Annotated in this window: 53 protein-coding genes, 1 tRNA gene, 2 pseudogenes and 1 riboswitch (2 of these 57 cut by a window edge); of the genes and pseudogenes, 23 read left to right on the top strand and 33 right to left on the bottom strand. The window is 70.2% G+C overall.

Translation table 11 applies throughout. The features are described from left to right. Nucleotides 1-1,266, top strand: the end of a protein-coding gene (locus ACIQCZ_RS05550; RefSeq protein ID WP_402279907.1) for a tetratricopeptide repeat protein. 3,345 nt of this gene lie to the left of the window's left edge; 1,266 of the gene's 4,611 nt are visible here — the last part of the coding sequence; its start codon lies off the left edge, out of view; its stop codon occupies nucleotides 1,264-1,266. Nucleotides 1,267-1,376: 110 nt separating this feature from the next. Here ACIQCZ_RS05550 and ACIQCZ_RS05545 read toward each other — a convergent pair. Continuing rightward, nucleotides 1,377-1,887 (bottom strand): annotated as a pseudogene (locus tag ACIQCZ_RS05545) (tyrosine-type recombinase/integrase); the annotation flags it as partial. Between ACIQCZ_RS05545 and ACIQCZ_RS05540 the strand changes: the two are divergent. Further along, complete coding sequence (locus ACIQCZ_RS05540; RefSeq protein WP_402280263.1) at nucleotides 1,834-1,956, top strand: hypothetical protein; 123 nt, start codon at nucleotides 1,834-1,836, stop codon at nucleotides 1,954-1,956. The pseudogene ACIQCZ_RS05545 and the gene ACIQCZ_RS05540 sit on opposite strands and share 54 nt — an antisense overlap. Before the next feature lie 163 nt (nucleotides 1,957-2,119). On the opposite strand, the pseudogene ACIQCZ_RS05535 reads toward ACIQCZ_RS05540, so the two are convergent. Next, nucleotides 2,120-2,347: pseudogene (locus tag ACIQCZ_RS05535) on the bottom strand (transposase); the annotation flags it as partial. A 94-nt stretch (nucleotides 2,348-2,441) separates the two neighbouring features. On the opposite strand from ACIQCZ_RS05535, the gene ACIQCZ_RS05530 reads away from it, so the two are divergent. Then, entirely contained in the window at nucleotides 2,442-3,029 is a 588-nt protein-coding gene (locus ACIQCZ_RS05530) for an immunity 21 family protein (protein WP_402279906.1), read from the top strand. 105 nt (nucleotides 3,030-3,134) lie between these two features. Here ACIQCZ_RS05530 and ACIQCZ_RS05525 read toward each other — a convergent pair whose 3' ends face one another. Beyond that, on the bottom strand, nucleotides 3,135-3,587 hold the full coding sequence (locus ACIQCZ_RS05525) for a hypothetical protein (RefSeq protein WP_402279904.1): 453 nt from the start codon (nucleotides 3,585-3,587) through the stop codon (nucleotides 3,135-3,137). 193 nt (nucleotides 3,588-3,780) lie between these two features. On the opposite strand from ACIQCZ_RS05525, the gene ACIQCZ_RS05520 reads away from it, so the two are divergent. Continuing rightward, nucleotides 3,781-4,341 (top strand): DinB family protein, encoded by a 561-nt coding sequence (locus ACIQCZ_RS05520; RefSeq protein ID WP_402279902.1) that lies wholly within the window; start codon nucleotides 3,781-3,783, stop codon nucleotides 4,339-4,341. A gap of 414 nt (nucleotides 4,342-4,755) precedes the next feature. On the opposite strand, the gene ACIQCZ_RS05515 is transcribed toward ACIQCZ_RS05520, so the two are convergent. Next, nucleotides 4,756-5,169, bottom strand: coding sequence for a hypothetical protein (locus tag ACIQCZ_RS05515; RefSeq protein WP_402279901.1), 414 nt, complete (start codon nucleotides 5,167-5,169; stop codon nucleotides 4,756-4,758). A gap of 227 nt (nucleotides 5,170-5,396) precedes the next feature. Next, nucleotides 5,397-5,515 (bottom strand) — tRNA-OTHER (locus ACIQCZ_RS05510). Nucleotides 5,516-5,988: 473 nt separating this feature from the next. Between ACIQCZ_RS05510 and ACIQCZ_RS05505 the strand changes: the two genes are divergently transcribed. After that, on the top strand, nucleotides 5,989-6,468 hold the full coding sequence (locus ACIQCZ_RS05505) for a VOC family protein (protein WP_402279899.1): 480 nt from the start codon (nucleotides 5,989-5,991) through the stop codon (nucleotides 6,466-6,468). 98 nt (nucleotides 6,469-6,566) lie between these two features. On the opposite strand, the gene ACIQCZ_RS05500 is transcribed toward ACIQCZ_RS05505, so the two are convergent. Next, complete coding sequence (locus ACIQCZ_RS05500; RefSeq protein WP_402279897.1) at nucleotides 6,567-8,081, bottom strand: MFS transporter; 1,515 nt, start codon at nucleotides 8,079-8,081, stop codon at nucleotides 6,567-6,569. Nucleotides 8,082-8,183: 102 nt separating this feature from the next. On the opposite strand from ACIQCZ_RS05500, the gene ACIQCZ_RS05495 reads away from it, so the two are divergent. Further along, the gene (locus ACIQCZ_RS05495) at nucleotides 8,184-8,795 is read left to right on the top strand and encodes a TetR/AcrR family transcriptional regulator (RefSeq protein WP_402279896.1); all 612 of its coding nucleotides are present in this window, start codon (nucleotides 8,184-8,186) and stop codon (nucleotides 8,793-8,795) included. A gap of 96 nt (nucleotides 8,796-8,891) precedes the next feature. On the opposite strand, the gene ACIQCZ_RS05490 is transcribed toward ACIQCZ_RS05495, so the two are convergent. The 5 genes from ACIQCZ_RS05490 to ACIQCZ_RS05470 all read right to left on the bottom strand — a co-directional run bounded on the left by ACIQCZ_RS05490 (nucleotide 8,892) and on the right by ACIQCZ_RS05470 (nucleotide 12,603). Continuing rightward, nucleotides 8,892-9,836, bottom strand: a complete 945-nt coding sequence (locus ACIQCZ_RS05490) for an NAD(P)H-binding protein (RefSeq protein WP_402279894.1) — start codon at nucleotides 9,834-9,836, stop codon at nucleotides 8,892-8,894. Continuing rightward, complete coding sequence (locus tag ACIQCZ_RS05485; protein WP_402279892.1) at nucleotides 9,833-10,192, bottom strand: DUF952 domain-containing protein; 360 nt, start codon at nucleotides 10,190-10,192, stop codon at nucleotides 9,833-9,835. The genes ACIQCZ_RS05490 and ACIQCZ_RS05485 overlap by 4 nt, the downstream gene beginning before the upstream one ends. 37 nt (nucleotides 10,193-10,229) lie before the next feature. Continuing rightward, nucleotides 10,230-10,373, bottom strand: a complete 144-nt coding sequence (locus tag ACIQCZ_RS05480; protein ID WP_402279890.1) for a hypothetical protein — start codon at nucleotides 10,371-10,373, stop codon at nucleotides 10,230-10,232. A gap of 188 nt (nucleotides 10,374-10,561) precedes the next feature. Continuing rightward, nucleotides 10,562-11,569: an NAD-dependent epimerase/dehydratase family protein gene (locus ACIQCZ_RS05475; protein ID WP_402280236.1), complete on the bottom strand. Its 1,008-nt coding sequence runs from the start codon at nucleotides 11,567-11,569 to the stop codon at nucleotides 10,562-10,564. 86 nt (nucleotides 11,570-11,655) lie between these two features. After that, a complete protein-coding gene (locus tag ACIQCZ_RS05470) occupies nucleotides 11,656-12,603 on the bottom strand; it encodes a LysR family transcriptional regulator (protein WP_402279889.1) in 948 nt (315 codons plus the stop codon). 246 nt (nucleotides 12,604-12,849) lie between these two features. Between ACIQCZ_RS05470 and snpA the strand changes: the two genes are divergently transcribed. Then, nucleotides 12,850-13,527: a snapalysin gene (gene snpA / locus ACIQCZ_RS05465; RefSeq protein ID WP_402279887.1), complete on the top strand. Its 678-nt coding sequence runs from the start codon at nucleotides 12,850-12,852 to the stop codon at nucleotides 13,525-13,527. Between the two features lie 137 nt (nucleotides 13,528-13,664). Here snpA and ACIQCZ_RS05460 read toward each other — a convergent pair whose 3' ends face one another. From ACIQCZ_RS05460 to ACIQCZ_RS05440, 5 genes are all read right to left on the bottom strand, one after another. After that, on the bottom strand, nucleotides 13,665-14,024 hold the full coding sequence (locus ACIQCZ_RS05460) for a GntR family transcriptional regulator (RefSeq protein WP_402279885.1): 360 nt from the start codon (nucleotides 14,022-14,024) through the stop codon (nucleotides 13,665-13,667). 2 nt (nucleotides 14,025-14,026) lie between these two features. Further along, nucleotides 14,027-15,010 (bottom strand): DUF1648 domain-containing protein, encoded by a 984-nt coding sequence (locus ACIQCZ_RS05455; protein WP_402279884.1) that lies wholly within the window; start codon nucleotides 15,008-15,010, stop codon nucleotides 14,027-14,029. A gap of 235 nt (nucleotides 15,011-15,245) precedes the next feature. After that, entirely contained in the window at nucleotides 15,246-15,914 is a 669-nt protein-coding gene (locus ACIQCZ_RS05450; protein WP_402279882.1) for a DUF6304 family protein, read from the bottom strand. Between the two features lie 231 nt (nucleotides 15,915-16,145). Next, nucleotides 16,146-17,276 (bottom strand): family 2 encapsulin nanocompartment cargo protein polyprenyl transferase, encoded by a 1,131-nt coding sequence (locus ACIQCZ_RS05445; protein WP_402279880.1) that lies wholly within the window; start codon nucleotides 17,274-17,276, stop codon nucleotides 16,146-16,148. Nucleotides 17,277-17,365: 89 nt separating this feature from the next. Then, a complete protein-coding gene (locus ACIQCZ_RS05440; RefSeq protein WP_402279879.1) occupies nucleotides 17,366-18,772 on the bottom strand; it encodes a family 2B encapsulin nanocompartment shell protein in 1,407 nt (468 codons plus the stop codon). 177 nt (nucleotides 18,773-18,949) lie between these two features. Between ACIQCZ_RS05440 and ACIQCZ_RS05435 the strand changes: the two genes are divergently transcribed. The 3 genes from ACIQCZ_RS05435 to ACIQCZ_RS05425 all read left to right on the top strand — a co-directional run bounded on the left by ACIQCZ_RS05435 (nucleotide 18,950) and on the right by ACIQCZ_RS05425 (nucleotide 21,965). Beyond that, complete coding sequence (locus ACIQCZ_RS05435; RefSeq protein ID WP_376219182.1) at nucleotides 18,950-19,399, top strand: RrF2 family transcriptional regulator; 450 nt, start codon at nucleotides 18,950-18,952, stop codon at nucleotides 19,397-19,399. 106 nt (nucleotides 19,400-19,505) lie between these two features. After that, complete coding sequence (locus ACIQCZ_RS05430) at nucleotides 19,506-20,702, top strand: globin domain-containing protein (protein WP_402279876.1); 1,197 nt, start codon at nucleotides 19,506-19,508, stop codon at nucleotides 20,700-20,702. A 369-nt stretch (nucleotides 20,703-21,071) separates the two neighbouring features. Further along, nucleotides 21,072-21,965, top strand: coding sequence for a 1-aminocyclopropane-1-carboxylate deaminase/D-cysteine desulfhydrase (locus ACIQCZ_RS05425; RefSeq protein ID WP_402279875.1), 894 nt, complete (start codon nucleotides 21,072-21,074; stop codon nucleotides 21,963-21,965). 9 nt (nucleotides 21,966-21,974) lie between these two features. Here the strand turns inward: ACIQCZ_RS05425 and ACIQCZ_RS05420 are convergent, their stop codons facing one another. Further along, on the bottom strand, nucleotides 21,975-23,579 hold the full coding sequence (locus ACIQCZ_RS05420) for a Na+/H+ antiporter (protein ID WP_402279873.1): 1,605 nt from the start codon (nucleotides 23,577-23,579) through the stop codon (nucleotides 21,975-21,977). A 35-nt stretch (nucleotides 23,580-23,614) separates the two neighbouring features. Here ACIQCZ_RS05420 and ACIQCZ_RS05415 point away from each other — a divergent pair, with 35 nt between their 5' ends. From ACIQCZ_RS05415 to ACIQCZ_RS05405, 3 genes are all read left to right on the top strand, one after another. After that, nucleotides 23,615-23,875, top strand: a complete 261-nt coding sequence (locus ACIQCZ_RS05415; protein WP_402279872.1) for a UBP-type zinc finger domain-containing protein — start codon at nucleotides 23,615-23,617, stop codon at nucleotides 23,873-23,875. A gap of 264 nt (nucleotides 23,876-24,139) precedes the next feature. Beyond that, on the top strand, nucleotides 24,140-24,553 hold the full coding sequence (locus ACIQCZ_RS05410; RefSeq protein ID WP_073781878.1) for an anti-sigma regulatory factor: 414 nt from the start codon (nucleotides 24,140-24,142) through the stop codon (nucleotides 24,551-24,553). Beyond that, on the top strand, nucleotides 24,550-25,503 hold the full coding sequence (locus tag ACIQCZ_RS05405) for an RNA polymerase sigma factor SigF (RefSeq protein WP_376219169.1): 954 nt from the start codon (nucleotides 24,550-24,552) through the stop codon (nucleotides 25,501-25,503). The genes ACIQCZ_RS05410 and ACIQCZ_RS05405 overlap by 4 nt, the downstream gene beginning before the upstream one ends. 607 nt (nucleotides 25,504-26,110) lie before the next feature. Here ACIQCZ_RS05405 and ACIQCZ_RS05400 read toward each other — a convergent pair. Then, on the bottom strand, nucleotides 26,111-26,488 hold the full coding sequence (locus ACIQCZ_RS05400) for a hypothetical protein (RefSeq protein ID WP_351078641.1): 378 nt from the start codon (nucleotides 26,486-26,488) through the stop codon (nucleotides 26,111-26,113). Between the two features lie 266 nt (nucleotides 26,489-26,754). Here ACIQCZ_RS05400 and ACIQCZ_RS05395 point away from each other — a divergent pair, with 266 nt between their 5' ends. After that, nucleotides 26,755-27,723 (top strand): diacylglycerol/lipid kinase family protein, encoded by a 969-nt coding sequence (locus ACIQCZ_RS05395; protein ID WP_402279870.1) that lies wholly within the window; start codon nucleotides 26,755-26,757, stop codon nucleotides 27,721-27,723. A 318-nt stretch (nucleotides 27,724-28,041) separates the two neighbouring features. After that, nucleotides 28,042-28,299, top strand: a complete 258-nt coding sequence (locus tag ACIQCZ_RS05390) for a WhiB family transcriptional regulator (protein WP_003953983.1) — start codon at nucleotides 28,042-28,044, stop codon at nucleotides 28,297-28,299. Between the two features lie 172 nt (nucleotides 28,300-28,471). Here ACIQCZ_RS05390 and ACIQCZ_RS05385 read toward each other — a convergent pair whose 3' ends face one another. After that, entirely contained in the window at nucleotides 28,472-29,938 is a 1,467-nt protein-coding gene (locus ACIQCZ_RS05385; protein WP_351078638.1) for a histidine kinase N-terminal domain-containing protein, read from the bottom strand. Between the two features lie 369 nt (nucleotides 29,939-30,307). Beyond that, nucleotides 30,308-31,378, bottom strand: a complete 1,071-nt coding sequence (locus ACIQCZ_RS05380; protein ID WP_402279869.1) for an SIS domain-containing protein — start codon at nucleotides 31,376-31,378, stop codon at nucleotides 30,308-30,310. 194 nt (nucleotides 31,379-31,572) lie between these two features. On the opposite strand from ACIQCZ_RS05380, the gene nagB reads away from it, so the two are divergent. Continuing rightward, nucleotides 31,573-32,358, top strand: coding sequence for a glucosamine-6-phosphate deaminase (nagB, locus tag ACIQCZ_RS05375; RefSeq protein WP_402279868.1), 786 nt, complete (start codon nucleotides 31,573-31,575; stop codon nucleotides 32,356-32,358). Between the two features lie 313 nt (nucleotides 32,359-32,671). Here the strand turns inward: nagB and ACIQCZ_RS05370 are convergent, their stop codons facing one another. The 4 genes from ACIQCZ_RS05370 to ACIQCZ_RS05355 form a co-directional block, all read right to left on the bottom strand. Beyond that, a complete protein-coding gene (locus ACIQCZ_RS05370) occupies nucleotides 32,672-34,216 on the bottom strand; it encodes a glycoside hydrolase family 3 protein (RefSeq protein WP_402279866.1) in 1,545 nt (514 codons plus the stop codon). 9 nt (nucleotides 34,217-34,225) lie between these two features. Beyond that, entirely contained in the window at nucleotides 34,226-35,083 is an 858-nt protein-coding gene (locus ACIQCZ_RS05365; RefSeq protein WP_402279865.1) for a carbohydrate ABC transporter permease, read from the bottom strand. Then, a complete protein-coding gene (locus tag ACIQCZ_RS05360) occupies nucleotides 35,080-36,075 on the bottom strand; it encodes a carbohydrate ABC transporter permease (protein WP_391741671.1) in 996 nt (331 codons plus the stop codon). The genes ACIQCZ_RS05365 and ACIQCZ_RS05360 overlap by 4 nt, the downstream gene beginning before the upstream one ends. 135 nt (nucleotides 36,076-36,210) lie before the next feature. Then, nucleotides 36,211-37,512: a sugar ABC transporter substrate-binding protein gene (locus ACIQCZ_RS05355; protein WP_402279863.1), complete on the bottom strand. Its 1,302-nt coding sequence runs from the start codon at nucleotides 37,510-37,512 to the stop codon at nucleotides 36,211-36,213. Nucleotides 37,513-37,791: 279 nt separating this feature from the next. Here ACIQCZ_RS05355 and ACIQCZ_RS05350 point away from each other — a divergent pair, with 279 nt between their 5' ends. The 5 genes from ACIQCZ_RS05350 to ACIQCZ_RS05330 all read left to right on the top strand — a co-directional run bounded on the left by ACIQCZ_RS05350 (nucleotide 37,792) and on the right by ACIQCZ_RS05330 (nucleotide 44,590). Continuing rightward, nucleotides 37,792-38,556 carry a GntR family transcriptional regulator gene (locus ACIQCZ_RS05350; RefSeq protein ID WP_362200975.1) on the top strand — a complete coding sequence of 255 codons (765 nt, stop codon included), beginning with the start codon at nucleotides 37,792-37,794 and terminating at the stop codon, nucleotides 38,554-38,556. 269 nt (nucleotides 38,557-38,825) lie between these two features. After that, nucleotides 38,826-39,080 (top strand): DUF3311 domain-containing protein, encoded by a 255-nt coding sequence (locus ACIQCZ_RS05345; RefSeq protein ID WP_402279862.1) that lies wholly within the window; start codon nucleotides 38,826-38,828, stop codon nucleotides 39,078-39,080. Then, nucleotides 39,077-40,714: a monocarboxylate uptake permease MctP gene (gene mctP, locus ACIQCZ_RS05340; RefSeq protein ID WP_376272162.1), complete on the top strand. Its 1,638-nt coding sequence runs from the start codon at nucleotides 39,077-39,079 to the stop codon at nucleotides 40,712-40,714. The genes ACIQCZ_RS05345 and mctP overlap by 4 nt, the downstream gene beginning before the upstream one ends. A gap of 172 nt (nucleotides 40,715-40,886) precedes the next feature. Further along, a riboswitch (cobalamin riboswitch) is annotated at nucleotides 40,887-41,022 on the top strand. Nucleotides 41,023-41,159: 137 nt separating this feature from the next. Continuing rightward, a complete protein-coding gene (locus tag ACIQCZ_RS05335; RefSeq protein WP_402279860.1) occupies nucleotides 41,160-43,571 on the top strand; it encodes a ribonucleoside-diphosphate reductase subunit alpha in 2,412 nt (803 codons plus the stop codon). Further along, entirely contained in the window at nucleotides 43,571-44,590 is a 1,020-nt protein-coding gene (locus ACIQCZ_RS05330; protein WP_351078468.1) for a ribonucleotide-diphosphate reductase subunit beta, read from the top strand. Before ACIQCZ_RS05335 ends, ACIQCZ_RS05330 begins: the two co-directional genes overlap by 1 nt. 48 nt (nucleotides 44,591-44,638) lie before the next feature. On the opposite strand, the gene ACIQCZ_RS05325 is transcribed toward ACIQCZ_RS05330, so the two are convergent. Next, the gene (locus tag ACIQCZ_RS05325; protein WP_376283313.1) at nucleotides 44,639-44,851 is read right to left on the bottom strand and encodes a hypothetical protein; all 213 of its coding nucleotides are present in this window, start codon (nucleotides 44,849-44,851) and stop codon (nucleotides 44,639-44,641) included. An 81-nt stretch (nucleotides 44,852-44,932) separates the two neighbouring features. Here ACIQCZ_RS05325 and ACIQCZ_RS05320 point away from each other — a divergent pair, with 81 nt between their 5' ends. Both ACIQCZ_RS05320 and ACIQCZ_RS05315 read left to right on the top strand, forming a co-directional pair. After that, a complete protein-coding gene (locus ACIQCZ_RS05320) occupies nucleotides 44,933-45,907 on the top strand; it encodes a GlxA family transcriptional regulator (protein WP_402279858.1) in 975 nt (324 codons plus the stop codon). Nucleotides 45,908-46,004: 97 nt separating this feature from the next. Then, nucleotides 46,005-47,918, top strand: a complete 1,914-nt coding sequence (locus ACIQCZ_RS05315) for a family 20 glycosylhydrolase (protein WP_402280233.1) — start codon at nucleotides 46,005-46,007, stop codon at nucleotides 47,916-47,918. A 69-nt stretch (nucleotides 47,919-47,987) separates the two neighbouring features. Here ACIQCZ_RS05315 and ACIQCZ_RS05310 read toward each other — a convergent pair whose 3' ends face one another. The 8 genes from ACIQCZ_RS05310 to ACIQCZ_RS05275 form a co-directional block, all read right to left on the bottom strand. Further along, nucleotides 47,988-48,725: a D-Ala-D-Ala carboxypeptidase family metallohydrolase gene (locus tag ACIQCZ_RS05310; RefSeq protein WP_376283308.1), complete on the bottom strand. Its 738-nt coding sequence runs from the start codon at nucleotides 48,723-48,725 to the stop codon at nucleotides 47,988-47,990. Nucleotides 48,726-48,893: 168 nt separating this feature from the next. Further along, nucleotides 48,894-49,532, bottom strand: a complete 639-nt coding sequence (gene def, locus ACIQCZ_RS05305) for a peptide deformylase (protein WP_402279855.1) — start codon at nucleotides 49,530-49,532, stop codon at nucleotides 48,894-48,896. Nucleotides 49,533-49,635: 103 nt separating this feature from the next. Beyond that, nucleotides 49,636-50,628 carry a hypothetical protein gene (locus ACIQCZ_RS05300; protein WP_351075401.1) on the bottom strand — a complete coding sequence of 331 codons (993 nt, stop codon included), beginning with the start codon at nucleotides 50,626-50,628 and terminating at the stop codon, nucleotides 49,636-49,638. A 91-nt stretch (nucleotides 50,629-50,719) separates the two neighbouring features. After that, entirely contained in the window at nucleotides 50,720-51,988 is a 1,269-nt protein-coding gene (locus ACIQCZ_RS05295) for an HD-GYP domain-containing protein (RefSeq protein ID WP_402279854.1), read from the bottom strand. Then, nucleotides 51,985-53,445, bottom strand: coding sequence for an HD-GYP domain-containing protein (locus ACIQCZ_RS05290; RefSeq protein WP_402279853.1), 1,461 nt, complete (start codon nucleotides 53,443-53,445; stop codon nucleotides 51,985-51,987). Before ACIQCZ_RS05290 ends, ACIQCZ_RS05295 begins: the two co-directional genes overlap by 4 nt. Before the next feature lie 175 nt (nucleotides 53,446-53,620). Then, nucleotides 53,621-53,941, bottom strand: a complete 321-nt coding sequence (gene rsrA / locus ACIQCZ_RS05285) for a mycothiol system anti-sigma-R factor (protein ID WP_402279852.1) — start codon at nucleotides 53,939-53,941, stop codon at nucleotides 53,621-53,623. Next, entirely contained in the window at nucleotides 53,938-54,594 is a 657-nt protein-coding gene (locus tag ACIQCZ_RS05280; RefSeq protein ID WP_189273941.1) for a sigma-70 family RNA polymerase sigma factor, read from the bottom strand. Before ACIQCZ_RS05280 ends, rsrA begins: the two co-directional genes overlap by 4 nt. A 320-nt stretch (nucleotides 54,595-54,914) precedes the next feature. Beyond that, nucleotides 54,915-55,179, bottom strand: the 3' portion of a protein-coding gene (locus ACIQCZ_RS05275; RefSeq protein WP_402279850.1) for an alpha/beta family hydrolase. 449 nt of this gene lie beyond the right edge of the window; 265 of the gene's 714 nt are visible here — the last part of the coding sequence; its start codon lies beyond the right edge, outside the window — the gene reads right to left on this strand; the stop codon is at nucleotides 54,915-54,917.

Genomic DNA, 55,179 nt, shown 5'->3' with positions numbered 1-55,179 from the left:
GGCATGCAGTCGCTCGAGGCAGCCCTTCATCTCAACGTCGGATCGCACCATGCACACTCCCGTGATCACGAGGAGGCGCTCACCGCGTTTCACAGGGCGCTGATTCTCATCGAGCAGCTCGAAGATGCCACACTACAAGCCCCCTGCCTGCTCAACTTGGCTCGTTCCTGCTGGGCGCTTGGCGACACCGAGCAAGCCCGCACCCATGCACGCAAGGCTTTCGATCTACACCAAGAACTCGGCGGTTGGTCAGACGCGGGTGACGCGCTTGTGCTGCTCAGAGGTCTGCACTTGGACTCAATGCACGACGTTCCCGGAGAGCCGACGATCGAGGAACTGCTGGGCACCGATCGGAAACTCGACAACCGTGTCCTGGAGGCCATCCGCGCTCGCCTTCGCACTGTCAGTGATGGAGCGGTCATACGAGCCGATGGCGAGGTCAGCAAATCCGCCACGGCGCTTACCGACGGAAGAACGATCAATGTCTCGGATGCGGTACGAGAAGCACTATCCGGACTCGACATCGAACAACTAACCGCCCATCTAGGGAACTCTCGACAGACATGCGCCGCCTGTAACCTCTCGGTTGATGAGACAGGGGAGGCCGAATTGCTCCTCATGGAGCACTCGGGGATGAATCGCCTCATGCTGAGGTTGGCGCACCCTCACTGCGTAGCTTCCAAGGTGGTCCAGTTGAAGGGCAGGGCGCCGAAGGAACCAAAGGTAGTTTTTGAGGTGGAATGCATTCTGTTCGGCGGGGATCAAGTGGGAATCATCGCAGATTGCTACGGCGGGTGGGTCTCGCACGACGATGGGAAGGTAAAAGATCTCGTCTTGGCGAACTACCGCAATGCAGGGTTCATTAATCTGCAGACAATGCTCCTGTCGGACGACGATAGCCCGCTGGACATGCGCAACATCCCTAGCGTCACCGACGATGACGTCCAGGCACAACTTGAAGACAACAACCTCTCTATCATTGGACCAAACGGCCAGCTCCTGCACCGGATGCCACTGAACTTCCTCCCTCGCTGGTACCGGGAAACAGCCGAGGGATCGCTGATCGTCGTGGTCGGCAGGAACCTGCAGGGAATGGCAGCCGATGATCCCTCCTACCTGCTGCGTGCCATAGCCACGGGAAACGCGGTCGGCGGCGCCGTACCGCTGACCGTGGTTCAGCCCGGCAGGAACCGCCCATGCCCATGCATGATGCGCAACGGACGGAAGTTCAAGCACTGCTGCGGGCGCCCTGCTGTCGCTACGTAGCCGCAGCAGTCCGCATGCAGTCCGCAAGACACCCGATCAAGACCGTCGCACCCCATCGCCAGCCAACAGCAAAAGGCCAGGTCAGCGACCTTCGGGAAGTTCTCCGCAGGTCACCGACCCGGCCCGTTACTGGGAGACCAAGAAGGCCTGATCCTGGCTCGGGCCGCCCGACCTTCACTTTCGTCGGTCGAATCGCCCACCCGACCGCACCCGGTCCGCGGGCCGCCGAACACGGCGTCCACGACGGACCGGTGCGGTCTTCTTCGCCGGGCCACAGGTGCGCGTAGATCCGCAACGTGATGACGGTGGACGCGTGTCCGAGGACCAACCGCGCCCGCTTGACGCTCGCGCCGCCGGCGATGAGCGCGGAGACGTAGAAGTGCCGCAGATCGTGGGTGACCATGTGGGGCAGCTCGACGGGCTTGCGGCCCTCGCGCCCGGCGACCTCGTTCTCGGCCGCCTGGAGCGCCCTCCGGGCACAGTTCCACTCCGTCTCCCAGCGGCGGTAGTTGAGGGCTCACCCTCCCCCGCCGTGAACAGCCACTCCCAGAAGGGGCGCGCGGCGAGATGCCCGAGGAGCGCATCCGCGACGACCTCGCCGACCGGGACGGTGCGCCGGGCATGTCCTCCACGCAGCCCCCGGCCGCACCAGGGGCCATGAGACCCGGAGAACGCGGTCTGCACCGCTGATCCCGGTCAGATGCCCTCGCCACACGTCGTGGCGGGGCATCAGCTCTTCTGCCCCGGGTTCGTGTCAGGCTGCCTCGGTTGCGCTCGGGGCAGCGGGGGCAGCAGTCCGCACATCGAGCAGCCGCTGAGATGCACCATGGTTTTGCTGATCACTCCGGGGTGATCAGCCGATTCGGCGCAGGCAGATGATGGCGCAGTTCAGTTCCAATAGGCCTCGGTAGAGGTCGGCCCAGCGTTCGTAGCGGGTGCGGAGTCGTTTGAATTGATGGAGCCAGGCGAAGGTCTTCTCAACCGCCCAACGGGTAAGGCCGGAGCCGTGCATGGTGCCCCGGCGTGCGATGAACGGGCTGATGCCGCGCTTCCACAGCAAGCGACGGTACTTGTCGAAGTCGTGCGGGCACTCCGCAGGCCTGCACAGACAGACCCCCTGGCATCCATCGACATCGAATCCATTCTGAAACGATCAGTGAGCGCACACTGTTGCCATGAGATCTTCCTCGTCGGTCTCAGCCGACACGTCACACGCGCCCTTTGACTGGGTGGAGTCGATGGGCGGTCCCTTGATCGTGATCCCCGTCTCTGCGCTGAATGCATGGCGCGGGTGCACAGAGGGTGGGATGATCACGGGGGACGGGATCGATCCGGACGACTACGACAGGGCCTGTGCGGTGGATGATCTGGCCGGTGCGATCGCCGTCGGCCAGGACGGGGCGCAGGCACTGGTGTTGGGGGACAAACCCGCCACGACCTGTTATATGTCCGAGCATCACACCTTCCTTCGCTGGCTCGCCGCCGACTCCGAGACCGGGCTCAAGGCCGCGGCCGAAGCCGTACTTGCTGATCCCGCCACCCAGTGGGAGGAATGCGGGACGTGGATCACGAACGGTCCCGCTGCGCTCATGGACTCCGCCGAAGCAGGCGCTGAACTGAACGTGGAGTATCCGGATGGGGGACTACCCGCACAAGCAGCGGTTTCACTGCCCGTCGGACGCTGGAGGGTCCGTGCCGTCCATACCAAGGCCGACGAGGAGAACTGGGTTGGCCTGGTCCAGCTCCTGGCAGTCGGGCGCTGAGCAGATGGAGACAGTCAGGCTGTCAGGATTCAGAGAGGGCATGCGGGGCGAGTGAAGTAGGCGGACGCCCCTATGTCCCTGGCTGCCTGGCCGCCAACCCCGCGATCAGAGGAACCAGACGACGAGCCGCACTTGGTCCGCGCCGTGGAGTTCGCTGAGCGTTCGCATCACGCTCCAGACCGGTCCCCAGTGGGTCTCGTTCCCCGCAACGCTGTCGCGGCTTCGGGTGCCGGAGCTCTCCGTCTCGCCCCAGTCGGCGACGGCGAGCTCGGACCAGGTGATCCACGTTGTGCCATGCACGTCAGGAGGACCGCCGTAGGTGGCGTACTCGGTTCGCAACGCCTCGGACGCGTCAACCGGAAATCCGCGGCCCTCGGCCAGAGGACGGAAGCCGAAGTGGTTGCGGACGCCGAAGAGACAGGCGAGGGCGTCGTAGGCGTTGCCGCTGTTCAGGAGGAAGAGGTCGATGGCGGCCTCCCACACGGAGTCCTCGTCGTCGGGGCCCCAGAGGCGGGCGCCCGGTCGACACTCGATCATCCCGCTGAATTCGGTAGACATGCCGAGATCGTGCCCGACCAGCACCTGACTCGACCTCCGCATTTGCCGCGACTCGATCTCCGCGCCGGTCATCTCGGTCCGCGGCGCGATGACGGCGGACGCATGGCCGAGGACAGCCGGACCTGCTTGATGTGCGCGCACCGGTGGGAAACGCACTGGCCAACTCGGTCCCTCGCGGACCAACATGACACGCATGAGCGACACACCCGCACGCTGGAGCCCGGCAACCGTCTACCCCGACATGTGGGTCGACCCGGACGACGACCCCCGTCACAACGAAGGAGCCAGTTCGGACGGTGAGTTGGCGACGCTGCAGGACTTCCTGACGAACTACCGCATGACCCTGCGGATGAAGTGCCAGGGCCTGGACGCGGAGCAACTGGCCCGTCGGTCGGTTCCGCCGTCGACGATGTCGTTGCTGGGCCTGATCCGGCACCTCGCCGAAGTGGAACGGGACTGGCGCAACTGGATCAGCGACGGTGAACCGCTGCCGAAGCTGTACGGCAAGCGCGACGCCGACTTCGACGGCGCCGTCGCCGATCAGGCCGAGGTCGACGCCGCGTACTCCGACCTGGAGCGCGAGCAGGCCGCGACCGATGCCGCGCTGGCCGAGCACCCGGATCTGGGCGAGCGTCTGGGGAAGGACCGCATTGCGGTGCGGGAGTTGATGGTTCACAGGATCGACGAGTATGCCCGTCACTGTGGGCACGCCGACCTGTTGCGCGAGTGCGTCGACGGCAGGGTGGGCCAGTGAGGTTCCCTCGGCGGGGACCGTTTCCGAGACCTGCCGAGGACGAGAGCGGGAGCGGGGGCGGGGTCCTGCACCTGCTCCGTGACGACGCGACCGGACCACCCAGCCGCTGAAGGAAGGAGCCGGCCTTCGTGGACGGCCGTGCTCAGCGGCCGAATCCGCTGACACCGCTGGGCCGTTCGGCATGCGGGCAGGCGTGAGGCTTGCCCGGCTGTCGTCGACCGGGGGACTTTCGTATGCGGGCCGCCGCGGGAGCGTCCAAGGGCCTGATCGTTCGGCTCCGACCGTCCGGGAGCCTTCGTTTCCTGGCCCGTCGGTGTACCGGCGAGCCCGCCGGTCGGCGGGCCGCCGGGCACGGCGTCCATGACGGACCGGGGGCGGTCTTCTTCGTACGGCCGCGGGTGCGCCGAGCACCACTCAGGCGTGACGGGGCCTGAGGAGGAGGGAGGACAACGCGGTGACAGCGGCGAATGCTGCGAGAGCCCCGAGGGAGAGCAGTGCGCCGGGGCGGTCGTCGATACCGTCGATGCCGTGGCCGACGGTGGCGAACCAGCCGCGGGTGCCCACGAGCACCATCGGGTGGACGCGTCGCTCGCGCAGCAGTCGCATGCCGGCCCAGAGGACGACCGGCATGGCGATCATGGTGTTGAGGACCGTCATCGTGAACGCCTGATCATCCGAGAAGGCCACGGCCTCCCCCATGTTCTCCGACGCCTGGCTCCACAAGGACACGGACAGCCCATCGGACAGAAGCAGATGGGATATGGCCGTGGCGATCACTGTCACGATCAAGGCCTTGCCGACCCGTCGTCCGAGCCGGGAAACGTACATGGCCATACGGTAGGCGCCTCCCCGGGACTCTCCGACGGCGCCCCTGGGCATCGGAAACCGTTCGGCCGTGCCGAAGTCGCTTGCGGGGGCGCGGCGTTGCCGATGCGCCGGACGCGAATGGTGCCGGGTGGCCGCGCACTGCGCGGGGGCCCGCCGAGGGCGGCACCGGGAGGGGCCCGACGGGTCGGGCTGTCCGGGCCGGACGCACGGGAACAGCCGAACGGCTGCGGGACCGGCGGGATTCGAACCCGCGGACGGGGAGGGCAGGTCCGCCCGAACCCCCTCAGTCGGCATGCGGAGGACCTCCCGCACGCCGATTGCAATGGGCCGCTCTGCCACGGCTCCCGCAACCTGCGGGACTGCGCGGTCCCGTTCCGAGAAGCGTAGGGGTCAACTCCCCCCGGAGGCGAGCCGTTTGTCCGGGGTGAGGGCCGGGCCGGCCGCCCCGTCCCTCACCGTCACCAGAGGTCTGCCGGACCTCGCCCGAACCGGGGGGCGATCGTTCCGGTCCGTTTGCCTGCTGCGATGCTGTCGGTCGCCGTCCATGCGGCCGCCGTCGTCGTCTTCGTCGCCGGTCACTCTCGCCGCACCCACCGGGACCATATGGAGCCGGACGGGACCGATTCCCCTCTTCGTACACGGAGGACGGATCGACCCCGGCCCGGACCGGACGCGCACCGATCCGTGGCTGTCGGCCGTCGACCGGGGTGCCGCCGATACCCCCCCCATGTGACCGATGAGTTTCCGGGGCGGGATCAGTCGGTATGGGTGGACATGCGCGCAGCAGGGACAGACATGCGCTCACGACAGGAGACAGGGATGACCACCGAGGGCTTCACCACATGTCTGTGGTTCGACGGACAGGCAGAGGAGGCGGCCGAGTACTACCTCACGGTCTTCAAGAACTCCCGCCTCGGCAGGATCGACCGCTACACCGAAGCGGGCCCCGGGCCCGCCGGGTCGGCGATGGCGGTCGAGTTCGAGATCAACGGCCAGAAGTTCGTGGGGCTGAACGGCGGACCGCAGTTCACCTTCAACGAGTCCATCTCGTTCCAGATCCACTGCGCGGACCAGGACGAGGTGGACTACTACTGGAGCAGTCTCACCGACGGGGGCGAGGAGGGGCCCTGCGGCTGGCTGAAGGACAGGTACGGCGTCTCCTGGCAGGTCGTCCCCGAGGCGCTGATCGATCTGATCGGTGACCGGGACGCGACGAAGGCCGCCCGCACCACCGCGGCGATGATGACGATGAAGAAGCTGGACATCGCCGCACTGCAGAAGGCGCACGACGAGGGCTGACGGGGCCGGGATGCCGGACGGATCGACCTCCGTCCGGCATTCTCGCGTGACCGCGGGTCCCACGAAGGAGGTTCGCGCCGCAGCGGAGTCGTCCCGTGTCACCGTCGCGAGCCGGCCCTCGTCCGACGGGGGCCGAGAAACGCGCCCGCCAGCAGCGCGCCGGCCAGTACGAGGGCCGAGTCGACCAGGATCGCGGCCGAGACGCCCGACAGGACGCCTTCGGGTCCGGTGTCGCCGACGAAGGACATCCGGGCGGTGGTGACGGCACTCATCACCGGGATGCCCATCGTGATGCCGACCTGCTGGGTCATGGTGGCGAGGCCGGTCGCCAGGCCCTGTTCCTCGTCGGCGAGTCCGGAGGTCGCGGTGACCATGAAGCCGACGATCATCAGCATGTTGCCGATGCCGCCGATGAACGTGGCCACCAGCAGGAGCCAGATCCATGCCCCCGACGTGCCGAGCGCCACCAGGGAAAGAGTGGCGACGGCCTGGACGACGCCACCCATGACGATGGTCGCCCGGCTGCCGAACCGACCGACCGCGCGACCGCCGGACGCGCCGCCGATCACGGTGCCGATGCCCAGGACACCGAAGGCGAGACCGGTGGCGAGCGGCGAGTAGCCGAGAACCTCCTGCAGATAGAGGGTGAGCAGGAAGACCAGTGAGGTCTCGGTGACGAAGGCGATCAGGCCCGCGGCATTGCCCCAGATGACACTGCTCCGCTTCAGGATGCGCACGGGAACCAGCGGCGCAGCGGCCCTCTTCTCCACGTGCCAGAAGCCCACGAGGAGCACGAGACCCGCGAGGAGTGCGGCCAGGGTGGTGGGCGTGGTCCAGCCGGACTCACCTGCCTGGGTCAGTCCGTAGACGAGCAGGAGCAGTCCGCCGGTGACGGTCACGGCTCCCGGGACGTCCGGCCGGGGACGGTTCGCAGGGCGCGAGTCGGTGATGACGGCGGGGGCGAGAGCCACTACCAGGGCGGCCACCGGCACGTTGACGAAGAAGGCCCAGCGCCAGGAGAGCAGATCGGTGAGCAGACCGCCGAGGACGGCCCCGGCGGTGAATCCGGCGGACATCAGAGCGCCGTTGAGGCCCAGCGCGCGTTCCCGCAGCGGGCCCTCCTTGAAGGCGGTGGTCAGCAGGGCGAGTCCGGCCGGGGTGACCGCGGCCGTGGCGAGACCCTGCAACACCCGTGCGGTGATCAGGACTTCGGGCGAGGTGGCGAGTCCCCCCAGGGCGGAGGAGAGACCGAGGACGGCCATGCCGCCCAGGAACAGCCGCTTGCGGCCGACGAGGTCGGCGATCCGGCCGAACAACAGGGTGAATCCGGCGGCGGCGAGCGCGAACGCGGTGGCGATCCACTGCAGGCGGGAGAGCGGGAAGCCGAGACCCTCGCCCACGACGGGCAGCGCGACGTTCAGGATCGAGAAGTCCACGGCGATCATGAACTGGGCGCCGAGAAGGAGAGCCAGGACGAGCTTCTGCCGTCCGGTCATACGGATCTTCGAGCGCGGGGCGGCGACCGGAGCGGTGATGCCGGTGGCGTCGGTGGCGTCGGTGGCGTCGGTGGCGTCGGTGGCGTCGGACGATGGTGCGTGACCGGGTGCGGACATGATGGCCCTTCCTCGACGAGAGACGTAATGGGACTACGGTTCCATTAAGATTGAGCGTCACGGTAACAGAGTCGGACCAACTAATGGAACTGGAGACCCGTTATGACATCCGAGGATGCGGAACCCGGCACCGTCCGACCCGGCGGCCGTACCGCCCGGGTACGCGAATCCGTCCTGCGGGCCGCGGGCGACGCCCTGGCCGAGCACGGCTTCGACGGTCTGGACCTCGCCGATGTCGCGCGCCGTGCGGAAGTCGGCAAGACCACCGTCTACCGGCGCTGGTCCACCCCCACCGGCCTGATCGCGGACCTTCTCCACGACATGGCCGAGCAGTCCTCACCCCGTACGGACACGGGTTCCCTGGCCGGGGACCTCAGGGCCAACGCCCGGCTGGTGGTCACCACCCTCACCGATCCGCGGCAGGGCGCCCTGTTCAAGTCCGTGATCGCGGCGGCGACCTGCGATCCGCGCACCGCCGAGGCGCTGCACCGCTTCTACGCGATCCGCGTCAAGGAGTGGTCCGGCTGTGTCACCGACGCCGTCGGGCGCGGCGAACTGCCCGCGGGCACGGACCCGGACGAGGTGATCCGCGCCGTGTCGGCACCCCTCTACTACCGACTGCTGGCCAGCGGCGACCCGCTCGACGAGGCGGCGGCGGACCGCGCCGCCGAAGCCGCGGTCGCGGCGGCGCGGGCGGGCGCGTACGTGAGGTGAGGGGCGGGCGGCCGGCCACGTGGGCGCGCACACATGCCGCCCAGGGGTGGCCGGCACCCGCGGTGTCGCCCGCCGCACACCCGGCGCGACCGGAGCTCAGTCCGTCTTCAGCAGATGCCGGTAGCTTTCCGGGTTCTCCCTGAGATACGTGGCCAGGCTCGTCGCCGGATGCCCGGTGAGGTGCGGTACGGCGTCCGAGACCGTGGCCATCTCGCCTGCGGCGATGGCCTCGTACGACGTCACCCAGCCGGTCACCTCCCAGTCCTCGGCCCCGTACCCGGCCCGTGAGGCGTAGGCCTCGTCGCGGGTCTCGGGCACGTAGGTGACGGTCCGTCCGCTGGCCCGGCCGATCTCCTCGGCCGCTTCGGCGAGGGTGAACGCCTCGGGGCCCGTGAGGTCGTACGTGACCCCGTCGTGGCGGGTGCCGTCGCTCTCGGTGTCGGCCAGCAGCACGGCGGTCGCGGCGTCCGCGATGTCCTCGTGCCCCACCGCCGCCACCCGGCCCTCGCCGCCCGGACCACGCAGCACCCCGTCGGCGCCGGTCATCGCCGGGAGCCCCGCGAGGTACAGATTGTCGCGCAGGAAGGTGTAACGGACCTCGGCGACCCGGATGTGCGCCTCGGTGTGCCAGTGGTCCCGGGCGAAGGTGAACGTCGCTTCCGGCGCGGCACCGACGAAGGAGACGTAGACGATGCGTTCGACGCCCGCGGCGACCGCCGCGTCCACCGCCGTCGTGTGCCGGCGCACCCGGTCGGGGCTCTCGTGCGCCGACACGAGGAACAGGGTGTGCGCCCCGGCGAGGGCGCGGCGCATGGCTTCCCCGTCGCCGTAGGGAGCGGGCGGCGCGATGGCGGCGCCGGGCAGCTCCGGCAGCCGGGACGGGTCGCGGCCGAGGAGTCGCACGGGCACTCCGGCTCGTACGAGGCGCCGTGCGACACGGCCGCCGACCGCACCGCTCGCGCCGGTGACGGCGACGATGGGAGCGCTGACGCTCGCGGGGCCGGTGCGGCCCGTGGGTCCGGTGGGGGGTGCGGGGTTCATGCGGGGTCGCCTTCCTTGCGGAGCCAGGGGCGCACCTCCACGACCGCGTCCACCGGGACGGGGCCGTAGATGTGCGGGAACTCCTCGCCGCCGGGCGCGACGGACTCGTACCGTACGGGGGCCGGGAGCAGGGCGGGGTCGATGACGAGGACCACCAGATCCTGGTCACCGGTCCCGGCCCGGCTCCCGGCGCCGTACAGCGTCTCGGCCACGCCGTCGAGTTGGTGCGGCAGCGAGCAGTGGATGAAGCCCTCTTCGTGCAGGGTGCGGCCGCGGGTGGACATCTCGTACGTCCCGATCCCGCGGGCCGCCTCCCACAAGGGGCGTTCGGTGAGGTGCAGCAGCAGTTCGGCCATGGGCCAAAGCTAGCCGCGCCGACGCCCCCGCGGACCATCAGCGCGGCCGTCGATCCGGCCACGAGGAGAACCGCCGCAATACCGCCGCAATACCGCCGAGAATCCGTTCGCCGCCCGAGGAACCGCGTTCGGTGCCGCTCATCGCGAGCGCCGTCGCGCTCGACCGATTGCCGACCAGCACGCTGTCCTGGAACTGGCGTGCCCTTCAGCCCGATCTCGATGGGGTCGGGAAAGTTCCACATCGGGTGTTGGCGCAGCCCGGCCCGGGGCAGCGAGCCCATCAGCGTGCTGATGTCGCGGCTGCTGCCGTAGATGTCGATCAGCACGGTCGCGCCGTCCGGAACGCCGTTGAACGTGATGCCCCGTGCGTCAGGCCGTGCCCGCCAGCAGTTCGGCCTCCACCCGCGGGTCCAGGCCGACCGGGGCCCGGTCCGGCCGTTGCGGGGCCACGCCGCCCAGCTCCCCCAGCCACTTCCAGGTGTCGGCGACCGTCTCCTCGACCGGTCGGCAGCGCAGACCGGCCGCATACGCCTTGCTGACATCGCCCTGGTGCATGGTGTCGTACAACTCGCCCGGCGGCAGCCAGACCGGCAGATCGCTCCAGGGCTCCACCCCTGCCGCCAGGATGGTCTCCGCGGGGGTCCAGCGGAGTTCCGCAGCGGAACCGGTGGCGCGTACACAGGCTTCCAGCAGCTGCCCCATGGTCGCGTGACCGGGCCGGCTGACCAGGTTGTACGGCCCGTGCAGACCGGCGCGACCGGCTTCCAGGAGCCAGTCGGCGAGGTCGCGTGCGTCGATGTACTGGAGCATCAGGTCGGGCGTACCGGGGGCCAGTACGGGCCCGCCGCGGGCGATGCGCAGCAGCCACCAGGGCAGCCTGCCGATATTCTCCCCCGGCCCCAGGATCAGCCCCGCGCGGGCCAGGAGGGCGCGGTCCCCGAAGGCGTCGAGCGCGGCCAGTTCCCCGCCGCGTTTGGCGAGCGGGTACGGGACGTCCCCACCGGCGTCGGGCGAGGCACCGGACACCAGCGGGCCGTCCTCGGGCAGACCGGCCGGGGCCGGGTAGTCGTAGACGGAACGGCTGGAGACGTACGCGTACCGGGCGGCCCGGGCGGCCAGCAGACGGGCCGCGTCCCGTACGGCCGCGGGGGCACCGCTCCACGTGTCGACGACCAGGTCCCAGACATCCGCGCCCGCGCCGCGACCGGCGGCCCCGGCCAGCGCGGCGAGGCCGCCTGCGGCGGTGCGGTCGCCGAGGAGTTCCGTCACGCCCGGCGGGGGCGCGTGACGGCCTCGGTGGAACACCGTCACCTCCCAGCCGCGCGCGAGCGCCGCCTCGGTGACGGCCCGGCCGACGAATTCCGTACCGCCCAGCATCAGAAGCCTCATGGGACCCGACTCTGCCCGCCGGACGCCGGGACCGGAACCGCTCCTCGCTCTCGGCGGAATCGGACTGCGGTCCGTCACGGCGTGCGGGCGAGCGGACTGCGGTTGCGCAGCAGCCACTGGTGGTACCCGGCCGCGCGCTGGGCCGCCTCCCGGTAGGCCGCCTCCAGCTCCGCGTACACCGCCGCCATGTCGGCGCCCGGCCGGGACACCAGCAACAGCCGTACCGCGAGGGGGTCGTCGCGCAGCGGCCGGATCGCCATGTCGTCGCGCGGTCCGGAGGTGGGCTGACAGGGGGCGACCGCTTCGCCGAGCACGACCAGGGACGCGGCGGTGAGGTAGTCGCCGTGCAGAACGGTGGGCGCGAGGCCGGCCTCTCCGAACACCCGGCGCAGCCCGTCCCATTCACCGTCGACAGTGGGGTCGACCATCCATCGGTCGGCGGCCAGGTCCCCGAGGTCGACCACGGGCCGGGCGGCGGCCGGATGGTCCCGGGCCATGCAGATGAACTGCGGTTCACGGTCCAGGAGCACGCGCTGCACCAAACCCTCCGGGACGGTCAGCGGGCAGCCCTCGACCTCGTGCACGAAGGCGACGTCGAGCCCGCCCGCCTCGACCGTGCGCAGCAGCGCGCTGGCCGATACGTCGACCCGCAGCGAGATGTCCGTGTCGGGCAGCCGGAGCCGCAGCCTGCGCAGCCAGCCGCCGATGACCCGGCTGGCGGTGCAGCCGATGCGCAGCCGCGGGCCGCGGGCCGCGTCGGCCTCCGCCTTCGCGTCGCTGACCAGAGCCGTCATCCCGTCGACCAGGGGGCGGGCCCGGCTGAGGACGGCGCGGCCGAGCAACGTCGGTCGGCAGCCGGTCCGTTCCCGGCGGAACAGCTCGGCGCCCAGAGCGTTCTCGATCCGGCGCAGCTGGGTGGTCAGGGAGGGCTGACTCACGCCCAGCGTGCGGGCCGCTCGGTGCAGGCTGCCCGTGTCGGCGATGGCGCACAGCGCCCTGAGGTGTCTCACCTCAAGCTCCATGCCGTCGAGCGTAGGGCGGCGGGCGACTGACGCACCAGACGCCGCAATCCCATCAAAACCCTTTAATTCAGCGGGAGTTGGCAGATGATTCGTCGACAGGGCCGGAGGTGGCGATAGGCCGGTGCTATCGCCGGTTGACATCATCCGCCACGGCTTCCGCTCCCCGACACTCTCTCCGTACCGCCCCCCGTTCGAGTCCGATCATCGGACGGGTTCATCGGATCGGTAATCGGTAGGAGACCCCCCATGAGACACCCCAGGACCGTCCTGTCGGCCGTGGTCGGCATCGGCTTCGGACTCGCGGCCGCGCTGGGCACCGCACCCGCCATCGCCTCCTCTCCCGCACCCGCCGCACCGCCCGCCGCCGCCTCGGCGGAACACGCGGGCTACACCGCCCACTCCGGGTCGCACGAGAGCGCCGCCGCCAACAAGGCGTTCTTCGAGGCGGTCGCCAAGTCCGTCGCCGAGAAGCGGGCGGCCAACCCCGGCGCCCAGTCGGTCACCATCGTCTACAGCACGGCCAACGCGCCGAGCTTCCGCACCCAGATAGCCAACAGCGCGCAGATCTGGAACAGCTCGGTCTCCAACGTCCGGCTGCAGGAGGGCTCGAACGCCGACTTCGCCTACTACGAGGGCAACGACCCGAGCGGCTCGTACGCCAGCACCGACGGGCACGGCAACGGCTACATCTTCCTCGACTACGCGCAGAACCGGCAGTACAACTCGACCCGCGTCACCGCTCACGAGACCGGCCATGTGCTCGGCCTGCCGGATCACTACTCCGGTCCGTGCAGCGAGCTGATGTCGGGCGGCGGCCCCGGCACGTCCTGCACGAATCCCTACCCCAACGCGAACGAGCGCAGCCGGGTGAACTACCTGTGGCAGAACGGCTTCGCGGCCGCGCTCGCGCGCAGCTCCTCCTGACACCGCCCGGCAGCCCAGCGGCCCGGGCGGCCACCTCGTAGGACGGGGTGGCCGCCCGGGCCCGCGGACGAAGAACGGAAGGGAGCACTCGTCGACGTGCCGCCACGCCGGGGCCGGCCGTCGCGATCCGCCCCGGCCTACGGGCTGTTGAGCGCGGTACGGACCAGGGCCAGCAGCTCGTCTTCCGTCATACCCAACTCACGTGCGTCCGCGACCACTTCGCGCAACCGCCCGAGCAGCCGGGCCCGATGCGGGGACGCGCCGCCGGTGACGACCGCACCGCGCCCCCGGCGCAGTTCGATCAGCCCCTCCTCGCGGAGCTGCTGATAACCCCGCAGCACCGTGTGGACGTTGACCCCGAGGGACTCGGCGAGCACCCGCGCGGCGGGCAGACGCTCGCCCGGTGCCACCGTCCCGTCGGCGACGGCTCGGCGCACGGATGCCGCGATCTGATCGCCGAGCGGCACGGTGGAGGTGGGATCGACCCGGAACAGCATGGTCAGCGCTCCGCCCGTCGCCGGTCGATCAGGGTGTTGAGGAGTGCGGCCGCGGTCGCCGAGTCGTCGACGGTCACCGCGAAGTCCCGGCCGCCCGCCAGCGTCGCCACGATGCCCTCACCGGAGCGGATCACGACACCGGTCCGCCCCGGGCGGATGCGGTAGCCCCAGCCGCCGTACTCCGTGAGGGGGTTGATGTGCCGGCTGGTCACCGTCTCGATCCGGTCGAGCGGCACCCTCAGGCGCGGCCAGGGGAGCATGCCCGAGACGGTGATGCCGCGCCGGTCCACCACCACGTACGGGCGGGCGAAGCCGGCCATCAGCACTCCGAGGAGCAGCGGCGGGATCGCGACCGCCCAGCCCGAGACGAACAGCAGCACGACTCCGCCGACCACGAGCGCGAGCGCGATCAGTGGCAGCCACCAGCTGCCGATACCGCGCGCCCATCCGGCGACCTCCCCGTCGGCAAGCGTGATCCGCGCTTCGTCCATGGCCGGCACGGTCGTGGCCGACGGCTCCGGTACGGGGGCGAGCCCGGCCATCGCCAGCCCCAGCCCCCAGGCGAGCACGGCGACCCCCAGGGCGACGGCGAGCTGCCACATCGGGAGCGACACCCCCTGGGCGTCGCCCTGCGCGTTCTCGGCGGCATCCACGTTGGCGATCAGCACGGCGGCCATCACCCAGCCGAGGAATCCGGCGAAGGCATAACCACCGGCGGTCAGCCGACGGTGGGCGCGCCCGTGGAACTTCCCCCGCACCACCATGAGGGTCCACAGCGTCCCGATCACAGCGAACAGCAGAACGTCGACCACGACGTGCCCCGTCTGCCCCATGTACCCGTTCGCCCGGCCATCGGCCCGGAAGTGGCTGGCCGGCTGTCCGGGCAACCGGTCGCGGAAGGCGGCGAACAGGACCAGGTCGGCGACGAGCGCCAGCAGGAACGGCAGGGCGACGAGCGTCGCGCGGCCCAGGTTCTTACGCATCATGAAAACCTCCATTGTTCGCATGCTAGTAGAACAATGGAGAGCCGACAAGATTCCGGCGGGCGCCGGGCAGGTCTTCGCACCATCGCATCGGGCACCCCTACGGGAACCCCGTGGGCGGCAGCGTCCGGGGCCTCGCGGCGGGCGGAGACCCTCGGGGCCCGGAACAACGAAACCGTCCCGCACCGGATCGGTTCCGGTACGGGACGGGACGGTTTCAGCGGTGGGACAAGGAGGGTCAGGCCAACTCCAGCGGGAACGCGCCCCGATGGCCGGTGCCCGCACCCCGGTCCGGGCGGGGCTCGTACTCGCGGCAGCTCCAGATCTCCTGGACGAATCCGGTGCGCCGGTCCCACAGGTCCACGACATCGCTCTCACCGGCTGCCCCACGGTAGGCGTCCTTGGCACCCCGGAAGCAGGCGAGACCACCGGAAAGGCCCCGGCCGGGGGCCGGGAAGTAGTCGGAGAAGGCGCAGGCGATGCAGGTCTGGAGGCGCACCCCGGGCGGCAGGGTGCGCTGGATCGTGGCGAGGGCGGACGCGAAGTCGCTCTCCGCGCGGTGGGATCCGTAGGCGGCCCCGCCGAACTGCAGCTCCAGATGGAGGTACGGATCGGGGCGGCGCAGCGACAACAGGCAGCTGAGCGTGGCCTGGTGGACGACTTCGTCCCAGAGGACCGGGAGCGGCAGGTCCCACTCCAGGACGCAGTCGCCCAGCGCGCCGTCCACCAGGGCGAACAGGCCGTCGGCCGGTGGAGTGCCGGCCACCGGTGTGAGGCCGTCGAAGCTCTCGCCCTCGAAGTCGATGCCCCTGATCCGGAGGCGGAGTTGCTGTCCGTCGGTGGTGAGGATGACCGCGTCGGAACCCTGCCGGTCCCGGTACCACCCTGCCCATGACTCATCTGTCATGGGCACGGACTGTAGCCCGTGCCCATGACAGTCGCCCGGTCGCCCTCCTCTTCACCTCACGGGCCTCGTGACCTCGGCTCCTTGCTCCGTTCCCCCCTTCCCCCTTCCCCCCGTCCCCTTCCTCGCTCCGCGCCCTCCGCTCCCCTTCGGAGTACCGCCGCCTCCGCCGCCGCGTCTGCCGCCTCCTCCTCTCCGCCCCCGGCTCGATGCGTCCGGCTCGCTGCGTCCGGCTCAGTGCGTCCGGCGGGTGACGAATTCCGCCAGGGTCAGAAGGTCGCCCGCCGGGGCCAGGTCGGGTACCGCCCGGGACAGATGGTGGACCGCGCGGGCCATCCGGTCCGCAGCGCTGATCTGTGCCCAGTCCCGGCCGCCGGCCCGGTCGACGGCGTCGGCGGCGCGGGCGACCTCGGCGGGTGTGTTCATGGATCCCCGGTAGAGCTCGGCGAGTTCGGCCGCCGCGGGGGTGGCGGAGGTCAGTGCGGCGACCACGGGCAGGGACTTCTTGTGGGCGACGAGATCCGCCCCGACCGGTTTCCCGGTCTGCGCCGGATCCCCCCAGATGCCGATCAGGTCGTCGATGAGCTGGAAGGCGAGACCGGCCTCCCGGCCGAAGCCGTCCAGCGCGCCGACCGCCCGCTCCCCCGCGCCGGCGTACAGGGCTCCCAGCGCGCAGGCGCAGCCGAGCAGCGCGCCCGTCTTGGCGGTGGCCATGGTCAGGCACTCGTCGAGCGACACCTCGTCCGGACCTCGGTCCTCGAAGGCGCAGTCGGCCTGCTGGCCCGCGCACAGCTCGATGACACAGGCCGAGAGTCTTGCCGAGGCACGGGCCGAGGCCGGATCGGTGTCCTCGGCCAGCAGCCGCTGGGCGAGGGCGAGCATGGCGTCGCCGGCGATGACCGCGTCCGGGATGCCGAAGACCGCCCAGGCGGTGGGCCGGTGCCGACGGGTCCGGTCCTCGTCGATGATGTCGTCGTGCAGCAGGGTGAAGTTGTGCGCCAGCTCCACTGCGACGGCGGCCCGGAGCGCCCGTTGCGGATCGCCGCCCAGTGCGCGGGCGGCGGCGAGGACGAGCGCGGGTCTGATCGCCTTGCCCGCCCGCGTCGCGGACGGGGTGCCGTCGGCCTCCTGCCAGCCGAAGTGGTACATCGCCACCCGGCGCAGCGACCCGGGCAAGGACTCGACGGCGGCGCGCAGTTGGGGATCGACGAGGACCCGGGCCTGTTCGAGAAGGGCCGTGGCCTCCTGCCCCTGCGCGGCCGGGTGGGGTGCCGGGGCCTTCGGGCCCCGGCGGCCCCGGGCGGCCGGATCGTCGTCCCCCGGGGCCCGGGGGGTGGGTGATGGGGGTGCGTGATGGGTCTTCACTGGGACGTCCTCCCGAGGCCGCCCCGGGCACGGCTGCCCGGTGGCGGAGGTTGACGGGGCCCGGACACCGGCGTCCGGGCCCCGAGGATCTACCGCCGACGGCTGACCTCGACGTTTTCCAGCACGCCGAGAGCGTCCGGCACGAGGATGGCCGCGGAGTAGTAGGCCGTCACCAGGTAGGAGATGATCGCCTGCTCGTCGATGCCCATGAAGCGGACGGACAGACTGGGATCGATCTCGTCCGGGATGCCGGTCTGGTGGAGACCGATCACGCCCTGGTCGTCCTCGCCCGTCCTCATGCAGATGATCGACGTGGTCCTGGCGTCGCTGACCGGGATCTTGTCGGACGGGAAGATCGGTACGCCCCGCCAGGCCGGCACACGGTGTCCGCCGACGTCCACGGTCTCCGGCACCAGACCGCGCTTGTTGCACTCGCGGCCGAATGCGGCGATGGCCTTCGGGTGGGCGAGAAAGAGCTTCGAGCCGCGGCGGCGCGACAGCAGTTCGTCCATGTCGTCGGGGCCGGGCACACCGTCGTGCGGCTGGAGGCGCTGCCCGTAGTCGCAGTTGTTGAGCAGACCGAACTCGCGGTTGTTGATCAGTTCGTGCTCCTGGCGCTCGCGCAGCGCCTCGACCGTGAGCCGCAACTGCTGCTCGGTCTGGTTCATCGGCTGGTTGTAGAGGTCGGCGACCCGGCTGTGGACCTTCAGCACGGTCTGGGCGACGCTCAGCTCGTACTCGCGCGGCGCCGCCTCGTAGTCGACGTACGTGTGCGGGACGACGGCCTCGCCGACATGGCCGGCGGAGAGGCCGATCTCCGCCTCGCCGTACTTGTTGGTGCGCTGCCGCGGGACGCTGAGCAGTCCGGCGAGATGGGCGCGGAGCGAGCCCGCGCGCTCCGCGAGGTTGAGCACATCCGCCCGCCGGAGCGTCAGCACCTTGCAGTCGGTGACGGCGCGGGCGGTGTACTCCCACACGGCGTCGCCGTCGATCAGGGCGTGGTCGCCGAAGTAGGCCCCGTCGGCGTGGACCCCGAGCACCGTCTCGTCCCCGTACCGGCCGGTGCCGACCTTCTCGACCTTGCCGTGCGCCAGCAGGAAGACGCGGTCCGCCGCGTCCCCGGTGGCGGCCAGCACCTGGCCGGCGGCGATGTCGCGCTGCTCGCACCGCCGGGCGAGCTCGCCGAGCACCTCTTCGTCACCGAAGTCCCGCAGAGCCGGAAGCTCTCCGAGCTCGGCGGGGATGACCGCGACCCGGTCACCGGTCTGCACGAAGGTCACCCGGCCGTCCCCCACCGAGTAGCTCAGCCGCCGGTTCACCCGGTACGTGCCGCCCTGCACCTGGACCCACGGCAGCATCTTCAGCAGCCACCGCGAGCTGATCTCCTGCATCTGCGGAGCGGACTTGGTGGTCGTCGCGAGGTTCCGCGCCGCCGCCGTGCCCAGACTCTGCTGCGGCGGCACCGGCGCGTTCTGAACCTCTTCACCAACGGACATGTGACGCCCTTTCGATCATTGGTCGACCTGCGCGAAGAAGCCTTTCAGCACGGAGAGTCGGCACGCCATTACACAAATGAGTGCGACTAATCGGCTTTGGGCTGGGCACGACGCTCAGCGATGCCCACGGGCGGCATTAATTTGCATCCTCGATGCAAGTTATCTAGCGTGGCCGTCATGCGGCTGACGAGATTCACCGACGTGGCGCTGCGCGTGCTGATGCGCCTCGCCGTCGTGGAGAACGAGGATCCGCCGACCACGCGGGAGGTGGCGGCCACCATGGAGGTGCCGTACACCCACACCGCGAAGGTCGTCGCCAAGCTCCAGCATCTCGGCCTCATCGAGGCACGCCGGGGCCGCGGCGGCGGACTCAGTCTCACCGGAGCGGGCCGGTCCGCCTCCATCGGCGCACTCGTCCGGGAGCTCGAAGGGCCCGGCGACGTCGTCGACTGCGAGGGCTCCGTCCCATGCCCCCTGCGCGCGGCCTGCAGACTGCGCGGCGCGCTGCGCCTGGCCGAGGAGGCCTTCTACGCCTCGCTCGACCCGATCACCGTCACCGAACTCGTCGCCTCCCCCACCGGACCACTGCTGATCGGCATCAGCAGCCGCCGCCCGGCCCCCGGCTGACCCGGGACCGGACCACCGCACACCACACCACAGGCGCCACCACCCGGCTCCACGCCGCCCAAAAATAAGAATCTCAAATACCAATTCCAGATTCAGGAGTCCACAGATGCTCTCCGAGACGTCGACCGCCACTGTCCGCGCCACCCTCCCCGCCGTGGGGGCGGCCATCGGGGACATCGCCGATCTCTTCTACCGCAAGCTCTTCGACGCCCACCCCGAGTTGCTCCGCGACCTCTTCAACCGCGGCAACCAGGCGTCCGGCGCCCAGCGCCAGGCTCTCGCGGGCTCCATCGCCGCCTTCGCGACCCTGCTGGTCGAGCAGCCGGACACCCGACCCGACGTCATGCTCGGCCGGATCGCCCACAAGCACGCCTCGCTCGGCATCACCCCCGCGCAGTACGACATCGTGCACACGCATCTGTTCGCCGCCATCGCCGAGATCCTCGGCGACGCGGTCACCCCGGAGGTCGCCGCCGCCTGGGACGAGGTCTACTGGCTGATGGCGGGCGCCCTGATCTCGATCGAGGAGCGGCTGTACGCGCAGCAGGGCATCGTCGACGGGGACGTGTGGCGCGAATGGGAGGTGGTCGCCCGGGTCGAGGAGACCGCGGACGTCGCCACCTTCCAGCTCCGGCCGGCCGACGGCTCCCCCGCCCCCGCCTTCCGCCCCGGTCAGTACGTCTCCGTGCAGGTGGAACTCCCCGACGGCGCCCGCCAGATCCGCCAGTACAGCCTTTCCAGCGCCCCGGGTTCGCCGCTGCGCTCGATCACCGTCAAGCGGGTGCACGGCGGCGGATCGCCCGACGGTGAGGTCTCCCGCCATCTCCACGCCGAGGTCGCGGCCGGTGACCGACTGCGGGTCTCCGCCCCGTACGGCGACCTCGTGCTCGACTCCACGGACGCCCCGCTGCTGCTCGCCTCCGCGGGCATCGGCTGCACCCCGATGCTCTCGATGCTGGAACACCTCGCGGCGACCGGCCACCGCGCCCCGGTCACCGTCGTGCACGGCGACCGCTCCCCCGCCGACCACGCGCTGCGCACGGACCACGCCCTGCTGACCGGCAAACTCGCCGACGCCGCCGCCCACTTCTGGTACGAGAACCCGGAGCCCGGCCACCGCGCCGATCGCACCGGACCGGTCGACCTGAGCGACCTCGCGATCGCCCCGGGCACCCACGCCTACCTCTGTGGTCCGCTGCCCTTCATGCGCACCGTGCGCGGTCAGTTGCTGGCCAAGGGGGTCCCGGCAGCCGGCATCCACTACGAGGTCTTCGGCCCCGACCTGTGGCTCGCGCAGGACTGAACCCGGCCCGTTCTCGCGGGGTCCGAGCGGATCGACCGGCTCGCGATCCGAACCACCGGCCCGGGGACGGCCCGGAGAGCGACACGGCGTGATCGCCGAGAACGGCCGGATCCATCCGGTCGCCACGGCAGGGCCGACCACGCCGGACTCGGCGACGCCGACGCGCTGCGCGCCGTCGTCGCCGAGAAGCGTCTCCCCTCCACCGACGAGACCGACACGGACGGTCGGCCACCAGGAGCGGCACCCGGCAGGATCGGTCCACGCGGCTTCACGACGGACTCCGTGCGGGACCGGATCCCCGACCGCCTGAAGTGCCCCGTACCCGCCCCTGTCCGGCCCGGCCCGGTGCGGCACGGCGACAATGGCGTCATGCCTTCCGAAGCGCTCGACCTGTCCCGCCTGCGGCCGGTGCTCCCGTCACCTCTGCAACCGGCCGAGGACGAACGCTTCGCGCGCCGCGGCGTACGGCTGCTGCTCAAGCGGGACGATCTGATCCACCCCGATCTCCCGGGCAACAAATGGCGCAAACTCTCCCCCAATCTGCGGGCCGCCGCCGGGCGCACCGTGCTGACTTTCGGGGGCGCGTACTCCAACCATCTGCGGGCCACCGCCGCCGCCGGGCGGCTGCTCGGTTTCCCCACCGTCGGGGTCGTACGCGGCGACGAACTCGCCGACCGCCCCCTCAACCCCTCGCTGGCCCGGTGCGCCGCCGACGGGATGACCCTGCATTTCATGGACCGCAGGACGTACCGCGCCAAGGCCGATCCGGAGGTCCTGGCGGGGCTGCTGAGCACCTACGGGGAGTGCTGCGTCATCCCGGAGGGCGGGAGCAACGCCGCGGCCGCACAGGGCTGCACGGAGCTGGGCCATGAGCTGCGCGGCAGGGCCGATGTGGTCGCGGTGGCCTGCGGTACCGGCGGCACCCTCGCCGGTCTCGCCGCCGGTCTCGCGCCGGGGCAGCGCGCCCTCGGCGTCCCGGTGCTGCGCGGCGGATTCCTCGGCGACGCGGTACGGGAACTGCAGCAGGAGGCGTTCGGCGGGGCGGCCGGGTCGTGGTCCCTGGACGAACGCTTCCACTTCGGCGGATACGCCCGTACGACCCCGCCGCTGCACGCCTTCGCGGACGACTTCGAGCAGCGGCACGGGCTGCCCGTCGAGCGGCTCTACGTCGCGAAGTTGCTGTACGCGCTCACCACGCTCACCGAGGAGGGCGCCTTCCCCGCGGGAACCACGGTCGCGGCCGTCGTCACGGGCCGGCCGTAGACGCCCCCGTCAGGGCGCGCTCGATTCCTCCCGGTAGGCCGCCGCCTCCTCCAGGTCGAGCCGTCTGAGCAGCGTGCGGAGCATCTCGTCGTCGATCCGCCGCTCGTCCCGCAGCCGTACGAAGACCGCGCGCTCGGCCTCGATCATCTCCCCGGCCAGACGCCGGTACGTGTCGTCCGCCGACTCCCCGGTCACCGGGTTGGCGGTGCCGAGACGCTCCCACACGGCGTTGCGGCGGCGCTCCAGGACGGCGCGCAGCCGGTCGGTGAGCGGTCCGGGCAGGGCGTTGCGCCGGTCGGTGAGGAGCTCCTCCAGGCGTGCCTCGGCGGCTGCGGACGCCTCGCTCTGCGCCTGCGCCTCCGCCAGTGTCTGTGCCGTCGCGTCGCGCCCCGGAAGCCTGAGGACACGCACCAGCAGCGGCAGGCTGAGCCCCTGGATGACGAGGGTGCCGATGACGGTGGTGAAGGTCAGGAACAGCACGAGGTTGCGGGCCGGGAAGGCCTGCCCGCCGGTCGTGACCATCGGGATGGAGAAGGCGATGGCGAGCGAGACGACCCCGCGCATACCGGCCCAGCCGACGATCAGCGGTGCCTTCCAGTCCGTGCCGGGCTCGCGCTCCCTGATCCGTTTCGACAGCCATCTGGGCAGATACGTCGCGGGGTAGACCCAGACGAAGCGGACCACGACGACGGCGAGGAACACAGCGAGCGCGTACCAGAGGGCGTCCGCCACGGCGTACGCACCCAGCCCCTTCAGTACGAAGGGCAGTTGGAGCCCGATCAGCGCGAAGACCGCGGACTCCAGGATGAACGCGACCATCTTCCAGACGGCGGCCTCCTGGAGCCGGGTCGCGAAGTCGACCTGCCAGGCCCGGTGACCCAGATAGAGCGCGACGACGACCACGGCGAGCACCCCGGAGGCGTGCACGCGCTCCGCCGCCGCGTACGCCACGAAGGGGATCAGCAGGGACAGCGTGTTCTGCAGCAGCGCCTCCTTGAGGTGCGTACGGAGCCAGTGCAGCGGCACCATCAGCGCCAGGCCGACCGCGACACCGCCGACGGCCGCGAGGAGGAATTCACCGATCCCGGCGCCCCAGCTCATGCCCTCGCCGACGGCGGCGGCGAGCGCCACCTTGTAAGCGGTGATCGCGGTGGCGTCGTTCACCAGGGACTCGCCCTGCAGGATCGTCGTGACCCGGGCGGGCAGCCCGACCCGGCGGGCGATCGCGGCGGCCGTGACGGCGTCCGGCGGGGCGACCACCGCGCCGAGCACCAGCGCGGCGGTGGGCGGCAGATCGGGCACGAGGCGGTACGCGAGCCAGCCGACCGCCGCGGTCGCGAACAGCACGTACCCGACGGAGAGCAGCGCGACCGGCCGGACATTGGCCCGCAGATCGAGATACGAGCTGTCGACCGCCGCCGTGTAGAGCAGCGGCGGCAGCAACAGCGGAAGAACGACGTGCGCGTCCAGGGTGTACGTCGGCACCCCGGGCAGATACGAGGCGATCAGCCCCGCAGTGACCAGCAGGAGGGGGGCCGGCACGGGGGTGCGGCGCGCGGCCCCCGCGACAGCCGCACTGGCTGCGACCAGTGCCACCAGAGGCAATGCGTCCATCTCACGGTCCTCACATCCGTCGTAACCTGACAATCATGAGTGACTGCCCGCACCTGTCCGAACTGCCGCACCCCGAACCGGCCCCGCTCAGCGAGACCTGTACCGGCTGTCTCGCGGCGGGCACCCACCCGGTGCAGTTGCGACTCTGCCTCGTCTGCGGCCATGTCGGCTGCTGCGATTCGTCACCACTGCAGCACGCCACCGCCCACTTCAAGGAGACCGGTCATCCGGTGATGCGGAGCTTCGAGCCCGGCGAAAGCTGGCGCTGGTGCTTCGTGGACGGTTCGATCGTCTGACGTCCGGGTACGTCAATCCGGCGCCGGTTGTTCGTAATTGACCTCCGCAGACCCCTAGCCACCGTGTGTACTCATGGGCTTACCATGAGTGACACCCATGGGCTGGGGCCGTCCGTTCGCGATCCGCGGGCAGGCCTTGGGGCCCGGCGACACGGCATCATGGATCGCGATAGCGTCGCCGGACCAGAACCGAAGACGTACCGCATGGCTCCGGGGCACCCTTCCCGGACCCTCGAAAGAGTTTGTGCCACCTTGGAGGTGAGGGTGTCCCAGATCGCAGGCGAGCCCGGGAATCAGGACTTCGTAGAGGTCCGGCTGCCCGCTGCGGGTGCCTACCTGTCAGTGCTGCGTACGGCCACGGCCGGTCTCGCAGCGCGCTTGGACTTCACGCTCGACGAGATCGAGGATCTCCGCATCGCCGTCGACGAGGCCTGCGCGATCCTGCTCCAGCAGGCCGTGCCGGGCTCCGTCCTCAGCTGCGTCTTCCGGCTCATCGAGGATTCTCTCGAGGTGACGGTGTCGGCGCCGACGACGGACGGCCGGGCGCCGGAGCGCGACACCTTCGCCTGGACGGTGCTCTCCGCGCTGGCCGGCAAGGTCGACTCCTCGGTCGCCGACGACCGCACGGTCAGCATCAGCCTGTACAAACAGCGCGGCGCGGGACCCGGGCCGGCGTGAGCAACGGGAACGGGGACGGTCCTGTGCGGGACGAGACGATCCGACCAGGGGTGGTGCGCGCAGCGGGCATCCCGGAGCAGCAGGCCCTGCCCCATCCGGAGGACGGGGCGGACGGGCCTGCGGGCCCCACGGTCGCGTTGGAGCAGTCGCAGGCGGAGCGGGCAGGCCAGATGAGCGAGCACGGGCACCACGATCCACACGACCGCAGCGGGGCGCGGGCGCTGTTCGTCGAACTGCGCGGACTTCCCGACGGATCGGCCGAGAAGGCGGAGCTGCGCAATCGGCTGGTGCGGATGCATCTGCCGCTCGTGGAGCACCTGGCCCGCCGGTTCCGCAATCGCGGCGAGCCGCTGGACGACCTGACCCAGGTCGCCACGATCGGGCTGATCAAGTCGGTCGACCGGTTCGACCCGGACCGAGGCGTCGAGTTCTCGACGTACGCGACACCCACGGTCGTCGGCGAGATCAAGCGCCACTTCCGTGACAAGGGCTGGGCGGTCCGGGTGCCGCGCCGGCTCCAGGAGCTGCGGCTCTCCCTCACCACGGCCACCGCCGAACTCTCCCAGCAGCATGGCCGCTCGCCGACGGTGCACGAGCTGGCGGAGCGACTGGGCATCTCCGAGGAAGAGGTCCTGGAGGGCCTGGAATCGGCCAATGCGTACAGCACGCTCTCGCTGGACGTGCCGGACACGGACGACGAGTCGCCCGCGGTGGCGGACACTCTGGGCTCCGAGGACGAGGCGCTGGAGGGCGTCGAGTACCGGGAGTCGCTCAAACCGCTGCTGGAGGACCTGCCGCCGCGCGAGAAGCGGATCCTGCTGCTGCGGTTCTTCGGCAACATGACCCAGTCGCAGATCGCCCAGGAGGTCGGCATCTCGCAGATGCACGTCTCGCGACTACTGGCCCGCACCCTGGCGCAGCTGCGTGAGCGGCTGCTCGTCGAGGAGTAGGGCGGGAGAGGCGGGGCGAGGGTCCGACGCCCGACGCGCGGAGCCGACGCGAACGCCGACTCCGTGCGTCGGGCAGTCGCCGCGGAACAGCCGGCTCGGGCGGCGGCTGGGCACGGGCAGCGGCTCGCGCCCGCCCGGCAGGCGGCGGCCGGGCCATCGGGTGCGGCGGTCGGGTCGCGGGCGTGACAGCCGAGGTGAAACGGCCCGCTCACGCGCCCCGGCGGCCGACGGCTCCCGTGGCTCAGAGCCTGTCGGGTGGCCTCGGACCGGATGGCGGGCGCGATCCGGTGCGTGCGGTTTTGAGGCGGCGGCCGGGCCATCGGGTGCGGCGGTCGGGTCGCGGGCGTGACAGCCGGGGTGAAACGGCCCGCTCATGCGCCACGGCGGCCGACGGCTCCCGTGGCTCAGAGTCTGTCGGGTGGCCTCGGACCGGATGGCGGGCGCGGTCCGGTGCGTGCGATTCCTAGGCCGAGGAGGGAGTCGGATGGGGTCTCCCCTGCTCGAACGCAGCTGAGAGCTCGGGGAAGGAGCCTCGGCGACCGACGACGACGCGGAAAGCGTGCGTGCCGGGGCGTGGCCGCCCGGCCGGAGGCCACCCGACAGGCTCTCAGGCGTCCGGCGTGGTGCCCGGCCGGCGAATACCCAGTTCGTCGATCGTCGTCGGCCTGACCAGCTGATAGAGCGCCGTCAGGACCACCGCCGCGAGGACGATCCCGGCCGGGATCAGCACGCCGTGGGACCTCAGCAGGGTCCAGGCCACCGGAAGCCCGATGATCTGCGTGATGAGCGCGGGGCCGCGGCTCCAGCTGCGCCGCAGCAGCAGGCCACGTGCGGCGATCAGCGGGATCAGGCCGAGCGCGATCAGCGTGAGGCCGCCCATCTCCGCCTGCTGCGGGCTCTCGGGGCGCCCCAGCAGCCCCATCACCAGCATGTAGATCCCGCCGACGACGAGCGCCGCCCCTTCCAGGGCGTTGAGCCCGGCCACGAGCGTGATCCTGCTCGGCTTCGCCGGTCCGACCGAGGGCGCGGGCGACTCCGAAAGCGACTCGGAGGGCGGCTCGGAGGGCGTGTTCTGCTGAGTACTCACCCTTGCAGGTTGGCATCCCGCCACCGCGAAAGCGAAGCCGGGGGTCGCAATGGCGCGGGAACGGACGACCACCCCTCGCCCCACCGCACCCGGTCCGTCACCGAGTGTGAAGGCCATGGGGCGGGAGTTCAGAGCGATACCACTCGGTAGGTAGTCTGGCCGTCATGCGCGCACTCCTTGTGGTCAATCCAGCTGCTACCACCACCAGTGCGCGGACGCGTGATGTGCTCATCCACGCACTGGCCAGCGAGATGAAGCTGGAGGCCGTGACCACCGAGTACCGGGGCCACGCCCGGGACCTGGGCCGTCGGGCCGCGGACTCCGGGGAGATCGACCTGGTGGTCGCCCTGGGCGGCGACGGCACGGTCAACGAGGTCGTCAACGGCCTGCTCCACAGCGGCCCCGACCTGGACAACCTGCCGAGCCTCGCGGTGGTCCCCGGCGGCTCCACCAATGTCTTCGCGCGCGCCCTCGGCCTGCCCAACGACGCGGTGGAGGCGACCGGCGCGATCCTGGACGCGCTCGCCAACCGGACCGAACGCACGGTCGGCCTGGGACTGGCGGCCGGCACCCCCGGCACCGCGGACGAGTCGATCCCGGAACGCTGGTTCACTTTCTGCGCCGGACTCGGATTCGACGCGGGCGTGGTCGGCCGGGTCGAACAGAAACGCGAATCGGGTAAGCGTTCCACGCATGCGCTGTATGTCCGCCAGTTCGTCCGGCAATTCCTGGAGGAACCGCACCGCAGACATGGGGCAATCACGCTGGAGACACCCGGACAACCGCCTGTGACCGATCTTGCACTGTCGATAATCTCCAACACGGCCCCCTGGACCTACCTGGGGAATCGCCCCATGTACGCGTCCCCCAAGGCCACGTTCGACACCGGCCTGGACGTGCTCGGACTGAAGCGGCTCTCCACCGCGGCCGTCGCCCGGTACGGCACCCAGCTGCTGACTTCGAGCCCCGAGAAGGGCCCGGCCGGGAAGCATGCCGTTTCACTTCATGACCTCACGGACTTCACCTTGCATTCAAAGGTGCCACTGCCCTTTCAGATGGACGGCGACCATCTGGGAGTGCGCACCAGTGTGACGTTCACAGGCGTACGCCGTGCACTGCGTGTGATTGTGTGAGTGGAAGTGACCAAAGTCCTTTAACTCGAACGTTTGGGCTGGACTCCACCCCATAGAAGTACGGCTGTGACCTAGTCGACACCGAGGAATCAAAAAAAAGTTTCCGGAAGGGGTTGTATCCGCCGCCGAGGTTTGCGAATCTCTACATGGCGATCGGGACGGCCCGCAACAACGGCCTCCACTGAGAGCCAGAACCCCTCCTCAATCCACAGGACCACAACCAGTTCATCTGGGCGTCGGCCCGTTGATCGCGGGGGGATTCGTGAAAGCGTTCACATTCACAAGCACAGTATGTAATACCAAGGAGAGGTAGCAGCCATGGACTGGCGTCACAACGCCGTTTGTCGTGAGGAAGACCCCGAGCTGTTCTTCCCCATCGGCAACACCGGTCCTGCGCTGCTGCAGATCGAGGAAGCCAAGGCCGTCTGCCGTCGCTGCCCCGTCATGGAGCAGTGCCTGCAGTGGGCGCTCGAGTCCGGCCAGGACTCCGGCGTCTGGGGTGGCCTCAGCGAGGACGAGCGCCGCGCCATGAAGCGCCGTGCCGCTCGCAACCGGGCGCGTAACGCCAGCGCCTGATCCGACGCCACCGCTACGAGCCTCAGCCAGGCGGCGCGTACAGCGCGTACGCACAACCCCGCCCCCGAGTCGCAGCGCGCAGTACCCCCCGAAGCGCATGCATGAACAGTGAGCCCGGACCGTGATCAACGGTCCGGGCTCACTGCTGTGTTCGCGTCAATCGCGGCCGGGGTTACTTCTCGGCCCGGACCGGGATGTCGAGGACGACCCTGGTGCCGCGCTCAGGGGCCGGGATCATTCCGAAGGTCCCGCTCAACTCGCCCTCCACCAGCGTCCGCACGATCTGCAGTCCCAGGTTGCCGGCACGCTGCGGGTCGAAGCCCTCGGGCAGACCGCAGCCGTCGTCCTGAACCGTGATCAGCAACCGTGTCCCGGCGGAGGAACCGCCGCGTACCGCCGACACGTCGACCGTGCCGGACTCGGCGAGGGTGAAGGCGTGTTCCAGCGCGTTCTGCAGGACCTCGGTGAGCACCATCGCCAGCGGGGTGGCCACTTCGGCGTCGAGGATGCCGAAGCGTCCCGTCCGGCGGCAGGTGACCTTGCCCGGCGAGATCTCGGCGACCATCGCGATGACCCGGTCGGCGATCTCGTCGAACTCCACCCGCTCGTCCAGATTCTGGGACAGCGTCTCATGCACGATGGCGATCGAACCGACGCGCCGTACCGCCTCGTTGAGCGCCTCACGGCCTCGCACCGAGTCCATCCGGCGGGCCTGGAGCCGCAACAGGGCGGCAACGGTCTGGAGGTTGTTCTTCACCCGGTGGTGGATCTCCCGGATGGTGGCGTCCTTGGTGATCAACTCCCGCTCGCGGCGACGCAGTTCGGTGACGTCCCGGAGCAGGACCAGGGAGCCGATCCGGACGCCCTTGGGCTTGAGCGGAATCGCCCGGAGCTGGATCACCCCGCCCGCGCACTCGACCTCGAACTCCCGGGGCGCGTAGCCGCTGGCGAGTTTGACCAGGGCCTCGTCCACCGGGCCCCGGGAGGGGGCGAGCTCGGCGGTGATCCCGCCCAGATGCTGGCCGACCAGGTCGGAGGCGAGGCCGAGGCGGTGGTAGGCGGAGAGGCCGTTGGGGCTGGCGTACTGGACGACCCCGTCGGCGTCGAGCCTGATCAGCCCGTCGCCGACGCGCGGCGAGGCGTCCATGTCGACCTGCTGGCCGGGGAACGGGAAGGCCCCGGCGGCGATCATCTGAGCCAGGTCGGAGGCCGACTGGAGGTAGGTGAGTTCCAGCCGGGACGGGGTACGGACGGTCAGGAGGTTGGTGTTGCGGGCGATGACGCCGAGAACCCGGCCCTCGCGCCGCACCGGGATCGACTCGACCCGTACCGGCACCTCCTCGCGCCACTCCGGGTCGCCCTCGCGCACGATCCGGCCCTCGTCCAGCGCCGCGTCGAGCAGGGGACGGCGGCCGCGTGGCACCAAGTGGCCGACCATGTCGTCCTGGTAGGAGGTGGGGCCGGTGTTGGGCCGCATCTGGGCCACGGACACGTAGCGGGTGCCGTCCCGGGTGGGAACCCACAGCACGAGGTCGGCGAAGGACAGGTCGGAGAGCAGCTGCCACTCCGAGACCAGCAGGTGCAGCCACTCCAGGTCGGTGTCGCTGAGGGCTGTGTGCTGGCGGACGAGGTCGTTCATGGAGGGCACGTGTGCGAGCGTACCCGCGGATGGGCAATGGCTCCGAACCGTACGCCCCGGGCGTACGTGTCAGGGGAGGAGGCCCGGAAAATTGCGGTGCTCCGACGGATGGACAGGGACGAATGGTCTAGTCCACAATGCTCAGACAGAGCTTCCGCTCTCCCCGCACAGGAGAGTGGATCGAGGTACCCGCGCTCTCTGCCCTGACCGCGCGAGCACCTCTCCCCGGCCGGGGGCACCGCACACCGCCGGCCGAGCAGACCGCCCCCAGATGGTGGTCGGTCTCAACTCCGGGCTGCGGTGCCGGACGGGCTGAGGGTCCCGCTCCGGCGCCGTGGCCCGCGGGTGTTCCACGGGCCCGTCGCGCGATCAGTGGGTCTCGGTGACCTTGGCCAGCGCGCGGGGCGCGTCCGGGTCCTGGCCACGGGCGATCGTCACCTCGTACGCCAGCAGCTGCAGCGGCAGGATCTCCAGAATCGGCTGGACCTCTTCGGCGACCCCGGCCGTCGGCAGCGCGAAGCCCGCGGACGCCGCCGCCACCTGAGCCTCGGGGCCGACCACGAACAGATCCGCGCCACGGCCGCGCAGCCGGTCCAGGACCGGCTGCAGCGCCTCGCCGCCCCGGCCGTCGGTGACGACCGCGATCACCGGGGAGATGTTGTCGACCATGGCGAGCGGCCCGTGCAGCAGATCGGCGCCGGAATAGGAGAGAGCGGGGATGTAGCTGGTCTCCATCAGCTTCAGCGCTGCCTCCTTGGCCGTGGGGTAGCCGTAGCCGCGCGAGGTGATGACCATGCGCTCGGCGAAGCGGTAGCGCGCGGCCAGCGCCCTGACCTCGTCCCTGCGGGCCAGGATCGACTCGGCCCGCTCCGGCAGGATCGCGGCGGCCGCACCGTCGCCGCCGCTCAGCCCCTCCACGAAGAGGTAGAGGGACAGCAGCGACGCCGTGTAGGTCTTGGTGGCGGGGAGGGCCTTCTCGGGGCCCGCAAGGATGTCGATGTGGTACTCGGAGACGGCGGCCAGCGGTGAATCCGGGTTGTTGGTGACGGCCAGGGTGATCGCGCCGGCCTCGCGGGCGGCCCGGGTGGAGGCCACCAGGTCGGGCGAGCCGCCGGACTGGCTGACGGTGACGACCAGCACGTCCCTGAGGTCGGGCTTCGCGCCGTACGCGGTCGTGGTGGACATGGAGGTGAGTCCGCAGGGCAGACCGAGCCGGATCTCCAACAGGTACTTGGCGTAGAGCGCGGCGTTGTCCGACGTACCGCGGGCGGTGAGGAGGACGAAGCGCGGCTTCCTCGCCGCGATCCCGGCGGCCACCTCGCGGATCGCGGAGGCTCCCTCATCGAGGATCCGGCGCAGCACTCCGGGCTGTTCGGCCATCTCACCGGACATGATCCGGCCGGGCTTCTCACGCTCCTCGGACGATGACGTGGCGGGCATGTCGAGCCTCCCAGGAGTGTTCCGGTGCGTCAGGAACGCCGTTCGCCCCAGTCGACCACGGGGAACCGGACGCCCGCCAGCGGGGTGCGGCCGGGACGGGTACGGCCATCGTGTCCGCGCCGTCGGGTTCTGCTAGATTGGATCCCGATTGGTCTATACCACATGATTCAATTCTTCAGATCGGCAGGCCCCGCGTGGAAGTTGTCATCGTCCCGGACGCCAAGGCAGGCGGCGAACTCATCGCAGAAGCCATCGGCGCGCTGCTGAGCCGCAAGCCCGACGCCCTTCTCGGCGTTGCCACCGGCTCTACCCCGCTGCCCATCTACCAGGCCCTGGTGGCCAAGGTCCGTTCCGGCGCCGTGGACGCCTCGCGCGCCCGGATCTGCCAGTTGGACGAGTACGTCGGGCTGCCGGCGGGCCACCCCGAGTCCTACCGCTCCGTGGTGCTGCGCGAGGTCGTCGAACCGCTCGGTCTGTCGGAGGCGTCCTTCATGGGCCCCGACGGCTCCGCCGAGGACATCCCGGCGGCCTGCCAGGCGTACGACCGGGCGCTGGCCGAGGCCGGCGGGGTGGACCTGCAGCTCCTCGGTATCGGCACGGACGGGCACATCGGCTTCAACGAGCCGTGCTCCTCGCTCGCCTCCCGTACCCGGATCAAGACGCTCACCGAGCAGACCCGGATCGACAACGCGCGCTTCTTCGACAACGACATCACGCAGGTGCCGCACCACGTGATCACCCAGGGCATCGGCACCATCCTGGAGTCCCGGCACCCGATCCTGCTCGCCACCGGCGAGGGCAAGGCCGAGGCCGTGGCGCAGACGGTCGAGGGGCCGGTCGCCTCGATCGTGCCCGCGTCCGCGCTGCAACTGCACCCGCACGCGACGGTGGTGGTGGACGAGGCCGCGGCGTCGAAGCTGAAGCTGGCGGACTACTTCCGCGCCACGTACGCGTCGAAGCCGCTGTGGCAGGGCATTTAGGGCCTCTCGTCCGGATCGTGCCGGGCTCGCGGAGTCCGGCACGATCCGGACGCGGGACCCTGACCGCGGCTGGCGCGGGAGAGGGCCGGGGCGCACCCGTCAAAGGTGCGCCCCGGCCCTCTCGTATGCCGACGCGTGTCCTGCGGACCGTCCTCGGCCATCGCCCCGTCGGTGCGCGCAGGCGCGGCGTGGGAACGGGCGCCCTCCCCGCCGGGCGGGCTCGACCCGGCCCGGCGGGGAGGCGTGATGCGGACCACGGGGAGGCGTGATGCGGGCCGGCGGGGAGGCCCCTCGTCCCGCATCACGCCCGTACTCAGGCCCCGGGGTGGCCCGTTCCGGCGGTGATGATCTCCGCGGCCGCCAGTCCGCAGACGCGGGCCGCGCCGTGAGTGGCGATGTGCAGGGCGCCCCTCGGGGCCGCCTGCGGGACGCCCATCTCGACCACCACCGTGTCGGGACGCTTCGCCACCAGGGCGTCGAGGGCCTCCGTCATCCACGCGTGGCGGTGGGCGTCGCGGACGACCACGACGACACGCCGCTCCCCCGCGGCCCGCAGCACGGCGGCCACGAGCTCCTCGGACTCGCTGCTGTACGTGTCGGTCTGCGTGCCCGGCAGCAGCCGGCCCAGCTCCGCGGCGACGCCCCACGGCGTCTCGTCGCCGACCGCGATGTTCGCCGCGGAGGTGAACGCGGCGACGTACGCGGCCTCGGTCAGCGGCTCGGCGGAGCCGGTCACCCGCACCGCGCGGCGGGCGGCGACCAGGCCGATGTCGGAACGGATTCCGGTGCCGGGCGCGGTCCCCTCCTGCGCTGCCGCACCCGGCTCGGAACCTGCCCCGTCCCGGGCGCCCCGCGTCCACGACGCGAGGGCACGTACCCGTGCGGCCGCGTCCGCGAGACGCTCCTCCGCGAGTTCACCGCTGCGTACCGCCGCGACCAGCGCGTCGCGCAGCCGCTGCACCGTGGCGTCGTCCTGAAGACCGCCGCCGACGCACAGGGCGTCGGCTCCGGCGGCGATCGCGAGGACGGAGCCGCGCTCGATGCCGTACGTCCCGGCGATGGCCTGCATCTCCACGGCGTCGGTGACGATCAGGCCGTCGTAGCCCATCTCCTCGCGCAGCAGACCGGTGAGGATCCGCGGGCTCACGGTTCCGGGGCGGTCCGGGTCGAGCGCGGGCAGCAGGATGTGCGCGCTCATCACGCACTTGGAACCCGCGGCGACGGCCGCCCTGAAGGGCACCAGTTCACGGGCGTGCAGGGTCTCCAGGTCCACGTCGATGCGCGGCAGCGCGTGGTGCGAGTCGACCGCGGTGTCGCCGTGACCGGGGAAGTGCTTGGTGCAGGCGGCGACTCCGGCGGCCTGGAGGCCTTCGATGTACGCGGCGGTGTGCCGGGCCACGAGCCGGGTGTCGGCGCCGAAGGACCGCACGCCGATGATCGGATTGCCCGGGTTGGAGTTGACGTCCGCGGACGGCGCCCAGTTGAGGTTGACGCCGCACTCGGCGAGCCGGCGACCCAGCTCCTGGGCGACCGCACGGGTCAGCTCCACGTCGTCGACATGGCCGAGCGCGAGGTTGCCGGGGAAGGAGGAGCCGGTGCGCACTTCGAGGCGGGTGACGTCGCCGCCCTCCTCGTCGATGGCCACGAGGACATCGTCACGCACGGCCCTGAGCTGGGCGGTGAGCGCGGAGACCTGCTCGGCCGTGCGGATGTTGCGGCCGAAGAGGGCGACGGAGGCGAGTCCTTCGTCGACCCTGCGCAGCACCCAGTCCGGGGCGGTGGTGCCGGTGAATCCGGGCTGCAGTACGGCGAGGGCGTCGCGGGTGACGGTGTCCGTGGTGGATATCAGGGTGGTCATGAGGCAGCGTTATCCCTTCACGGCGCCGGAGGTGAGACCGGTTGCCATGTACTTCTGCACCAGCAGGAAGAAGGCCACTACCGGGATGGCGATCAGCGTCGAAGCCGCCATCAGTGCGCCGTAGTCGATGCCTCGCGAGGTGGTGAAGTTCATCAGCCAGACATTGAGGGTGTACTTGTCGTTGTCCTGGAGGACGACGTACGCGAGAAGGTACTCGTTCCACGCGGTGATCAGCGAGAAGATCGCGGCGGCCGCGAGCCCGGGAGCCAGGAGCGGGAAGGTGACCCGCCAGAAGGCTCCCATCCGGCTGCAGCCGTCGACCATGGCCGATTCCTCCAGCTCCGGCGGAATGTTGATCACGAATCCGCGGATCATCCATGTGGCGAACGGCAGCGTGGAGACGAGGTAGATGACGATGACGCCCCAGTACTCGTTCAGCCCGCCGAGGTCGTTGAGCTGGATGTAGATGGGGATCAGCATGGCCGTCGGGGGCAGCAGCTGCACGACGAGCAGCACGATCATGAAGAACTTGCGTCCGCGGAACCGGAACCGGCCGATGGCGAAGGCCGCGATCGTGGCGAGCAGCATGCCGCCGAGGACGGCGACGCCGCACACGATGAGGCTGGACTCGATGGCCGTACCGAAGTTCGGCTGCTTGATGGCCCGGGAGAAGTTGTCGAAGGTGATCGACGACGGCCAGAGCGTCTGGTCGTAGCTGCGGATCTCGGCGTTCGGCCGCAGGGAACTGACGACCAGCCAGTAGACCGGGAACGCCATCAGCACGAAGGCGACGAGGCCCGCGATGTTGTAGCCGAGCCGGCTCTTCTTGCGGTCCGGGCGGAGGACCTGGGTGGTGGAGGCGCTCACTCGACCTCTCCGATCTTGAGCAGCTGACGCAGGTAGTACACGGCGACGCCGGACAGCAGCAGGACCGTGATCAGCGAGATGGCAGCGCCCTGGCTGAACGAGTTGGACTCGAATGCCTTCTCGAACGAGTAGATGCCGAGGACCGAGTACTCCGGCTCCGGCTTGTTGCCCCGCATCAGGAAGATCTGGCCGAAGACGTTGAAGTCCCACAGCACGGACAGCGTGGCGACCATCTGGAAGACGGGCTTGATGACCGGCCAGGTGACGTATCGGAAGATTCCGGCCGTGCCGGCGCCGTCGAGCGCCGCGGCCTCTTCGAGTTCCCTGGGAACCTGCGTCAGCGCGGCGTACAGCGTCACCGAGACGAAGGGAAGGGCTCCCCAGACGACGACCGCGCCGATGATGACGAAGCCCTGCTTGGGGTCGAGGAACCAGTTGTGTCCCTGTGCGTCGATCCCGAAGTACTTGGTCAGCACCATGTTGAGGACGCCGTAGTCGGAGTCCGCGAACCACCGGAAGATGGAAGTGGCGACCAGCAGAGGCATCGACCAGGCCGCGATCAGCGCGGCGGTCAGCAGCAGCCGCACCCAGGTGGACATGCGCTGCATGAGCATGGAGAGGCCCAGCCCGGCGCCCATCGTGGCGGCGACGCAGACGAGCATGAAGATGATGGTCCGCCAGACGACGTTCCAGAACTCGGCGTCTCCCAGGATGTTGGTGAACTGGTCGAAGCCCACCCAGGGGGCAGCCGATCCGGACCACAGCTCGCGGCGGCCCACGTCCTGGAAGGACATGACGACCGTCTTGATGAAGGGCCAGACGAAGACTGCGGCGATGGCGATGAACGCCGGGGCTATCAGGAGGTACGGCAGCAGAGCGCCGGCCTTCCGCGGTTTACGGGTCACACCGTTCGAGGGCTGAGGATCCTCACCCTCAGGAGCCCGCGGGACGGACACCGGCGGGTCGGCTGCTTTCATGTCGGCGGCACTCATTGTGCTTGCCTTCCGTTTCGGACCGGGTACCGGAGGGCGGGGGTGGCAGCCCGTTTCCGGACCGCCACCCCCGCAGATGATCAGTCGAGCCGGTGGCTCATGAACTCACCGGCCCGGACTCCGTGGGCTCGGGGCTCAGGAGTCCTTGTTGATCATCGAGTCGATCTCCGCGTCGGCCGCCTTGGTGGCGTCCGCGACCGACTTGCCCTTGATGATGTCGAGCAGCATGATCTCGAGCGTTTCCTTCTTCTCGATCGCCGTCCAGCCCGGGGCGATCGGCGTGAACCACGCGTCCGGCACGGCGTTGGCGATGGCCGCGGTCTCCGGCTTGGCCTTCAGCGGCTCGAGCTGCTTGGTGTTGTTCGGAAGGATGTTCTTGGAGGCGAGGACTTCCTCGGACTTACCACTGGTGAACATCGAGATCCACTCCTCGCCGAGGTCCTGGACCTTCGACTTGGAGATGGTGGCGAGGTCGGAACCGCCGATGAAGGAGGGGAGGGCCTTGCCGTTCGGGCCGGGCATACCCGCCGTGACGATCTTGCCTTCCAGCTTCGGGTTGCCGTTCGCCTTGGAGTCGACGACGCTGCCGGCTTCCCAGCCGTTGCCGTAGAGAAGCGCGGTCTTCTCGTTGGCCATGACGTTGGCGTGGTCCGCCTCGTCCTTCGTCTTGTCCCCGTGGTTGTACTTCTTGACCAGCTCGACGAAGTCCGTGATGCCCTTCTGGGCCTCGGGGGTGGAGAGGGTGGACTTCCACTCCTTCTTGCCCTCGTCGTACTTGGCGATCCGGCCGCCCTCGGCAGCGACGTAGGACATCGCGGCGTACCAGTAACGACCCGGCAGGTACAGCGGCGAGAACGCCTTGTCCTTGCCGTACTTGTCACCGATCTTGTCCAGCGCGGTGAACAGCTCGTCCTGCGTGGCGGGCAGGGTGTCCTTGCCGGTACCGGCCTTGAACATGTCCTTGTTGTAAATGGCGACGCGGGCGCCCGCGTAGTAAGGCACGCAGTACTGCTTGCCCTCGAAGGAGCAGGTGTCCTTCAGACCCTTGATCCAGGTGTCCGAGTTCTCGTACTTCTTCGGGTCGATCTCGCCGAGTGCCCCGTTGAGGATGTACGTCATGGTCTCGGTGTTGCCGAGCTCCACCACGTCCGGGAACTTGTCACCGGCCAGGGCGGCGTCGAGCTTCTTGGCCTTGTCCGCCCAGGTCTGGTACTGAACGTTGACCTTGACGTTGGGGTACTTCGCCTTGAACTGGCTGTTGACGTCCTTGACCAGCTCGGGCCAGGTGCTCTGCGCGTCCGACATGAGCCAGACGGTGAGCGATTCCTTGCGGTCCTTCGGGTCCTTCGACGAGGCCTTGTCGTCGTCCGAACCACATGCCGCGATCGAAACCAACATGCCTGCGACGCCGATCGCCGCGATGAGCTTGCGCTTCACGCCAAACCCTCCTCAGGGAAACTGCAACCCCGCCCACCGCGAAGACATTCGACGAGTACTGCTGGGGCTGGACCTGGTCTTTAATGGTTTAGACCAGTACCGGGAGCTTGGCCTAGACCTTTTGGGGTGTCAAGGGTGTATAAGAAGTGCACTCGCGTCCGTTATAGGACCGACACCTAAGGGAGGGCGACGACCGGTGACCGGACCGTGCCACCATGTGAGCCGCGACAGACGGAGGAGCCGGTGACGGCAGCAACGCAGCAGTCGGGAAGGCGGGCCATGGGTGCCGACGGGGGCAGTACGGAGAACGAGACGGGCGCGGCCACGCGGACGGCGCGCGTCCCGAAGTACTACCGGCTGAAGCGACATCTCCTCGACATGACGGACACCATGCCGCCGGGCACACCCGTGCCACCGGAACGGACCCTGGCCGCCGAGTTCGACACCTCGCGCACCACCGTGCGCCAGGCGCTCCAGGAGCTGGTCGTCGAGGGCCGGCTGGAGCGCATCCAGGGCAAGGGCACCTTCGTCGCCAAGCCGAAGGTCTCGCAAGCCCTGCAACTCACCTCGTACACCGAGGACATGCGCGCGCAGGGGCTGGAACCGACGTCCCAGTTGCTGGACATCGGCTATGTCACGGCCGACGACACGCTCGCCGGGCTGCTCGACATCACGGCCGGTGGCCGCGTGCTGCGGATCGAGCGGCTGCGGCTCGCCAGCGGGGAGCCGATGGCGATCGAGACCACGCATCTTTCGGCCAAACGCTTCCCCGCGCTGCGCCGTTCGCTGGTGAAGTACACCTCGCTCTACACCGCGCTGGCCGAGGTGTACGACGTCCGGCTGGCCGAGGCCGAGGAGACCATCGAGACCTCGCTCGCCACCCCGCGCGAGGCCGGACTGCTCGGTACGGATGTGGGCCTGCCGATGCTGATGCTGTCCCGGCACTCGCTGGACGGGCGGGGCGAGCCGGTGGAGTGGGTGCGCTCGGTCTACCGCGGCGACCGGTACAAGTTCGTGGCACGCCTGAAGCGGCCGACGGACTGACCCCGGACGCGGCGGCCGACCGGTCTCGGCCCTCGCTTCCGCGCACACGACCGTCGACGGCCCCCGTGGAACGCAGCGCTCCACGGGGGCCGTTCGTCTGCCTCCGCACGGGCCGACTCTCGCACGTCTGGCGACATTCCGAACATTCGATCCCGTTCACGGGACCGTTGTCGGACCGCAATGCGGACAGGGGGTGACGGTGACCGGAAGCCTCCCCTAGATTTCCTGCGCATTACACCTGGTGATCAGCGAGGGGACGGAGTCGCCGCATGGCAGCAGACCCTGAAGGAAAACCGCCCACCGTCACGCCCGTTCGGGTGGTCATCGCCCTCTGCCTCGTCGCGCCGTTCGTGGCGATGCTCTGGGTGAGTTCGTACGCGAAGGTGGACCCCACCTTCATCGGCATCCCGTTCTTCTACTGGTACCAGATGCTCTGGGTGCTGATCTCCACCGCGCTCACGATGGTCGCGTACAAGCTGTGGCAGCGTGACCAGCGCGCCCGCAAGGGGGGTGCGTCGGCATGAAGGACGGCGTGAACGGCGTCGCGCTCGGCGTCTTCATCTTCTTCTTCCTGGCCGTCACGGTCATGGGCTTCCTGGCGGCGCGCTGGCGCAAGGCCGAGAACGAGGCCAGCCTCGACGAATGGGGCCTGGGCGGACGGTCGTTCGGCACCTGGGTCACCTGGTTCCTGCTCGGCGGCGACCTGTACACCGCGTACACCTTCGTCGCCGTGCCCGCGGCGATCTACGCGGCGGGCGCGGCCGGCTTCTTCGCCGTGCCGTACACCATCCTCGTGTACCCGCTGATCTTCACCTTCCTGCCACGGCTGTGGTCCGTCTCGCACAAGCACGGGTACGTCACCACCTCGGACTTCGTCCGCGGACGCTTCGGCTCCAAGGGCCTCTCGCTGGCGGTCGCCGTCACCGGCATCCTCGCCACGATGCCGTACATCGCGCTCCAGCTCGTCGGCATCCAGGCGGTGCTGGACGTGATGGGAGTCGGCGGCGGCGAGAACACCCACTGGTTCGTCAAGGACCTGCCGCTGCTGATCGCGTTCGCCGTGCTGGCCGCCTACACCTACTCGTCCGGCCTGCGGGCACCGGCGCTGATCGCGTTCGTCAAGGACGGGCTGATCTACCTGGTCATCACGGTGGCGATCATCTACATCCCGATCAAACTCGGCGGCTTCGACGACATCTTCGCCAAGGCGGGCGAGGCGTTCTCGCAGACCAACCCGGCGACCGGCAAGCCGCGCGGCGCGCTCGCACCCGGCGAGGCGGGCCAATGGGGTTACGCCACCCTGGCGTTGGGCTCGGCGCTCGCGCTCTTCATGTATCCGCACTCGATCACGGCGACGCTCTCCAGCCGCAGCCGCAACGTGATCCGGCGCAACACCACGATCCTGCCGCTGTACTCGCTGATGCTGGGCCTGCTCGCTCTGCTCGGCTTCATGGCGATCGCCGCCGGAATCAAGGTGGACAACGGGCAGTTGGCCATCCCCCAGCTGTTCGAGAACATGTTCCCCGACTGGTTCGCGGGGGTCGCGTTCGCCGCCATCGGCATCGGCGCTCTGGTGCCCGCCGCGATCATGTCGATCGCCGCCGCGAACCTCTTCACCCGCAACATCTACAAGGACTTCCTGAAGCCGGACGCCACCCCGGAGCAGGAGACCAAGGTCTCCAAGCTGGTGTCCCTGCTGGTGAAGGTCGGTGCGCTCGCCTTCGTCCTCACCATGGACAAGACGGTCGCGATCAACTTCCAGCTGCTCGGCGGGATCTGGATCCTCCAGACGATGCCGGCCCTGGTCGGCGGCCTGTTCACCCGCTGGTTCCACCGCTGGGCGCTGCTCGCGGGCTGGGCGGTGGGCATGGTGTACGGCACGGTGGCCGCGTACGGGGTCGCCAGCCCGACCCAGGCGCACTTCGGCGGTTCGTCCAAGGAGATTCCCGGCATCGGCGAGATCGGTTACATCGGCCTGACGGCGTTCGTGCTGAACGTGGTCGTGACGGTGGTGCTCACGTTCGTCCTGAACGCCGTGAAGGCGCCCGCCGGAATCGACGAGACCGCCCCGGGCGACTACACGGCCGACGCGGGCGACCCGGGCGTCCAGGTCGAGCTCCCGCCCGCCACGGCCGGAGCTCCGGGCGGCGGCCACTGACGAACGCTCCGACACCTGCCGGCGGCCCGCCGAGCCCCCTCCCACGGGGCTCGGCGGGCCGTCCGCGCGATCAGGGGCCCCCGGGCTCCGAACAGGGCCGTACAGCTCGTTCTGCAGGCCCGGCCCGCGTTGCACGACACAACATGTGGGGGCTGCCTCATCGGGCGGCCCCCACATGTATGCTCATGCTCGCTGTCGCCGCAGGGGAATCCGGTGCGAATCCGGAACTGTCCCGCAACGGTGTGTTCGGTGCGCTTTTGCGCACCCCCGAGCAAGTCCGAGGACCTGCCGACAGCGCATCCGGCTCGACCGAACCGGATGCCAGACGTCCGGGCCTCGCGGATGGGCCGGTGGACGCCGTACGGAGTGCTGCCCCGCCCGGGCCCGCCTCTGCCCGGCTGCCCCGTTCCCCGCCGGCCCCGAGCCGAGCGAGGGAGAGCACCACGTGACCATCGCGCCAGCCGATCCGGCTTCAGTCGCCGTGTCCGAAGCGGCCGAGTCCGAGGGGACCGCACACGACGGACCGGGGACCGCACTGCTGCGGACCCTGACCGACCTCACCGTCGATCTGCCCGACACCGACCCCGGTCGTGTCGCCGCCGCCGCGCTGCGCGGCCGCAGCGCCCGGTCGGACGAGGCCGAGCTGCGCTCGCTGGCCACCGAGGCCGCCGCAGGGCTGATCTCCGAGGACCCCGCCTACTCCCGGCTCGCCGCCAGGCTCCTGACCCGCACCATCGCGGACGAGGCGGTCGGCCAGGGCGCGGTCTCCTTCTCCGCCTCCGTCGCCGTCGGGCACCGCGAGGGCCTGATCGCGGACCGGACCGCCGAGTTCGTCGCGCTGCACGCGGACGCCCTCGACGCGCTGGTGGCACGCTCGCTCGCCGACGGCGCCGACGACCGGTTCGGTTACTTCGGGCTGCGGACCCTGCACAGCCGCTATCTGCTGCGCCACCCGCACACCCGCCAGGTCATCGAGACGCCCCAGCACTTCATGCTGCGGGTCGCGTCCGGTCTCGCCGAGGACGATTCGCAGCGCGCCCTGGACGAAGTGGCCGCGCTGTACGGGCTGATGAGCCGGCTCGACTATCTGCCCTCCTCGCCGACCCTGTTCAACTCCGGTACGCGGCACCCGCAGATGTCCTCCTGCTATCTGCTGGACTCCCCGCTCGACGAGCTCGACTCGATCTACGACCGCTACCACCAGGTGGCGCGGCTCTCGAAGCACGCGGGCGGCATCGGGCTCTCGTACTCCCGCATCCGCGCCCGCGGTTCGCTGATCCGCGGCACCAACGGGCACTCCAACGGCATCGTGCCGTTCCTGAAGACGCTCGACGCCTCCGTGGCCGCGGTCAACCAGGGCGGCCGCCGCAAGGGCGCCGCCGCCGTCTACCTGGAGACCTGGCACGCGGACATCGAGGAGTTCCTGGAGCTGCGCGACAACACGGGCGAGGACCAGCGGCGTACGCACAACCTCAACCTGGCGCACTGGATCCCGGACGAGTTCATGCGCCGGGTCGACGCGGACGGCGACTGGTCGCTGTTCTCGCCCGCGGACGTGCCCGAGCTGGTCGACCTGTGGGGCGACGACTTCGACGCCGCGTACCGGGCCGCCGAGGCCAAGGGGCTGGCCCGCAAGTCGATGCCGGCCCGCGAGCTGTACGGCCGGATGATGCGTACCCTCGCGCAGACCGGCCAGGGCTGGATGACGTTCAAGGACGCCTCCAACCGGACCGCGAACCAGACCGCCGAGCCGGGCCGCGTCGTCCACTCCTCGAATCTGTGCACCGAGATCCTCGAAGTCACCGACGACGGCGAGACGGCCGTCTGCAACCTGGGTTCGGTCAACCTCGGCGCGTTCGTCGCCGACGGCACCATCGACTGGGAGCGGCTGGACGCCACCGTCCGGACCGCCGTGACCTTCCTCGACCGGGTCGTCGACATCAACTTCTACCCGACCGAGCAGGCCGGCCGCTCCAACGCGAAGTGGCGCCCGGTCGGCCTGGGCGCCATGGGCCTCCAGGACGTCTTCTTCCAGCTGCGGCTGCCCTTCGACTCCCCCGAGGCACGCGCGCTCTCCACCAGGATCTCCGAGCGGATCATGCTCGCGGCGTACGAGGCGTCCTGCGAGCTCGCCGAGCGGTCGGGCCCGCTGCCCGCCTGGGCCGAGACGCGTGCCGCGCGCGGGGTGCTGCACCCCGACCACTACGACACCGAGCTGAACTGGCCGGAGCGCTGGGACGCCCTGCGCGCCCGCGTCGCGCGGAGCGGCATGCGCAACTCGCTGCTGCTCGCCATCGCGCCCACGGCGACGATCGCCTCGATCGCAGGTGTGTACGAGTGCATCGAGCCGCAGGTCTCCAACCTCTTCAAGCGCGAGACGCTCAGCGGTGAGTTCCTCCAGGTCAACGCGTACCTGGTGGAGGAGCTGAAGCAGCTCGGCGTGTGGGACGCACGGACCCGTGAGGCACTGCGCGAGGCGAGCGGCTCCGTGCAGGGTTTCGCCTGGATCCCCGAGGACGTGCGGGCGCTGTACCGCACGGCGTGGGAGATCCCGCAGCGCGGACTGATCGACATGGCGGCGGCCCGTACGCCGTTCCTCGACCAGAGCCAGTCGCTGAACCTCTTCATGGAGACGCCGACGATCGGCAAGCTCTCCTCGATGTACGCGTACGCCTGGAAGCAGGGGCTGAAGACGACGTACTACCTGCGCTCACGCCCGGCGACCCGGATCGCCCGTGCGGCCTCCGGCCGGGCCGCGGCCACCGCCCCCATCCCCGTACAGCAGGCTTCGACGCCCGACGCCGACGCGATCGCCTGCTCCCTGGAAAACCCCGAGTCCTGCGAGGCCTGCCAGTAATGAGCTCCACCGACTCCGAGAAGAACCTGCTCGACCCGGGCTTCGAGCTGACCCTGCGGCCCATGCGCTACCCGGACTTCTACGAGCGCTACCGCGACGCGATCAAGAACACCTGGACGGTGGAGGAGGTCGACCTCCACTCCGACGTCGCCGACCTCGCCAAGCTCTCCCCCGGCGAGCAGCACATGATCGGCCGGCTCGTCGCGTTCTTCGCGACGGGTGACTCGATCGTCTCCAACAACCTCGTGCTGACGCTGTACAAGCACATCAACTCCCCCGAGGCGCGGCTGTATCTGTCGCGGCAGCTCTTCGAGGAGGCCGTGCACGTCCAGTTCTATCTGACGCTGCTGGACACCTATCTGCCCGACCCGGACGACCGTGCCGCCGCTTTCGACGCGGTCGAGGAGATCCCCTCGATCCGTGAGAAGGCGCAGTTCTGCTTCAAGTGGATGGATTCGGTCGAGAAGATCGAGCGGCTGGAGACGAAGGCCGACCGCCGCCGCTTCCTGTTGAACCTGATCTGCTTCGCGGCGTGCATCGAGGGGCTGTTCTTCTACGGTGCGTTCGCGTACGTCTACTGGTTCCGCTCGCGGGGTCTGCTGCACGGTCTCGCCACGGGTACCAACTGGGTCTTCCGTGACGAGACGATGCACATGAACTTCGCGTTCGAGGTCGTGGACACCGTCCGCAAGGAGGAGCCCGACCTCTTCGACGACGAGCTCCAGCAGCAGGTCACCGACATGCTGAAGGAGGCCGTGGCGGCGGAGCTGCAGTTCGGCCGCGATCTGTGCGGTGACGGTCTGCCGGGCATGAACACGGAGTCGATGCGGCAGTACCTGGAGTGCGTGGCCGACCAGCGGCTCACCCGGCTGGGCTTCCCGGCGGTCTACGGCTCCGAGAACCCGTTCTCGTTCATGGAGCTGCAGGGCGTGCAGGAGCTGACGAACTTCTTCGAGCGCCGGCCGTCCGCGTACCAGGTGGCGGTGGAGGGATCGGTCGCGTTCGACGACGACTTCTAGGTCTTTCGGTCGGATCGGGCCGGGTCGGCGAGCCCGGCGTGATCCGCACTAGATCCTCGCCCAGCTTCTGACGTAGGGACGCCGCGCGGCCGTGACCGGTTGCGCGGCGTCCGTCGTTTCCGGGGGGCCGTCGCTCCGTGCCCGTTCCGCGGCGCGCAGCTCGCGGTCGATGCGGCGCTCCCGGGCGAGTCCGGCCAGGGCGGGCAGCAGGACGAGAGCGAAAAGTGCGGTTGTGCCCAGGACGTTCAGGAATGTGTTCATGGCTCTACTCTCGTCCGTGCGGACGGATCGCGGCAGTGGCAGGACTGTCATGGACCATCGAATTACTGCCACACTGGCGTCATGCTGAACAATGTCGCCGCCCTGCTGCTCGACGAGGTCCATCCCTTCGAGCTGGGTGTGCTGTGCGAGGTCTTCGGGCTCGACCGCAGCGACGAGGGCCTGCCGGTCCACGACTTCGCCGTGGTCTCCGCCGAGGGCCCGGTGCTGCGGACCCATGCCGGATTCACCATCAGTACGCCGTACGGCCTCGACCGCCTGGAGGAGGCCGACCTCATCGCCGTGCCGGCCGGCAGCCACTTCGCCGCACGGGACTACCCCGAGGAGATCCTCGACGCCCTGCGCCGCGCCGTGGACCGGGGCGCCCGGGTGATGAGCGTCTGCTCCGGGGCCTATGTGCTCGGGGCGGCCGGGCTGCTGGACGGCCGCCGCTGCACCACCCACTGGCGCCATGCCGACGAACTGGCCCGCCGCTTCCCGCGGGCGGTCGTCGAACCCGATGTGCTGTACGTGGACGAGGGCCCGGTCATCACCTCGGCGGGCACGGCGGCCGGGATCGACGCCTGTCTGCATCTGGTCCGGCAGGCGTACGGCCCCGACGCCGCCAACGCCATCGCCCGCCGCATGGTGGTGCCGCCGCACCGCGACGGCGGGCAGGCGCAGTACATCGAGCGGCCGCTGCCCCGCACGCGGTGCGACACGGTCGGCGGGACCCTGGCCTGGATGGAGCGCCACCTCGACCAGGAGATGACCGTCGAACAGCTCGCCGCCCAGGCGCACATGTCCCCGCGCACCTTCGCCCGCCGCTTCCAGCAGGAGACGGGCACCACTCCGTACCGCTGGCTGCTCCGTCAGCGGGTGCTGCTGGCACAGCACCTCCTGGAGACATCCGATGAAACGGTGGACACGATCGCCGGGCGCGCCGGCTTCGGAACGGCTGCCGCGCTGCGTCATCAGTTCGTACGGTCGTTGGGCACTACGCCGAACGCCTATCGCCGTACCTTCCGCGGCCCGGGCGCGATGACCGAAGTAGCCTGATACCTAACAGATCTGACGTCGGATCATTCGTCCAACCGTTGACCACACCTGTCCATGGACCACGGCCCGGGTGACCCAAGAGGGTCGGTCTATGGACATGTGGATGGCACGACGAAGGACCATAGGGGCCGTAGTGGCTGCGCTCGCCGCCGCGCTGCTGCCCTGGCAGAGCGCGGCGGCCGAGGACGCGACCGCCGCACCACCGCCCGAGGTGCTGCCCTCTTTGCGCCAATGGCGGCCCAGTGCGGGCGAGTTCACGCTGGCCGACCGGGCGCGGATCGTGCTGGACGGGGTGCGGGACAGCCGCACGGCGGACGACGCGCGCCGCTTCGCGGGTGAACTGACGGGGAAGGCTTCGGTGTCGCGGGGCGCGGCGGCGGCCCGTACCGGCGACATCATGCTGCGACAGGACCCGTCCCTGAAGAAGTCGCTGGGCGCGGAGGGCTATCGGCTCGATGTCGGCGACCGGGTCACGGTCACGGCCGCGACCTCCACCGGCGTCTTCTACGGTTCGCGGACCGTCCTCCAACTGCTGAACGACGACGGCCGCGCCGCGCGCGGTTCGGCGACCGACGTGCCCGCGTACCGTGAGCGCGGGGTCGGGGTGTGCGCCTGCTACATCAACGTCTCGATCCCGTGGTTCGAGCGGCTGATGAAGGACATGGCGTCCCAGAAGCTCAACCAGCTGTGGATCGAGGCCAAGGTCAGGAGCGACACCGACCCGGATTCGGCGTTCTGGGGCTACTACACGAAGCCGCAGGTCCGCACCCTGGTCGCGCTGGCGAAGAAGTACCACATCGAGCTGGTGCCGGAGATCAACTCCCCCGGCCACATGGACACCTACCTGGAGAACCACCCGGAGCTCCAGCTCAAGGACAAGAACGGCGTCGCCTCCCCGCCCCGGCTCGACATCTCCCGGCCCGAGGCGCTGACGTACTACACCTCGATGGTCGACGAGGCCCTGAAGGTGTGGGACACCCGCACCTGGCACATGGGCGCCGACGAGTACATGATCGGCTCGTCCTACCCGAACTACCCGCAGCTGCAGACCGCGGCGACCGCCAAGTTCGGCGCGAGCGCGACCCCCGACGACCTCTTCGTCGACTTCATCAACCAGGTCGACGAGCATGTGAAGGCCAAGGGCCGTTCGCTGCGGATCTGGAACGACGGCCTGGCGGGCCGCAACGGCGTCGTCCCGCTGAACCGTGACATCACCGTGGAGCACTGGCTGGGCGGCGGCGCCATCCAGAAGCCGTCCGCGCTGCTCGCCGAGGGCCGGCAGGTCATGAACTCGGCGTACGCGCTCTACCTGGTGCGCGGCGGCTACACGACGCAGACGCGGCAGCTCTACGAGAGCGACTGGACACCGCTGCGCTTCGAGGGCGAGACGCTGCCCGCGACGGCCGCGAACCTCACCGGCGCCAAGATCAGCCTGTGGCCGGACAGTGCGGCGGCCGAGACCGAGAACGAGGTGGAGGCGAAGACCTTCATGCCGCTGCGCTTCCTCGCACAGGCCACCTGGGGCGGCCCGAAACCCAGTGAGACGTATGCCGGTTTCGAGGCACTGGCCCGGCGGATCGGCCACGCGCCGGGCTGGTCGAACACCGACCGCACCCCGCTCGCCGACGGTACGTACCGGCTGACCGCGGGCGACCGGGCGCTCTCCCCCGCCGCGGACGCGGGTGTCTCCCTGGTGGGTGCCGGTGCCGCATCCTGGACGCTGACGGCCACCGCCGACGGGTACTACACGGTGCGGTCGTCCGAGACCGGTCAGTGCCTGGACGCGGTGCGCGGAAAGAAGTACCTGGGCGCCCCGCTGGAGGTGGGGGCGGAGCTCTCGCTCGGGGCCTGTTCGGCGACGGCGCGTACGCAGCGCTGGCAGCTGGACACCGCGGCCGGGGGGCTGACCCTGCGCAACGCCATCTCCCAGCTCCGTCTGACGGAGCGGGCCTCGGACGGCGCCGCGGTCCAGACGACGGGCGCGACGCGGCTGACGGCGAGGACCTTCTGACACGAGCGGCACACGGAGAGGGGCCCCGTACGCCGGTTCGGACGGACCGGCGTACGGGGCCCTCGTGTGTCAGATGCCGCAGTTCGGCGCCGACCAGAAGTGGCTGGGCCCCTGGTTGACGTGGACGTGGTCGCCGTGGTCCGGGTAGCCGGGGCCGAGGATCCCGTTGAAGCCGTGGTTGCGGGCCTCCTTGGCGAGGGTGCACAGCGCGTGCGGTCCGGCGCCGAGGTCGGCCGCGTCCCCGTACAGATGACGGCTGTTGGACGCGCCGCCGACCGCGCTGTTGCAGGAGGTGGAGCGGAATCCGCTGGTGATCCGGATCGACTGGTCGCCGAGCGCGTGCCGCAGCGCCTCCAGCTTCCACATGGTGCTCAGGGCGTTGGCCTTCGCCGTGCCCGCCGCGACGGCACCACCCGCCCAGGTCGTGTTGCACTGGTTGTGCTCGGCGTACGTGAAGTGGGCCGGGGTGCAGTCGTTGTCCTGGAGCTCATAGATCTTGGCCTGGGTGGCCGGACCCGCGATGCCGTCCGCGGCGAGACCGTAGGCGGCCTGGAAACGCTTGACGGCGGCGGTGGTGGCCGGTCCGTAGGAACCGTCGACGGCGAGCACGGAGTTGTAGCCGGGGTAGCCGGCCACCCGTATCTGGAGCTGGACCACGTCGTTGCCGGTGGCGCCGGGGGACAGGGTGCGGGTCCAGGTGTAGCAGCCGTCGGCCTGTGCGGTGCCGGCGGTGACCACGGCCCCACCCAAGGCGAAAGCCATGGTCATGACAAGACCGAGCAGAAGTCGTGCGGTGCGTCTGAGCATGGGGGGCTCCCTACCACGACGGAGATGTGGTGAGAGAGCTTGTCGGACGAGTCGACGCGCGTCAACCGCCCATGAGAGAACGGTGGTTGACGGCCGGTCAAAGGAGAAGGACCGATGGGCCCGGCCTCCCGCTCAGGGGGTGCCGGGCCCGTCGGTGACAGCCGGATGTCAGTCGTTCGGCACGATCTCGTAGCGCGGCGTGTTCTCCGCCATCTGCCGCAGGGCGTCCTTGCGGTCCCGCTTCGAGAGCCGATCGATGTAGAGGTATCCGTACAGGTGGTCCGTCTCGTGCTGGAGGCAGCGGGCGAAGTAGCCGTTGCCGCGGATCCTGACCGGGTTGCCCTTGGCGTCCTGTCCGCGGACCACCGCGTAGTCCGGGCGGGCCAGCGAGGCGTACGCCGTCGGGACCGAGAGGCAGCCCTCGTTGGAGTCGTCCAGGACCCGGTTCTCGGGCGCCAGCTCTTCGAGCACCGGGTTGCAGACGGCGCCCACGTGCCGTACGCCGTCGTCGTCCGGGCAGTCGTAGACGAAGACCTTCAGGTCGACGCCGATCTGGTTGGCGGCCAGACCGACGCCCTCCGCCGTCCGCTGGCTGGCGAACATGTCGTCGATCAGCCGGGCGAGCTCGTCGTCGAACTCGGTGACGTCCCGGCACTCCTTGTGCAGCACCGGGTTGCCCACGACCGTGATCGGACGGGAGGTACCGCGCTCGCGATGTGCCGCTTCGCGCGCCTCGCAGTCCTCCGTGTCCACGACGAAACCTTCGTCGTCGAGGGTGATCTGCTCGTCCGTCTCCTGCTGCGCCATGTCCGCCGTACGCCTTCCTCAAAACCTGAAACCCGGGCATCCGAAGGTCCGGGCCGGGTACCCGAGCACCGCGACCGGTGCCCGTACAGCCTACGGGCACCGGTCAGCAGACTTCTTCGAGATCCCGCCACTCACGGCTGTCCGGGCTGTCCGCCACCCAGCCGTCCAGCAGTCCGCGCACCAGCCCGGCCGGCGCCGCTATCCCGCACTCGCGCTCGGGCACCCACAGCTCACCGGCGGTGCGGTGCCCCAGCGGGCCCGGATGCCCCGGCTCGCTGTGGTCGTGCGGGTCCAGGTGCTCGCCGTCGCCCTCGTCGCTCTCCATCCTGCTCTCCGAGCAGGCCCGGCAGAGCAGCCGCACGGAGGACGACCAGTCCTCGGCGGCGAACCCCGCGTCGGAGGCCAGCTGCTCCAACGCGTCCCGGTCCGCCTCGGTGGCCGCTTCCAGCAGCACCACCCAGGTGGGAACGGGGGACGGCGCCCACAGCTCGATCTCGTCGAAGACGGGGTACGCCGGGCCGGCCGCGGTGACCCGCTCGCCGTGCGGCACCCCGTCGTGCAGGACGACCTCTCCCCAGCGCCGGCCGGACGACGGCAGCGGGATGGAGAGCACCTCCATCCGGGCCGGATCGAGCCTGCGGCCCCAGACGACCTCGGCCTCCCCCTCCGGCGACAGCCGTACCGCGGCGCTGCCGAGCTCCATGCCGACGGGCTCGCTGTTGGCCGCCGAGGTGTGCTGCCCGGCGCCCGGCACCTTCAGGCCGTACGCCTGCCAGGCGCGGCGCGCCAGCGGCCAGTCCTGCAGCGCGGTGGCGGCGATCCCGACGTTCCACCAGTCCGGAGCGCCGGACTCCTTGTCGAGCAGCGCGACGGCCCTGAGGCCGGCGGCTCTCGCCTGTTCCCAGTCATGCCGGAACTTGTGCAGCAGCGCCAGGTTGAACCATGACTCCGAGAGCCAGGGTTCCAGGTCCGCCGCACGTGTCAGCAGTGCGCCCGCGTCCTCGTACCGGCCGTCGCCGATCAGCGTGAACGCGCGGTCCGTGGCCTGCCGCCAAGAGGCGGAGGGCCGATGCCGTACCTTCCCGAAGATCCTCACGATTCCCGCCCGTCCCGACTGGACACCCTCGTTTTCCGCTCCTCTTCGCATCCAACCATGCCCGGCCGGACGCCCGCTCATTACCCATGGGTTACCCGGGCGGGACGGGAGTCGGACCGTCCCGTGCCAGGACCCGGGCCAGGGATTCCACGACCTCGGGCTGATAGTCGTGACCGGTCCCGAGCCTGAGTTGTTCCAACGCGCCCAGCGGCCCGATGAGACTTTCCCCGGAGAGGTCGTCGTATGCGTTGACGGCCCTGACGATCCTGGCGGAAAGCGGCTGCTCGCGGAAGGGGTCCGCCTGTCGTTCCACCACGACCGCGACCCCGGCGTCCACCCCGGTCTGCCGGACCACGGCCCCGCCCAGCAGCGCGATGCGGCGCTGCTCGGCGGGGGGCAGGGTGGCCGTCGCGCCGTCCGGGACCGGATCGACCAGGGAGAGCTGGCCGATGTCGTGCATCAGGGCCGCGTACTCCAGCACGGTCAGCTCGTGTCCGGAGAGCCCCAGCTCGCGGCCGACGGCGGTGCAGAGCGTCGCGACCCTGCGGGCATGGCCGTGCGGGGTGTGCCCGGCGATCTCGGTGGACCGGGCGAGCGAGGTGATCGTCTGCCGGTAGGTGGTGCGCACGGCGACGAACCGGCGGAACGAGACCTGGGTGAGCAGCAGCGGTACGCACAGGACGGGCAGCGCCCACAGCCCGGCAACGGCCACCCCGAGTGCCATCACGACCCCGGTCGCACCGACCGCGGACCCGATGCCGACGAGGGCGCGCAGCTCGTCGTGGAGCAGCGGCCCGTACGGGTGGCGGGTGCGCGAGCGCAGCAGCAGCGCGGCGAGCACGGCGTCGCACAGCGCGGTCGGAACGAGGAGCAGGAGCGGGAAGAGCACGTAGTACGGGCCTTCGCCGAGCCGGCTCGCGACGTGGCCGGAGTTGTACAGCGGCTGGAAGCACGCGGCGGCGAAGGCGACGGTCAGGATGCGGCGGGCCACCCGGTCGAGCGAGGGTCCGCTGCCCCGGGCCACGTGCGGCACGCAGGCGACGAGCTGTGCCGCGACGAGCACGGCGACCACCTGGAGGACGCCGTGGCCGGTGGGCAGGCCGCCGCTGCGGCCGAGCAGGGCGTACGCGAGTGCCCCCGCGGCCCCGAGCGGCGCGGGCTCGCGTTCGCCCGGCAGCGCGCCCCAGCGGGCCAGTTCACCGACGGTGATGAGAAGCCCGAAGGCGAGGGCGTGGCCGGGTTGGTGGACACCGTCCCAGAGGGTGTGGCCGAGTCCGGCGGCGGCGAGCGCGGCGGCGGCGCCGCGCACGACGAGGACGGCCGGGGGCAGCGCCTTTCGCCGGGCGCGGACCGGGCTCATCCGGGCCGGTCCGCGGACGGCTGCGGACCGGGGGCCGCCCCGAGGCCGTCGGCGGGCGTCGGAGGACCGGGCGCCGTGCCGAACGGGTCCGGCCGCGGCGGACGGGCCGGTGCCGGGGACACCGGTCCCTCCCCGCTCCGTGGCCGCGGAATCGCCTCGTCCGCCGTCACCGCGGTCGACGGCGACCACCCGTGCCGTTCCACCCCGCGCACCAGGGCCCGCACCATCTGCGGATCGAACTGCGTGCCCGAGCACCGCTTCAGTTCCTCCAGCGCCGCGGGCACCGGCCGCCCCCTGCGGTACGACCGGGTCGACGTCATCGCGTCGAAGGCGTCCGCCACCGCGACGACCCGGGCGAACTCGGGGATCGCCCGGCCGCTGAGCCCGTACGGGTAGCCGCTGCCGTCGAGCCGTTCGTGGTGGTGCAGGATCGCGTCCCGGGCCTCGCCGAGGAAGCCGATGCCGCGGACGATCTCGTGCCCGTACTCCGGATGCAGTTCGATCACCCGCCGTTCCTCCGGGGTGAGCGGCCCGTCCTTGCGGAGCACCCGGGTCGGGACGCCGAGCTTGCCCACGTCGTGCAGGATGCCGGCGAACCGGAGGACCTCCAGGCGGCCCCGCTCCATGCCCAGCTCACGGGCGATGAGCACGGAGGCCTGTCCGACCCGTTCGCTGTGCCCCCGGGTGTACGCGTCCTTGATGTCGACGGCCTGCACCAGTGCCCTGATGGTGGCGCGGTGGGCGGCGTGCTCGCGGTGGTACTGGGCGAAGACCCAGCAGGAGATGTACATCGGCAGCAGGACGATGAGCGCGGACACCGGACCGTACGGACCGCGCCACAGCACGGCCATCATCAGTCCGGCGAGCCCGTGCACCAGGTGCGGTCCCAGCGAGCGGGACAGCAGCCCGTCCCAGGCGCGTCGTACGGGCAGACGTTCGGCCGCGACCAGGATGGAGCCGTCCAGGGCGGCCAGGACGAGGCTGAAGGCCAGGGCGGCCGCGCAGGCGGGCAGCAGGGCGTACGGGAGGTCGGGGAGCCGGTCGGTGCCGGACCCGCCGAGCGTGGCCGCGCCGCCCAGCAGCCCGTGGACGGACGAGGCGGCCCCGACGGTGACGGCGAGCTGCGCGGCTCGCCAGACCCGCCGTGCGGCGGCGGGCCGGTTCTCCACCCGGCCGGCGAGCGATCCGGGGATCGCGACCAGGCCGGCCGCGGCGGGCGGCAGCAGAAAGGCGGCGGCGAGCAGCAGCGGGAAGAACGATCCGGCTCCGATCGGCACGGAGCTGCCGAAGAAGGGGCAGCGCCCGGGGAGTTCACAGGCCAGATAGAGCGCGGTCAGCAGTCCGACGGTGGCCCAGGGGGTCCCGGCACCCGTGCGCAGCGCGGGCAGCACGCAGAGCAGGGCACCGGCCGCGGCCACCAGGACGTACACGCGCGCCGCCCCGTGTGTCGCTCCCACCCGCCCGGCCCGCCCCCCAACATGGTCAATGGAGGCGCCAGGCTAGCGAGTTGTTTTTCCCACCGAGCCCCGATGAGCTCGATTAGCACATTCGGGTGATGTGGTGCGGACGCGGATGATGCGGGGGCGCAACCGGGCGGCCGGTCCCCGGCGGGACGGCCGCCGGGCTACGGCGTCATTCCGTGGCGGGGGTCGGCTGTCCTGTCTCCGACGCCGTCACGTCCTGCTCGGGCACGGCCTGTCCCGAGCGGATCAGATCGATCCGGCCCATCACCTTGGAGCGCAGGTCGGTCGGCACGTCGTCCTGGCCGCAGCAGCGCTTCACCAGCTTCTTCACGGCCTGTTCCAGGCCGTATTTCTCCAGGCACGGGGAGCACTCCTCGAAGTGGACCTCGAACTTGGTGCAGTCGCTGTCGGGCATCTCGTGGTCGAGGAACTCATAGAGATGATCGAGGACCTCTGAGCAGTCCGTCTCGTGCGGCTCTCCGCAGCTCATGAGCCCGAGCCTTTCCGATCGTCCGACTCTCCGGCACCGGCCGGGACGAGCCCGCGCTCACGGGCGTAGTCCTCCAGCATGCCGCGCAACTGGCGGCGGCCCCGGTGCAGTCGGGACATCACCGTACCGATGGGAGTCCCCATGATGTCCGCGATCTCCTTGTAGGCAAAGCCCTCTACATCGGCGAGATACACGGCGATGCGGAACTCTTCGGGGATCGCCTGCAGGGCGGACTTCACATCCGAGTCGGGCAGGTGGTCGAGAGCCTGCGACTCCGCGGAGCGCAGACCGGTCGACATGTGCGACTCGGCGCGCGCCAGCTGCCAGTCCTCGATCTCCTCGGCGGCGCTGCGCTGAGGTTCGCGCTGCTTCTTGCGGTACGAGTTGATGAACGTATTGGTGAGGATGCGGTACATCCACGCCTTGAGGTTGGTGCCCTCACGGAACTGGTGGAAGGAGCCGTAGGCCTTGGCATACGTCTCCTGGACCAGGTCCTCGGCGTCTGCGGGGTTGCGCGTCATGCGCAGCGCGGCCGAGTACATCTGGTCGAGGAAGCCGAGAGCGTCCCGCTCGAAGCGCGCGTTGCGCTCGGCAGTCGTCTCCTGCGCGCGGCCGTCGTCGGTCCCTGTGTCGGTCCCAGTGACCGGACCCACCTCCTCCAACGCTGTGGCGGAGCCGAAACCGGACCCGCTCGAATCGGAGAATAGTCGACCTTGCTTCGATACGGGCTGTCGATCCGATCCGCTCAGTGCCCGCTCGGGAGTGGTCTTGGCCGCATGCAGCACCGTCCACTCCAGGTCAGCGGCGTTCGAGCGGCGCGGGCAGATGGTCGAACCCATGCGACGGACTCCCTCTCCACGTACGACGTTGATGTACCGATGACACCGACAACAGTGGCCCCCTGCTCAACATTCCCGGGGTGCGCACGGCCGCCTGCACGGTGCGACCGGCACCCTGCCCGGAGGGACGAAGCTCACATGAGGGCCGACAGCCAGGCGGTCACGGCGGTGGTCAGGATCTCCATCGCCTGATCCTCGGTCGAACCGGACTTCTTCGGAACGGCGAACCCGTGGTCCCCGTACGGCACCTCGGCGATCTCGTACTCACCCGGAGGGAATTCGGCGGGCCGCCCGAACGGGTCGTTGCCGCCCTGCACGACGAGCGTGGGTACGCCGGCCCCGAGGAGCTCGTCCGCGCGGGACCTCTCCGGCTTCCCCGGAGGATGCAGCGGGAAGCTC

Origin of the sequence: Streptomyces sp. NPDC093149 (assembly GCF_044754145.1) — a bacterium.
Lineage (GTDB): Bacteria > Actinomycetota > Actinomycetes > Streptomycetales > Streptomycetaceae > Streptomyces.
The sequence above is the reverse complement of the archived record's forward strand: the minus strand, read 5'-3'. Positions and strand labels throughout refer to the sequence as shown.

Excerpts from the sequence above, each read along its gene's own strand:
- ACIQCZ_RS05420 (WP_402279873.1), bottom strand. The coding sequence starts at position 23,579 with ATGGACGCATTGCCTCTGGTGGCACTGGTCGCAGCCAGTGCGGCTGTC.
- def (WP_402279855.1), bottom strand. The coding sequence starts at position 49,532 with ATGGCGCAGCAGGAGACGGACGAGCAGATCACCCTCGACGACGAAGGT.
- ACIQCZ_RS05390 (WP_003953983.1), top strand. The coding sequence starts at position 28,042 with ATGGACTGGCGTCACAACGCCGTTTGTCGTGAGGAAGACCCCGAGCTG.
- ACIQCZ_RS05315 (WP_402280233.1), top strand. The coding sequence starts at position 46,005 with ATGTGGATGGCACGACGAAGGACCATAGGGGCCGTAGTGGCTGCGCTC.
- ACIQCZ_RS05500 (WP_402279897.1), bottom strand. The coding sequence starts at position 8,081 with ATGTCCGCACCCGGTCACGCACCATCGTCCGACGCCACCGACGCCACC.
- ACIQCZ_RS05415 (WP_402279872.1), top strand. The coding sequence starts at position 23,615 with ATGAGTGACTGCCCGCACCTGTCCGAACTGCCGCACCCCGAACCGGCC.
- ACIQCZ_RS05330 (WP_351078468.1), top strand. The coding sequence starts at position 43,571 with ATGAGCTCCACCGACTCCGAGAAGAACCTGCTCGACCCGGGCTTCGAG.
- ACIQCZ_RS05435 (WP_376219182.1), top strand. The coding sequence starts at position 18,950 with ATGCGGCTGACGAGATTCACCGACGTGGCGCTGCGCGTGCTGATGCGC.
- ACIQCZ_RS05515 (WP_402279901.1), bottom strand. The coding sequence starts at position 5,169 with ATGTACGTTTCCCGGCTCGGACGACGGGTCGGCAAGGCCTTGATCGTG.
- ACIQCZ_RS05295 (WP_402279854.1), bottom strand. The coding sequence starts at position 51,988 with ATGAGCCCGGTCCGCGCCCGGCGAAAGGCGCTGCCCCCGGCCGTCCTC.
- ACIQCZ_RS05455 (WP_402279884.1), bottom strand. The coding sequence starts at position 15,010 with ATGATGCGTAAGAACCTGGGCCGCGCGACGCTCGTCGCCCTGCCGTTC.
- ACIQCZ_RS05505 (WP_402279899.1), top strand. The coding sequence starts at position 5,989 with ATGACCACCGAGGGCTTCACCACATGTCTGTGGTTCGACGGACAGGCA.
- ACIQCZ_RS05495 (WP_402279896.1), top strand. The coding sequence starts at position 8,184 with ATGACATCCGAGGATGCGGAACCCGGCACCGTCCGACCCGGCGGCCGT.
- ACIQCZ_RS05470 (WP_402279889.1), bottom strand. The coding sequence starts at position 12,603 with ATGGAGCTTGAGGTGAGACACCTCAGGGCGCTGTGCGCCATCGCCGAC.
- snpA (WP_402279887.1), top strand. The coding sequence starts at position 12,850 with ATGAGACACCCCAGGACCGTCCTGTCGGCCGTGGTCGGCATCGGCTTC.
- ACIQCZ_RS05395 (WP_402279870.1), top strand. The coding sequence starts at position 26,755 with ATGCGCGCACTCCTTGTGGTCAATCCAGCTGCTACCACCACCAGTGCG.
- ACIQCZ_RS05320 (WP_402279858.1), top strand. The coding sequence starts at position 44,933 with ATGCTGAACAATGTCGCCGCCCTGCTGCTCGACGAGGTCCATCCCTTC.
- ACIQCZ_RS05350 (WP_362200975.1), top strand. The coding sequence starts at position 37,792 with ATGGGTGCCGACGGGGGCAGTACGGAGAACGAGACGGGCGCGGCCACG.
- ACIQCZ_RS05460 (WP_402279885.1), bottom strand. The coding sequence starts at position 14,024 with ATGCTGTTCCGGGTCGATCCCACCTCCACCGTGCCGCTCGGCGATCAG.
- ACIQCZ_RS05360 (WP_391741671.1), bottom strand. The coding sequence starts at position 36,075 with ATGAGTGCCGCCGACATGAAAGCAGCCGACCCGCCGGTGTCCGTCCCG.
- ACIQCZ_RS05430 (WP_402279876.1), top strand. The coding sequence starts at position 19,506 with ATGCTCTCCGAGACGTCGACCGCCACTGTCCGCGCCACCCTCCCCGCC.
- ACIQCZ_RS05525 (WP_402279904.1), bottom strand. The coding sequence starts at position 3,587 with ATGTCTACCGAATTCAGCGGGATGATCGAGTGTCGACCGGGCGCCCGC.
- ACIQCZ_RS05440 (WP_402279879.1), bottom strand. The coding sequence starts at position 18,772 with ATGTCCGTTGGTGAAGAGGTTCAGAACGCGCCGGTGCCGCCGCAGCAG.
- rsrA (WP_402279852.1), bottom strand. The coding sequence starts at position 53,941 with ATGAGCTGCGGAGAGCCGCACGAGACGGACTGCTCAGAGGTCCTCGAT.
- ACIQCZ_RS05310 (WP_376283308.1), bottom strand. The coding sequence starts at position 48,725 with ATGCTCAGACGCACCGCACGACTTCTGCTCGGTCTTGTCATGACCATG.
- ACIQCZ_RS05485 (WP_402279892.1), bottom strand. The coding sequence starts at position 10,192 with ATGGCCGAACTGCTGCTGCACCTCACCGAACGCCCCTTGTGGGAGGCG.
- ACIQCZ_RS05325 (WP_376283313.1), bottom strand. The coding sequence starts at position 44,851 with ATGAACACATTCCTGAACGTCCTGGGCACAACCGCACTTTTCGCTCTC.
- ACIQCZ_RS05370 (WP_402279866.1), bottom strand. The coding sequence starts at position 34,216 with ATGACCACCCTGATATCCACCACGGACACCGTCACCCGCGACGCCCTC.
- ACIQCZ_RS05520 (WP_402279902.1), top strand. The coding sequence starts at position 3,781 with ATGAGCGACACACCCGCACGCTGGAGCCCGGCAACCGTCTACCCCGAC.
- ACIQCZ_RS05345 (WP_402279862.1), top strand. The coding sequence starts at position 38,826 with ATGGCAGCAGACCCTGAAGGAAAACCGCCCACCGTCACGCCCGTTCGG.
- ACIQCZ_RS05530 (WP_402279906.1), top strand. The coding sequence starts at position 2,442 with ATGAGATCTTCCTCGTCGGTCTCAGCCGACACGTCACACGCGCCCTTT.
- ACIQCZ_RS05540 (WP_402280263.1), top strand. The coding sequence starts at position 1,834 with ATGCCCGAGGAGCGCATCCGCGACGACCTCGCCGACCGGGACGGTGCG.
- ACIQCZ_RS05450 (WP_402279882.1), bottom strand. The coding sequence starts at position 15,914 with ATGACAGATGAGTCATGGGCAGGGTGGTACCGGGACCGGCAGGGTTCC.
- ACIQCZ_RS05490 (WP_402279894.1), bottom strand. The coding sequence starts at position 9,836 with ATGAACCCCGCACCCCCCACCGGACCCACGGGCCGCACCGGCCCCGCG.
- ACIQCZ_RS05425 (WP_402279875.1), top strand. The coding sequence starts at position 21,072 with ATGCCTTCCGAAGCGCTCGACCTGTCCCGCCTGCGGCCGGTGCTCCCG.
- mctP (WP_376272162.1), top strand. The coding sequence starts at position 39,077 with ATGAAGGACGGCGTGAACGGCGTCGCGCTCGGCGTCTTCATCTTCTTC.
- ACIQCZ_RS05380 (WP_402279869.1), bottom strand. The coding sequence starts at position 31,378 with ATGCCCGCCACGTCATCGTCCGAGGAGCGTGAGAAGCCCGGCCGGATC.
- ACIQCZ_RS05385 (WP_351078638.1), bottom strand. The coding sequence starts at position 29,938 with ATGAACGACCTCGTCCGCCAGCACACAGCCCTCAGCGACACCGACCTG.
- ACIQCZ_RS05475 (WP_402280236.1), bottom strand. The coding sequence starts at position 11,569 with ATGCTGGGCGGTACGGAATTCGTCGGCCGGGCCGTCACCGAGGCGGCG.